General features: G+C 63.7%; 52 protein-coding genes and 1 pseudogene (1 of these 53 only partly in view). 26 read left to right on the forward strand and 27 right to left on the reverse strand.

The genetic code is table 11. The annotated features are described in order from the left end of the window. Positions 1-285, forward strand: a pseudogene (locus tag AB0O52_RS16310) (pyruvate dehydrogenase (acetyl-transferring), homodimeric type); the annotation flags it as partial. 55 nt (positions 286-340) lie between these two features. Here AB0O52_RS16310 and AB0O52_RS16315 read toward each other — a convergent pair. Continuing rightward, positions 341-532 (reverse strand): YegP family protein, encoded by a 192-nt coding sequence (locus AB0O52_RS16315; protein WP_364539453.1) that lies wholly within the window; start codon positions 530-532, stop codon positions 341-343. Between the two features lie 202 nt (positions 533-734). On the opposite strand from AB0O52_RS16315, the gene nboR reads away from it, so the two are divergent. After that, positions 735-1,364, forward strand: coding sequence for a nicotine blue oxidoreductase (gene nboR, locus AB0O52_RS16320; RefSeq protein ID WP_364539455.1), 630 nt, complete (start codon positions 735-737; stop codon positions 1,362-1,364). Between the two features lie 49 nt (positions 1,365-1,413). Here the strand turns inward: nboR and AB0O52_RS16325 are convergent, their stop codons facing one another. The 5 genes from AB0O52_RS16325 to AB0O52_RS16345 form a co-directional block, all read right to left on the reverse strand. Further along, complete coding sequence (locus AB0O52_RS16325) at positions 1,414-4,233, reverse strand: molybdopterin cofactor-binding domain-containing protein (protein WP_364539458.1); 2,820 nt, start codon at positions 4,231-4,233, stop codon at positions 1,414-1,416. 2 nt (positions 4,234-4,235) lie between these two features. Beyond that, the gene (locus AB0O52_RS16330) at positions 4,236-5,195 is read right to left on the reverse strand and encodes an FAD binding domain-containing protein (protein ID WP_364539460.1); all 960 of its coding nucleotides are present in this window, start codon (positions 5,193-5,195) and stop codon (positions 4,236-4,238) included. Next, positions 5,186-6,421, reverse strand: a complete 1,236-nt coding sequence (locus tag AB0O52_RS16335) for an XdhC family protein (protein ID WP_364539463.1) — start codon at positions 6,419-6,421, stop codon at positions 5,186-5,188. Before AB0O52_RS16335 ends, AB0O52_RS16330 begins: the two co-directional genes overlap by 10 nt. Positions 6,422-6,735: 314 nt before the next feature. After that, a complete protein-coding gene (locus AB0O52_RS16340) occupies positions 6,736-8,307 on the reverse strand; it encodes an NCS2 family permease (protein ID WP_364539466.1) in 1,572 nt (523 codons plus the stop codon). Between the two features lie 15 nt (positions 8,308-8,322). Continuing rightward, the gene (locus tag AB0O52_RS16345) at positions 8,323-8,817 is read right to left on the reverse strand and encodes a nucleoside deaminase (protein WP_364539469.1); all 495 of its coding nucleotides are present in this window, start codon (positions 8,815-8,817) and stop codon (positions 8,323-8,325) included. A 398-nt stretch (positions 8,818-9,215) separates the two neighbouring features. Here AB0O52_RS16345 and AB0O52_RS16350 point away from each other — a divergent pair, with 398 nt between their 5' ends. Further along, a complete protein-coding gene (locus tag AB0O52_RS16350) occupies positions 9,216-10,613 on the forward strand; it encodes an 8-oxoguanine deaminase (protein ID WP_364539472.1) in 1,398 nt (465 codons plus the stop codon). A 40-nt stretch (positions 10,614-10,653) separates the two neighbouring features. Next, entirely contained in the window at positions 10,654-11,379 is a 726-nt protein-coding gene (locus tag AB0O52_RS16355; protein WP_364539474.1) for a DUF2510 domain-containing protein, read from the forward strand. Positions 11,380-11,471: 92 nt separating this feature from the next. Here AB0O52_RS16355 and AB0O52_RS16360 read toward each other — a convergent pair whose 3' ends face one another. Continuing rightward, positions 11,472-11,648: a hypothetical protein gene (locus AB0O52_RS16360; RefSeq protein WP_269995742.1), complete on the reverse strand. Its 177-nt coding sequence runs from the start codon at positions 11,646-11,648 to the stop codon at positions 11,472-11,474. Between the two features lie 402 nt (positions 11,649-12,050). Between AB0O52_RS16360 and pucL the strand changes: the two genes are divergently transcribed. The 4 genes from pucL (at position 12,051) to AB0O52_RS16380 (ending at position 17,344) form a co-directional block, all read left to right on the forward strand. Then, positions 12,051-12,965: a factor-independent urate hydroxylase gene (gene pucL, locus AB0O52_RS16365; protein WP_364539477.1), complete on the forward strand. Its 915-nt coding sequence runs from the start codon at positions 12,051-12,053 to the stop codon at positions 12,963-12,965. Positions 12,966-13,131: 166 nt separating this feature from the next. After that, on the forward strand, positions 13,132-14,622 hold the full coding sequence (locus tag AB0O52_RS16370; RefSeq protein WP_364539480.1) for a nucleobase:cation symporter-2 family protein: 1,491 nt from the start codon (positions 13,132-13,134) through the stop codon (positions 14,620-14,622). 113 nt (positions 14,623-14,735) lie between these two features. Further along, on the forward strand, positions 14,736-15,560 hold the full coding sequence (locus AB0O52_RS16375) for a MurR/RpiR family transcriptional regulator (RefSeq protein WP_364539483.1): 825 nt from the start codon (positions 14,736-14,738) through the stop codon (positions 15,558-15,560). A gap of 191 nt (positions 15,561-15,751) precedes the next feature. Next, a complete protein-coding gene (locus AB0O52_RS16380; protein ID WP_364539486.1) occupies positions 15,752-17,344 on the forward strand; it encodes an NCS1 family nucleobase:cation symporter-1 in 1,593 nt (530 codons plus the stop codon). An 88-nt stretch (positions 17,345-17,432) separates the two neighbouring features. Here AB0O52_RS16380 and AB0O52_RS16385 read toward each other — a convergent pair whose 3' ends face one another. After that, positions 17,433-18,188, reverse strand: coding sequence for an IclR family transcriptional regulator (locus AB0O52_RS16385; RefSeq protein WP_184741615.1), 756 nt, complete (start codon positions 18,186-18,188; stop codon positions 17,433-17,435). Between the two features lie 210 nt (positions 18,189-18,398). On the opposite strand from AB0O52_RS16385, the gene AB0O52_RS16390 reads away from it, so the two are divergent. The 6 genes from AB0O52_RS16390 (at position 18,399) to AB0O52_RS16415 (ending at position 26,371) form a co-directional block, all read left to right on the forward strand. Further along, a complete protein-coding gene (locus AB0O52_RS16390; RefSeq protein WP_364539489.1) occupies positions 18,399-19,823 on the forward strand; it encodes an NAD-dependent malic enzyme in 1,425 nt (474 codons plus the stop codon). 14 nt (positions 19,824-19,837) lie between these two features. Continuing rightward, entirely contained in the window at positions 19,838-21,433 is a 1,596-nt protein-coding gene (gene aceB, locus AB0O52_RS16395; RefSeq protein ID WP_364539492.1) for a malate synthase A, read from the forward strand. 2 nt (positions 21,434-21,435) lie between these two features. Then, entirely contained in the window at positions 21,436-22,716 is a 1,281-nt protein-coding gene (locus AB0O52_RS16400) for an aldolase (protein WP_364539494.1), read from the forward strand. A 10-nt stretch (positions 22,717-22,726) separates the two neighbouring features. Beyond that, positions 22,727-23,539 (forward strand): bifunctional allantoicase/(S)-ureidoglycine aminohydrolase, encoded by an 813-nt coding sequence (locus AB0O52_RS16405; RefSeq protein WP_364539497.1) that lies wholly within the window; start codon positions 22,727-22,729, stop codon positions 23,537-23,539. A 196-nt stretch (positions 23,540-23,735) separates the two neighbouring features. Next, positions 23,736-24,944, forward strand: coding sequence for a serine hydrolase (locus tag AB0O52_RS16410; RefSeq protein ID WP_364539500.1), 1,209 nt, complete (start codon positions 23,736-23,738; stop codon positions 24,942-24,944). A 29-nt stretch (positions 24,945-24,973) separates the two neighbouring features. After that, positions 24,974-26,371 carry an ATP-binding protein gene (locus AB0O52_RS16415; RefSeq protein WP_364539503.1) on the forward strand — a complete coding sequence of 466 codons (1,398 nt, stop codon included), beginning with the start codon at positions 24,974-24,976 and terminating at the stop codon, positions 26,369-26,371. 74 nt (positions 26,372-26,445) lie between these two features. On the opposite strand, the gene AB0O52_RS16420 is transcribed toward AB0O52_RS16415, so the two are convergent. Together AB0O52_RS16420 and AB0O52_RS16425 are read right to left on the reverse strand one after the other, a co-directional pair. Next, a complete protein-coding gene (locus AB0O52_RS16420; RefSeq protein WP_364539505.1) occupies positions 26,446-26,685 on the reverse strand; it encodes a hypothetical protein in 240 nt (79 codons plus the stop codon). Positions 26,686-26,739: 54 nt separating this feature from the next. Further along, entirely contained in the window at positions 26,740-27,393 is a 654-nt protein-coding gene (locus tag AB0O52_RS16425) for an SGNH/GDSL hydrolase family protein (RefSeq protein WP_364539507.1), read from the reverse strand. Positions 27,394-27,820: 427 nt separating this feature from the next. Between AB0O52_RS16425 and AB0O52_RS16430 the strand changes: the two genes are divergently transcribed. Beyond that, positions 27,821-30,463 carry a phosphatidylglycerol lysyltransferase domain-containing protein gene (locus AB0O52_RS16430; protein WP_364539510.1) on the forward strand — a complete coding sequence of 881 codons (2,643 nt, stop codon included), beginning with the start codon at positions 27,821-27,823 and terminating at the stop codon, positions 30,461-30,463. Here the strand turns inward: AB0O52_RS16430 and AB0O52_RS16435 are convergent. From AB0O52_RS16435 to AB0O52_RS16450, 4 genes are all read right to left on the reverse strand, one after another. Next, the gene (locus AB0O52_RS16435) at positions 30,428-32,257 is read right to left on the reverse strand and encodes a glycoside hydrolase family 15 protein (RefSeq protein WP_364539683.1); all 1,830 of its coding nucleotides are present in this window, start codon (positions 32,255-32,257) and stop codon (positions 30,428-30,430) included. The two genes, AB0O52_RS16430 and AB0O52_RS16435, sit on opposite strands and share 36 nt — an antisense overlap. A gap of 41 nt (positions 32,258-32,298) precedes the next feature. Beyond that, positions 32,299-32,874 carry an adenylate kinase gene (locus tag AB0O52_RS16440; protein ID WP_364539686.1) on the reverse strand — a complete coding sequence of 192 codons (576 nt, stop codon included), beginning with the start codon at positions 32,872-32,874 and terminating at the stop codon, positions 32,299-32,301. Positions 32,875-32,980: 106 nt separating this feature from the next. After that, positions 32,981-33,913, reverse strand: coding sequence for a threonine/serine dehydratase (locus AB0O52_RS16445; protein WP_364539513.1), 933 nt, complete (start codon positions 33,911-33,913; stop codon positions 32,981-32,983). 118 nt (positions 33,914-34,031) lie between these two features. Next, positions 34,032-34,304, reverse strand: coding sequence for a hypothetical protein (locus tag AB0O52_RS16450; protein WP_364539516.1), 273 nt, complete (start codon positions 34,302-34,304; stop codon positions 34,032-34,034). A 205-nt stretch (positions 34,305-34,509) separates the two neighbouring features. Here AB0O52_RS16450 and AB0O52_RS16455 point away from each other — a divergent pair, with 205 nt between their 5' ends. Then, entirely contained in the window at positions 34,510-36,684 is a 2,175-nt protein-coding gene (locus AB0O52_RS16455) for a transglycosylase domain-containing protein (RefSeq protein WP_364539519.1), read from the forward strand. A gap of 167 nt (positions 36,685-36,851) precedes the next feature. On the opposite strand, the gene AB0O52_RS16460 is transcribed toward AB0O52_RS16455, so the two are convergent. The 8 genes from AB0O52_RS16460 to AB0O52_RS16495 all read right to left on the reverse strand — a co-directional run bounded on the left by AB0O52_RS16460 (position 36,852) and on the right by AB0O52_RS16495 (position 45,217). Further along, on the reverse strand, positions 36,852-39,419 hold the full coding sequence (locus tag AB0O52_RS16460) for a LuxR C-terminal-related transcriptional regulator (RefSeq protein ID WP_364539521.1): 2,568 nt from the start codon (positions 39,417-39,419) through the stop codon (positions 36,852-36,854). 613 nt (positions 39,420-40,032) lie between these two features. Further along, positions 40,033-40,677, reverse strand: a complete 645-nt coding sequence (locus tag AB0O52_RS16465) for a signal peptidase I (protein ID WP_364539524.1) — start codon at positions 40,675-40,677, stop codon at positions 40,033-40,035. A 35-nt stretch (positions 40,678-40,712) separates the two neighbouring features. Next, positions 40,713-41,372: a hypothetical protein gene (locus tag AB0O52_RS16470; RefSeq protein ID WP_364539527.1), complete on the reverse strand. Its 660-nt coding sequence runs from the start codon at positions 41,370-41,372 to the stop codon at positions 40,713-40,715. 11 nt (positions 41,373-41,383) lie between these two features. After that, the gene (locus AB0O52_RS16475) at positions 41,384-42,676 is read right to left on the reverse strand and encodes a hypothetical protein (protein WP_364539529.1); all 1,293 of its coding nucleotides are present in this window, start codon (positions 42,674-42,676) and stop codon (positions 41,384-41,386) included. Next, positions 42,673-43,293, reverse strand: a complete 621-nt coding sequence (locus AB0O52_RS16480; RefSeq protein ID WP_364539532.1) for a hypothetical protein — start codon at positions 43,291-43,293, stop codon at positions 42,673-42,675. Before AB0O52_RS16480 ends, AB0O52_RS16475 begins: the two co-directional genes overlap by 4 nt. Beyond that, positions 43,290-43,889, reverse strand: coding sequence for a hypothetical protein (locus AB0O52_RS16485; protein ID WP_364539534.1), 600 nt, complete (start codon positions 43,887-43,889; stop codon positions 43,290-43,292). The genes AB0O52_RS16480 and AB0O52_RS16485 overlap by 4 nt, the downstream gene beginning before the upstream one ends. Continuing rightward, positions 43,886-44,452: a hypothetical protein gene (locus tag AB0O52_RS16490; protein ID WP_364539536.1), complete on the reverse strand. Its 567-nt coding sequence runs from the start codon at positions 44,450-44,452 to the stop codon at positions 43,886-43,888. Before AB0O52_RS16490 ends, AB0O52_RS16485 begins: the two co-directional genes overlap by 4 nt. Before the next feature lie 147 nt (positions 44,453-44,599). Beyond that, the gene (locus tag AB0O52_RS16495; protein ID WP_364539539.1) at positions 44,600-45,217 is read right to left on the reverse strand and encodes a hypothetical protein; all 618 of its coding nucleotides are present in this window, start codon (positions 45,215-45,217) and stop codon (positions 44,600-44,602) included. A gap of 526 nt (positions 45,218-45,743) precedes the next feature. Here AB0O52_RS16495 and AB0O52_RS16500 point away from each other — a divergent pair. Next, positions 45,744-47,453, forward strand: coding sequence for an alkaline phosphatase family protein (locus AB0O52_RS16500; protein WP_364539542.1), 1,710 nt, complete (start codon positions 45,744-45,746; stop codon positions 47,451-47,453). A gap of 173 nt (positions 47,454-47,626) precedes the next feature. Beyond that, complete coding sequence (locus tag AB0O52_RS16505; RefSeq protein WP_364539545.1) at positions 47,627-47,968, forward strand: hypothetical protein; 342 nt, start codon at positions 47,627-47,629, stop codon at positions 47,966-47,968. 66 nt (positions 47,969-48,034) lie between these two features. Here AB0O52_RS16505 and AB0O52_RS16510 read toward each other — a convergent pair whose 3' ends face one another. Then, complete coding sequence (locus AB0O52_RS16510; RefSeq protein ID WP_364539548.1) at positions 48,035-48,334, reverse strand: hypothetical protein; 300 nt, start codon at positions 48,332-48,334, stop codon at positions 48,035-48,037. 510 nt (positions 48,335-48,844) lie between these two features. Here AB0O52_RS16510 and AB0O52_RS16515 point away from each other — a divergent pair. Beyond that, positions 48,845-50,350, forward strand: a complete 1,506-nt coding sequence (locus AB0O52_RS16515) for a CYTH and CHAD domain-containing protein (RefSeq protein ID WP_364539551.1) — start codon at positions 48,845-48,847, stop codon at positions 50,348-50,350. Between the two features lie 54 nt (positions 50,351-50,404). Here the strand turns inward: AB0O52_RS16515 and AB0O52_RS16520 are convergent, their stop codons facing one another. Both AB0O52_RS16520 and AB0O52_RS16525 read right to left on the reverse strand, forming a co-directional pair. Continuing rightward, entirely contained in the window at positions 50,405-50,707 is a 303-nt protein-coding gene (locus tag AB0O52_RS16520) for a DUF4193 domain-containing protein (RefSeq protein WP_059389433.1), read from the reverse strand. Between the two features lie 141 nt (positions 50,708-50,848). Next, on the reverse strand, positions 50,849-51,358 hold the full coding sequence (locus AB0O52_RS16525; protein WP_364539554.1) for a MarR family transcriptional regulator: 510 nt from the start codon (positions 51,356-51,358) through the stop codon (positions 50,849-50,851). A gap of 97 nt (positions 51,359-51,455) precedes the next feature. On the opposite strand from AB0O52_RS16525, the gene AB0O52_RS16530 reads away from it, so the two are divergent. Then, the gene (locus tag AB0O52_RS16530) at positions 51,456-52,217 is read left to right on the forward strand and encodes a hypothetical protein (RefSeq protein ID WP_364539557.1); all 762 of its coding nucleotides are present in this window, start codon (positions 51,456-51,458) and stop codon (positions 52,215-52,217) included. Next, entirely contained in the window at positions 52,214-53,017 is an 804-nt protein-coding gene (locus tag AB0O52_RS16535) for an SDR family oxidoreductase (RefSeq protein ID WP_364539559.1), read from the forward strand. Before AB0O52_RS16530 ends, AB0O52_RS16535 begins: the two co-directional genes overlap by 4 nt. A gap of 7 nt (positions 53,018-53,024) precedes the next feature. Here the strand turns inward: AB0O52_RS16535 and AB0O52_RS16540 are convergent, their stop codons facing one another. After that, positions 53,025-53,636, reverse strand: coding sequence for a DUF1992 domain-containing protein (locus AB0O52_RS16540; RefSeq protein ID WP_364539561.1), 612 nt, complete (start codon positions 53,634-53,636; stop codon positions 53,025-53,027). A 159-nt stretch (positions 53,637-53,795) separates the two neighbouring features. On the opposite strand from AB0O52_RS16540, the gene AB0O52_RS16545 reads away from it, so the two are divergent. The 3 genes from AB0O52_RS16545 to AB0O52_RS16555 all read left to right on the forward strand — a co-directional run bounded on the left by AB0O52_RS16545 (position 53,796) and on the right by AB0O52_RS16555 (position 55,267). Next, positions 53,796-54,047 (forward strand): DUF2630 family protein, encoded by a 252-nt coding sequence (locus AB0O52_RS16545; RefSeq protein ID WP_364539563.1) that lies wholly within the window; start codon positions 53,796-53,798, stop codon positions 54,045-54,047. 94 nt (positions 54,048-54,141) lie between these two features. Beyond that, positions 54,142-54,774 (forward strand): TetR family transcriptional regulator, encoded by a 633-nt coding sequence (locus AB0O52_RS16550; protein ID WP_364539565.1) that lies wholly within the window; start codon positions 54,142-54,144, stop codon positions 54,772-54,774. A 19-nt stretch (positions 54,775-54,793) separates the two neighbouring features. Then, a complete protein-coding gene (locus AB0O52_RS16555) occupies positions 54,794-55,267 on the forward strand; it encodes an NUDIX domain-containing protein (protein WP_364539567.1) in 474 nt (157 codons plus the stop codon). 21 nt (positions 55,268-55,288) lie between these two features. On the opposite strand, the gene AB0O52_RS16560 is transcribed toward AB0O52_RS16555, so the two are convergent. Further along, positions 55,289-55,720, reverse strand: a complete 432-nt coding sequence (locus AB0O52_RS16560; protein WP_364539570.1) for a nuclear transport factor 2 family protein — start codon at positions 55,718-55,720, stop codon at positions 55,289-55,291. Between the two features lie 220 nt (positions 55,721-55,940). Between AB0O52_RS16560 and AB0O52_RS16565 the strand changes: the two genes are divergently transcribed. Beyond that, positions 55,941-56,300, forward strand: coding sequence for a VOC family protein (locus tag AB0O52_RS16565; RefSeq protein ID WP_364539572.1), 360 nt, complete (start codon positions 55,941-55,943; stop codon positions 56,298-56,300). A 56-nt stretch (positions 56,301-56,356) separates the two neighbouring features. Then, on the forward strand, positions 56,357-56,493 hold the 5' portion of the coding sequence (locus AB0O52_RS16570) for an excinuclease ABC subunit UvrA (protein ID WP_364539689.1). It continues 2,254 nt past the right edge of the window; 137 of the gene's 2,391 nt are visible here — the first part of the coding sequence; it begins with the start codon at positions 56,357-56,359; the stop codon falls past the right edge of the window.

Below are 56,493 nucleotides of genomic sequence, written 5' to 3' on the forward strand. Positions count from 1 at the left end.
GTCATCGCCGTCACCGACTACATGAAGGCCGTCCCGGACCAGATCCGCCAATTCATCCCCAACGAATTCGCCTCCCTCGGCGCCGACGGCTTCGGCTTCTCCGACACCCGCCAGGCCGCACGCCGCTTCTTCAAAAACGACACCCACTCCATCGTCGTGAAAACCCTGCAACTCCTCGCGGCGAGGGGCGAAGTTGACCCGAGTGCGCCGTCGTACGCCATTGACCGGTACAAGCTCCTCGACGTGACTGCCGGCACCACCGGCGGTTCGGGGGGCGACTCCTAAGAAGTTTAAAAAGGATCGGCGGTAGTGCTCCTTGAGCACTACCGCCGATTTGCTATTACGTTCCGAGCGAGCGGCGATCCACCACGAATCCTGTGGCGGCATTTTCCCTGACTGCGTTGATACCGGCCACAAGGGCCGCAATATCCGGGAACTTTGGCGATACCGCCACTACCGTTCCATCATCAGCCTTCAACCGGAAACGGAACGATTGCTCCCCCGCTGTCAAGATTTCGAAAATGCCAGACATAAAACCTCTTTCCACCGCGGATGCGTCATTGCATCCTCTTCGATGACCACTGACTCTCGTGAAGTCCCTAAGAGAATATCGGCCAGGGAAGCCTGCCAGAAGGCCTACCCACGGGTAATATTCAACCTTTTTCGGTAGACCTATCTTGGAATGCAAGGTGAACCTGGAGACCTCGCGAGGGCACACGGATAGGGTGAACCCCATGAACGATTCCAGCGCTGCTCCCACCACTGGCGTGCTGTTGGCCGGCGGCGCGGGGACGCGCCTGGGCCTTGGTCCCAAGGCGCTGCTGCCCTTCCGCGGCCAGACCTTGGTGGAGGTTCTGGCCAGGACATTGCTCGACGGCGGATGCCTCAAGGTCGTCGTGGTGCTCGGGGCCGGAGCCGAGGATGTCCGCCGCGGGACGGACCTGGGCGGGTACCTCGTAGTGGACAACCCGGAGTGGGCGTCCGGCATGGCCAGCTCGTTTCGTACGGGTGTTGCGGCGGCAACCCCTGGCCACAACGTCATCGTGGCCCTCGTGGACCAGCCGGGGGTGACGCCCGCCGTCGTCGCCAGGCTGCTTGCCGCGCACCAACCGGGCCGAGTGACCGCGGCAGGATACGCGGACACTGTCTACAAAGGCAGCAACCCAACAAATCTCCGGCGCGGCCACCCCTTGATCATCGACGCCACCCTCCGTGGCGACGTCGCCGAGTCCGCCGTCGGCGACGCCGGAGCACGCCGCTTCCTCAAGGCGCACCCCGGGCTCGTGGACGTCGTCGACTGCAGCGACCTCGCCGACGGTGCCGACGTCGACACGAAGGACAAGCTGCACCTCCTCAGCGACTAGCCGCCCAACTGACTCGCAGTAGGTGCCGTTATGGGGCCTCAAAACGGCATTAAATGCGAGCCAGTTGGGTGGGGGCGGAGGCTTCGGCATCCTTGAGCGCCAGGTAGATCTTGTCCCGGGCGATCGGGAGCGAAGCGAACCGCACCCCGGTGGCGTTCCGGATGGCGTTGGCCAGCGCGGGCGCCACGGGGTTGAACGGGCTCTCGCTCATGGACTTCGCACCGAGCGGCCCCATCTGGTCGTTCGTTTTCGCGAAGTACACCTCGCTGCGTGGCACGTCCGCGAAGGAAGGGATGTGGTACTGCCGCAGGATGTCCGTGGTGACCCGGCCGGCGTCGTTCACGCGCACTTCCTCATAAAGCGCGACACCAAGAGCCTGCGCAATTCCGCCTTCCACCTGGCCGCGGCATTGCCGTGGATTGACCACGACGCCGGCATCGGCCGCCTGGACGCTCTGCAGGATCCTCAGCTCCCCCGTGCCGGTGTTCACGGCCACCCGGAATCCGTGGACGTTGAAGGCGACCGAACGCGGGGTTCCGCCCCAACGCCCGTCGGCGGCGAGCTCCACACCCTGCTGCTGCGCGGCGTCGTACACCTCCGCGAGCGCCAAGACCCGCTCACCGCAGTGCGCGGCACCGTCCTCCAAAACACAGTCCGCCTCCGAATCACCGAGGAACGCGGCAGCCACGGCCCGGATCCGTACTGCGAGCTCCTGCGCCGCGAGCAAGGTTGCCTGCCCGGCCACTACGGTGCCTGCTGAGCCGAACGCGCCGGTATCGTGCTCCACGAGGTCCGTGTCGGACTGGCGCACGGCCACGTTCGGCGCGGTGGTGGACAGTGCGGTAGCCGCCAGTTGGGCGTGGACCGTGGTGGTGCCGTTGCCGAATTCCGCGGTCCCGACGGCGGCGTCGAACGTGCCGTCCGGCAGGAGCCTGAGGCGCGTATGGGCGAAGTGCCCGCGAGGCGGAACGGTATCGATCATGGACAGGGCCGAACCGACCCCGGTGACCCACTCCGGACCGAGATGGTCCAGCCCGGCGTCCCGGTAGCGTTGGCCGCCGCGCTCAAGGGCATCCCGGACCAACGCCACACACTGGTCCAGTCCGTAACTCCCGTAGAACACGTCCTCTTCAGGCTCAGGGTTGGTGGAGAGCATGTCGTCACCGGGCCGGACCATGTTCTTGAGCCGGAACTCCAAAGGGTCCATGCCGATACCGACGGCGAGTTCGTCCACTGCGGATTCGATCGCGAAGATCATCTGGCTCAGTCCGTAGCCACGGAAGGCTCCGGCCGGGACCGTGTTGGTGTAGACGGCCTGCGCATCGACTTTCTTGTTGGCGCATTTGTAGACGGCCAACGACTCCCCGCAACCGTGGAACATCACTCCGGGCGCGTGGTTTCCGTACGCCCCCGTGTTGGTGACCACGTCCAGCTGCATCGCGGTCAGGTGGCCGTCCCGGCTCGTCCCGGCCTTGACCTTGATGGTGAAGGGGTGGCGTGTGGTGGTGGCGGTGAATTGTTCGGTGCGGGTGAACTCCACCTGCACAGGCCGGCGGAGCTTGAGGGCCGCCATGGCCACGAGGTCCTCGGTGAGTACCTCTTGCTTGCCGCCGAACCCGCCGCCCACGCGGCCGGCGACCACACGGATGCGGTCCTCAGGCAGATCGAACACGCGGGCGAGGGTCCGCCGGACCAGGAACGGGACCTGGCTGGAGGAACGGACCATGAGCCGGTCCTCTCCTGGACTCTCGGAAGGCTCCACCCACGCGATGGAACAGTGCGTTTCCATGGCGACGTGCTGTACACGCTGGGTCTGGTACGTGTTCTCGTGGATGAAGTCGGCCGCTGCGAATCCGGCTTCAACGTTTCCCAGCTCGGAATGGACCTCCGCCACGACGTTGTTCTGCGGGCGTGAAATCCGGGCTGTTTCCCCGTCTTTCTCGCCGTGGATCGCGGGTGCCCCGGGCAGCAACGCCTCCTGCGGCGAGAAGACAGCGTCGAGGAGTTCGTACTCGACCTTGATGGCCCGGGCGCCTGCTTCCGCTGCGCCCACCGATTCGGCGACGACGGCGGCAACCCGCTGGCCGATGAAGCGCACGACGTCGTCGAGGACCCTGGTGTCGTCGGGGTCATCGGTGTAAAGCTCGTGCTGGGCCGTTGAGAACAATCTGGGCGGCGCGTCCTCATGAGTGAAAACCGCGACGACCCCGGGTACCTGGAGTGCCGCCGTCCTATCGATGGAAACAATCCGGGCATGGGCGTGCGGCGAGCGCAGCAACTTCAGATGCAGCAGTCCCGGGAGCTGTTCCGGGGGGACGTCGAGCGTGTAGCGGGCGGTACCGGTGACGACCGCGTGTCCCGCAGGCGCGGGAACGTTGTCGCCGAGCCGGCCTGCGAGGGCTTGGGCTGCCGCACCGCCGTCGGAGGTGTTTTGCCCGATGCGGGCCGCACCGCACACAGCGTCCGCAATGGAGCGATAGCCCGTGCAGCGGCACAGGTTTCCCTTGAGGTTTCGCGGGAGGTTGGCTTTCTGTTCCTCGTCGAAGGTGGCGGCGGTCATCATCATGCCGGCCGTGCAGAAGCCGCACTGGAAGCCCTGGTGTTCCAGGAACTGCTGCTGCACAGGGTGCAGCTCTTCTCCGTTCGACAACCCCTCGATGGTGGTGACCGAGTGCCCTTCGGCGCGGACGGCCGGGTAGATGCAGCTGTGCACAGGTTCACCGTCCACGTGGACGGTGCACGCGCCGCAGTCGCCGCCGTCGCACCCTTTCTTGACGCCGAAGTTGCCCTGTTCGCGCAGGAATGTCCGAAGGCACTGGCCCGGGCGGGGTGCGGCCTCGGTGGCTGTTCCGTTGATCTCGATTGCCATGCTCAGGCCTCCTTCTGCTGCTCGGTGTTGAATGATTCCGCTTGGGTGGACGGTTGCGGCGAAGTGGCGTGCGGTGGCCAGAAATCGCCCGAGACCGTGAGCGGTCCGCCCGGCTCCCCCGGGCCGCACAGCTCCGCGCGGATCTCCTCGGCAAGGCGGAAGGTCATGTCCCGGCGCCATTCCGGGAGCCCGTGGATGTCGTCGTGGTACAGCTCCGTGGGGATCGAATGCACGACGGCGGCGGCCAGCTGGCCTGCGTCCGGCGACTCCGCGGCGGCGAACCGCAGCTGCACAGGCCGTTTAGTCGCGGCGGTGACGGTGAGGACCAGGCCGCCATCGGCGTCGAGCCTTCCGATGAGCAGCACCCCGGACCGCCCGAGGTTGCTCAGCGAGAGCCGGCGGAAGGCCACCTTCGCCGCCAAGGCCGACGCCGGCAGCTGGATGCTGCGCAGGAGCTCGCCCGGCGCCAGGCAGTTTTTCCCGTCCCCGGTGACGAACTCGGCCACTGGAACCGTCCGGCTGCTGCCGTGCCGGCCAAGGATGGTGGCCCTCGCGTCCAATCCGGCGCACAGTGAAATCATCGGCCCGGCCGGGAGCGAGGTGCACACATTGCCGCCAACAGTGGACATGTTCCACACCTTGAAGGAGGCCACGAAAGAGTCGCAGCACGGGCGGAAAAGATCCAGTCCCGGCCAGTTCCGGCCGCCCACGGCGTCCGACACCGGAAGTGCGTAGAGCTCGGCGACGGTGCAGGTGGCGGCCAGCTCAATGCCGGCGTCGCTCACGGTTACAGCAGGCCAGCCTGCGTGGCCCAGATCCAGGAGTCGTTTCAGCGGCTCTTCGCTGCCGACCGGACTGCCATAGGAGAACAAGACCGTACCGCCGGCGAGCCACGCGTCGCCCTCGCGCCACAGGGCTGGATCCGTGGTGGCGACCACGGACTCGATGGTGTTCATGTCCATGGGGTCACCTTGCTTTGTTCGGGGTTGTTGTATTCGGGAGCGCTCTGGTGGATCGGCCCTGTTCCGTCCTTGAGCGAACCCCAGCCGGAGGCTGGATAGGGTGCACAGGCAGAGGCCGGGCGTGGAGCGCGGGACGCGAGGATCTCGGCCGTAATGGACACCGCGACTTCCGCGGGGGTGACGGCACCAAGGTCCAGTCCGATCGGCGAATGCAGGCGTTCAAGGGCCTCGACCGGAACCCCGCGCTCCAGCAGTCCGTCGATGCGCTGCCGGTGGCTGCGCCTGGAGCCCATGGCTCCCACATAGGCGAGATCCAAGGCAAGGGCGGTTTCCAACAGCGGAATATCGAATTTGGGATCGTGGGTGAGCACGCACACAACAGTGCGGGAATCGATCCGGGCTGCGGCTGCTTCCGCGGCAAGATAGCGGTGCGGCCAGTCGGTGACGAGGTGGTCGGCGGCGAGAAATCGGCCCTGGCCCGAAAACGCGGGCCGCGCATCGCACAAAGTGACCTCGTAGCCCAGGAGCTTCCCGGCGGGGAGCAAGGCCGCGCCGAAGTCGTTGGCGCCGAAGATCAGCATCCGGGCCGCGGGCAAGCGGCTTTCCACGAAGAGGGTAATGGGTTCGGCTTCGGGCGCGGAACCCCCGCAGCCTTCGGCCGGAGCGAGCCTCACCAGTCCTGTGCGGCCGCCATGCAGGAGAGGTTCGAGCTGGGCCGCGGCTGCGCGGACCAGGGCGTCATTCCCGCCGAGAAGGGCGGACAGTCCCCGTGAACCTGTGGCGGAGAAACGCGCCGGATCAGGAACGACGACGGCGCCTCCCGCCACGTCGAGCCTGCGGACGAGTGCCAGGGAAGAGCCACCGGAAGCCGCATTCAACAAGGCCAGGTCCAGGCCGGCGGCGCTGGTTGATTGGATCGGTTGGATGTGGACCTCCAGCTCGCCGCCGCAGGTGAGCCCGACGGCGAACGCGTCCTCGGCGCTGTAGCCGAACGACTCGAGGCGGCTGCCGCCGTCGTGCATTGCTTGAAGGGCAGCCTCCACCACTGCGCCTTCCACGCAACCTCCGGAGAGGCTGCCAAGGACATCTCCGTGTTCGGAAACCAGCATGGACGTGCCGAGGGGACGGGGCACGGAGCCTCCCGCGGCCACGATGGTGGCGACGGCGCATCGCTGACCGGAGACCGCGGGCCGCCATGTGCCCAGCGAAGGCATCAAATCCAGCATGGCAACACCTCCTTTACCGAGGTCCCGGACCGGAGACCCGCCCGGGGCAGTGTGCGATCTTGCCTCATATTCTCATTCCTTGCGTCTGTACAGGAGAGCTACGGGTAAACACGTACCCCGTTGCGTGAAAGAGGACCGGGGCGGGCCTCTCATTTCCCACCCCGGTCCTTAGCGGAGCGGCCGCACCCCACCGCCGCCCGCCGTCGTCGTTCGCTTGATGCGGTTGACGATCGGCGGACGCCTATTCATTGCGGTGACTTGCGGCCGGACCGCCGTCTCAATGGCCGGCTACGCTCCCGGCCGACTACCCTGGGTCACGATCCCAAGAGGGCACTGATCGGCCCGCGGGCGAAGTAGATCAAGAAGCCCAGGGTCACCACCCACATGAGCGGATGGACTTTCCTGCCCTTCCCCGATGCCGCGTGGATCACGGCCCAGGAGATGAATCCGACCCCGATGCCGTTGGCGATGGAGTATGTCAGCGGCATGGTGACGATGGTGAGGAACGCAGGCAGCGCCACGGAGAACTTGGAGAACTTGATCTCGCGGATCTGTGCCATCATCATGGCGCCGACCACCACCAGGGCCGCAGCTGCGACCTCGAGCGGAACCACGCTGGTGAGCGGGGTCAGGAACATCGAACCCAGGAACAGCAGACCGGTGACCACCGACGCCAGGCCGGTGCGGGCGCCTTCGCCAATCCCGGCAGCGGAGTCGATGTACACGGTGTTGGACGAGCCCGACGTCGCGCCGCCGGCTACCGCGCCCAGGCCTTCGACGATGAAGGCCGACTTGAGCTTGGGGAACGTCCCGTCCTTGTAGGCCACGCCGGCGCTCTTGGCGAGGCCGGTCATGGTGCCCATGGCGTCGAAGAAGTTGGTGAACACCAGGGTGAACACCAGCATCGTGGCCGCCAAGCCGCCGATCCGCGAGAACGAACCGAAGAGGTCGAAGTGGCCCACCAGGCTGAAGTCCGGGGCAGAAACCAGCTGGCCGGACAGTACCGGGGTGTTGAGGTGCCAGCCACCGGGATTGGCGGCGCTGCCAGGCCCGATGTGCATGACGGCCTCGACGACGGCGGCGAGGACCGTGGTGGCGACGATTCCGATCAGGAGGCCGCCCTGGATCTTGCGGGCCACGAGGATTCCCATGACCAGCAGACCGACAATGAAAACGAGGGTAGGTATGGAGGTGATGGAACCATCGTTGCCGAGCTGTACCGGCGGTCCGCCTTTCGTGGCGCGGACGAAGCCGGAATCGACGAAGCCGATGAAGGCGATGAACAGGCCGATGCCAACGGTGATGGCGGCCTTGAGTTCCTTGGGGACGGCCTTGAAGATCGCGGTCCGGGCGCCCGTGACGCCGAACAGGACAATCAGGATGCCGTTGATGACCACCAGGCCCATGGCTTCGGGCCAGGTGACTTCATGGATGACGGCGACTGCGAGGAACGAGTTGATTCCCAAGCCTGCGGCGAGCCCGAACGGCAGGTTCGCTATGAGACCGAAGAGGACCGTCATGACGCCGGCGGTCAGGCCGGTGACTGCCCCCACTTGCGCTGCGGACAACCATCCGCCAGCCACATCCGTGGGTGCGTTCTGGGCTGAGAATCCGCCCAGGATCAGGGGGTTAAGGATAACGATGTAGGCCATCGTGAAGAACGTGACGATGCCGCCGCGGAATTCGCGGGCCAGCGTGGAGCCACGCTTGGTGATCTGGAAGAAACGATCCAGGAAGGAGTTCGACGCCGGGGGCCTGGGGCTGCTGCCCCGCTGTGCCAGTCCGGTTGCCGTGTGCTTTTCGCGTGCCTCTGTCTGCCCTGCGCCGGAAAGCGCAGCCTGCTTTTCAGTTGCCGTTCGCATTTCTGCGGGGTCCAGGATTGTCATTTTCAGCCACCGGCCCTAGTAGTCAATCCTGGAGTCAAGCGTGTTCCAGGTGTTGAACGGTTCCAGGATGGCCGGTGCCTGGGGGTCGCCCAGTTCCAGCTTGCTGACCGGCATCAGCGTGTTCCGGTCCTCGTTTTCGAAGTATTCGTAGAAGACGGCGTCGTCGAAGCCGACGGAAGCGGCGTCGTGCCGGTCGGCTGCGAAGACCACGTTGCCGATGCGGGCCCAGAGCGCCGAGGCGAGGCACATGGGGCATGGCTCGCAGCTCGTGTAGAGGGTGGCTCCGCTGAGATCGAAGGTGCCGAGCTCGCGGCAGGCGTTGCGGATCGCGGTGACCTCGGCGTGCGCCGTGGGGTCGTTGCTTGCGGTGACCCGGTTGACGCCTTCGAAGGCGCGGCCATCCGCGGTGACAATGACGGCGCCGAACGGCCCGCCGTTGTTGAGGACATTGGCTGTTGCCAGCTCAATGGATGTGGCCAAGAAATGTTCGGCCGTGACGGTGGTACTCATGTGCGACTTCCTTAGTGCTGAGGAAGCCTGTAACCAGGGAGGCATCTGAACATGACAGACCAGTGCTGCGATTACCAGGCTTCAGCATGTGCTTTTGAAGGTTTCGCCTGGTAGATAGCTTCCCGGAGTCCGGGTGCCCGCCTTTGGCAAATTGAGATTAGCACCAGAGATGTGAGCCGCGCCATAGTTTCCGGAAAAAAAGTTTCGACATGTGAAATTCGTCCCGGCAACGGGCTAGAGGCCGGGCGGGAACCGGGTCCGGGCGTCGGTCACATTGACGCATTTCGGCGAGCCACCTACGCTGAGTGCCATCGGCGGGGACGACCTGCCGGAACCTGGATCAGCAGACAGGAACCACTGAGCTGGAACGCAACTACGCCGACCAGACAAGGATTCCTGTGTCCCCGAAATCCGATTTCCAGCCGGCAGCCCCGGCAACGGATCCAGCCTCTTCCCGGCTCTGGATCAAGAATCCCCTCGATGTGTTCACCGCCAACGGGCTCGACGCCCGGGGCGGCATCGTGGTGAGCAATGGGAAAATCGCGGAGCTCGTCCCCGCCGGAAAACTCCCTTCCGCCCCGTGCCGTGAAACTTTCGACGCCGGCAGCCATGTCCTGCTGCCAGGCCTCATCAACACGCACCACCACTTCTACCAAACGCTCACCCGTGCCTGGGGCCCGGTGGCGAATGCTCCGCTGTTCCCGTGGTTGCAGAACCTGTATCCCGTGTGGGCGCGGCTGACGCCGGACAGCCTCCGACTTGCCGTGAAAGTAGCCCTTGCGGAACTCCTGCTTTCCGGTTGCACCACGGCGGCCGACCACCACTACCTCTTCCCCGCGGGACTTGAGGACGCGATCGACGTCGAGGTCGGCATCGTGCGTGAACTCGGCATGCGCGCCACGCTCACCCGCGGGTCCATGACGCTGGGCGAGGACGACGGCGGCCTGCCGCCGCGCTCCACTGTGCAGCGCCCGGAGGTGATCCTCGCGGACAGCGAACGGCTGATCGGGAAGTACCACGAACGGGGAGACGGCGCAGTCATCCAGATCGCCTTGGCCCCCTGCTCGCCGTTCTCGGTGACCAGGGAGATCATGGCCGAGAGCGCCGCCATGGCCGAACGGTTGGATGTCCGCCTGCACACCCACCTCGCGGAAACCATCGACGAGGAAGATTTCTGCCGCGAGATGTTCGGGTTGCGCACCGTGGACTATCTGGACAGCGTCGGCTGGCTCGGAAAGCGCACCTGGCTTGGCCACGGCATCCATTTCGACGATGAGGAGATCGCCCGGCTGGGTGCCGCGGGCACCGCCGTCGCACACTGCCCGACGTCGAACATGCGACTCGCGTCCGGCACCGCACGGGTGCTGGAGCTCGAGGCGGCCGGGGTTCCGGTAGGGCTGGGAGTGGACGGTTCGGCGTCGAACGATGCCTCCAACATGATCCTCGAAGCGCGGCAGGCGCTGTATCTGCAGCGGCTGCGCTACGGAGCGGACGTCCCCGTGGAACGCGCCCTCGGCTGGGCGACGCGGGGATCCGCTGCGGTGTTGGGCCGCACCGACATCGGCCAGATTGCTCCCGGCATGCAGGCAGACCTTGCCCTGTTCAAGCCCGAGGGGCTGCGCTTCTCCGGCAGCCACGACCCCGTCGCGGCATTGTTGCTCTGCGCGGCGGACCGCGCCGACCGCGTCATGGTAGGTGGCAATTGGCGCGTTGTGGACGGCCAGATTCCCGATCTGGACATCCCGGAACTTATTGTCAAACACTCAGCCGCCGCACAGAAAATCATCAGCGGTTAGGGGTAGCCTCTCGATTAGGTCGCAGATCAGGAGGCAAATCATGACCGTCCCCCAGCACAATACGCCGACTCCTCCAGGTTGGTACCCGGATCCCTCGGGCTCCGGGCAACTACGCTGGTGGGACGGCAACGCCTGGACTGAAAACGCCTGGAACCCACCTGGTCAGGCCGGTGCTGGGCAGGGCGGCCCAGGGTGGCCCGGCACTGCGTGGCCCGCGGCCGCGCGGCCGGGGCAATACGTGGGACCTGGGCAATACGGGGCGCCTGGGCAATACGCCGGACCTGTCCAGCCCGCACCGCGCCCGGAAATCAGCAGGCAGACGCCGGTCTACAATCCGTTCATCTGGCTCGTCACGCTGCTGCCGGTCATCACACTGATTATCCTGCTGCTCTGGAATCCGGTCTTCCACGTGCGGTATGCGGGCGCCAGGCGTGTGCCGGCCCTTGATCCCAGCTCTTTCAGCGTTCCATACTTCCTGCTCGTCGCCACTGGTTGGCTCATCTACGGCGTCAGCGTTCTCTTGTCCTACCTCGACTGGCAAAAGCTGCAAAGGGACGGGGTGGTCCGCCCCTTCCACTGGGCATGGGCCTTCCTGGGCGCAGGAGTCTACGTGGTGGGCCGCTCCGTGATCGTCCACAAGGTCGCCCCACAGCGCGGACTCGCACCGGTTTGGGCACTGATTGGCCTGTTTGCTGTGAGTTTCATCCTCGTGGCCGTCAAAGTGAGCATGATCGTTTCGACTATCGCCAAGGCCCTGCCGGCGTAGGGTTCTCCTCGCTCCGCGTTGACTGAGATCGTGGGTGTGGCCCGGGTGCTGCGTTCTGGAACACAGCACCCGGGCCACACCCACGTATTCGCCTAGGAACGCTGCCGGCCGAATACCGGAAGGGCGCGCAGCCAACGGGAGAAAGTCCCGGGCATGCGGTCACAGTCGGCCGGAATGTAGAAGTCAGGATCCGTAGCGCCGAAAGGCAGGTACAGTTCCTGGCCGGGCGCCGGGAATTCCACGACGTTGTTCTTATCCTGCGAGTCCATCTGTCCTCCTATTTCATGCGCTCAAGTTCTCCGTGGCGATGTCACACTTTCCACATACTGGAAAACATTTTTTATTATATGGAAATGATAGAGGGGATCCTCGAGCCTCGTCAAGGGGTGCCCGCCGGACCCCACCGCGGCCCCCAGCCGCCTTCGGTCACAATCAGAAAGTAGGTAACAATTCTCCCGAAGTGATGTACACCACTGGCAAACGTGGGCTACGCTTTCTTCAATTCGTGGCGCAGGTCACGTAACCTGGGAGCAGCAGGCAGGGTCGTAATGAGCTGGCATCAATGGATGCCGGCTCTTTTTTGTTGGGTCGGCTCCACCAGAAACGCGTATGAAACACGCGCTTAATTTCATTGGTGGACCTTAGTGGTTCCACCTCGTAGAAGTTGGGATATGACCATGAGCAACAACATCGTCCTCGGCGACAACCAGTACGGCAAGGCAGAAGTCCGCGTCGTCAAAGTCACCCGCGATACCGACCGCCACCAGATCGAAGACCTGAATGTCACCTCGCAATTGCGTGGCGACTTCCAGGCTGCGCACCTCCAGGGCGACAACGCGCACGTCGTCGCCACGGACACCCAGAAGAACACCATCTACGCCTTTGCCCGCGACGGCATCGGCTCTCCCGAAGCCTTCCTCCTGCGCCTGAGCGAACACTTCACCTCGGGCTTCGAGTGGGTCACGGGCGGTCGCTGGGAAGCCGAGGCCTACACTTGGGACCGCATCCAGGCACACGGCTCCGGACACGACCACAGCTTTGTCCGCAAGGGGCAGGAAGTCCGCACCGCCGTCGTGGTCCGTGAAGGCAACACAACGCACGTCATCTCCGGCCTCAAGGACCTGACCGTCCTCAAGACCACGCAGTCCGGCTTCGTGGGCTACCCCCGCGACCGGTACACCACGCTGCCCGAGACCACGGACCGCATCCTCGCTACCGATGTCTCGGCCCGCTGGCGCTACAACACCGGTCTCGACGCTGCCGGCACCGACTTCAACAAGAGCTACGAGGACATCAAGGCCCTGCTTTTGGAAGGCTTCACGGAGAACTACTCCCATGCCCTGCAGCAGACCCTGTTCGACATGGGCAAGAAGGTCCTGGAGGCCCACAGCGAAGTGGACGAGATCAAGTTCTCGATGCCCAATAAGCACCACTTCCTGGTGGACCTCAGCCCGTTCGGCCTCGACAACCCCAACGAGGTCTTCTACGCCGCCGACCGCCCGTACGGCTTGATCGAAGCCACGGTCCAGCGCGACAACACCACACCTGCCCCGGCTGCGTGGAACGGCATCGCCGGCTTCTGCTGACCCGTGGGTATCCGCCCAACTGACTCGCAGCAAGTGTCGTTTTGGAGCCCCAAAACGACATCAAATGCGAGTCAGTTGGGCTCTCACCCGCACCCAAAAACCCACATTGTTAGCCAGACAAAGTTAGCCAGACAAAGACGTCTGCCATGAACCAAGAAAGTCTGCCATGAACACGAAGAATAAAACCCGCCCCGCAGCTTCCGGGCCAGCCCGCCCCGAGGACAAGCGCCTCTCGATCGGGAGCACGTTCGCCTACGGCTTCCAGCACGTCTTGACCATGTACGGCGGCATCATCGCCCCGCCGCTCATCATCGGAGCCGCCGCAGGCATGTCCTCGCAGGACATCGGCCTCCTGATCGCTGCCTGCCTGTTTGTCGGCGGCCTCGCCACCATTCTGCAGACTGTCGGCATCCCGTTCTTCGGATCGCAGCTGCCGCTGGTCCAGGGCGTGTCCTTCGCCGGCGTTTCCACCATGGTGGCGATCGTCCACGGCGGCGGCGGGATCCAAGCGGTGTTCGGCTCGGTCATCGTGGCGTCCCTCATCGGCCTGGTGATCACACCGCTTTTCTCCAAGATCATCAAATTCTTCCCGCCCGTCGTCACGGGTACCGTCATCACCACCATCGGGCTGACCCTCATGCCGGTCGCGGCGAACTGGGCGATGGGCGGCAACGCCGCCGCCCCCACGTACGGCAGCGTGGCGAACATCGGACTCGCTGCGGCCACGATGGGCATCGTCCTGCTCCTCAGCAAGGTTGGAAACGCGGCCATCTCGCGTCTTTCCATCCTCCTTGCCATGGTGATCGGAACCGTCATCGCCCTCGCCACGGGAATGGCCGATTTCTCCAAGGTCGGCCAAGGTCCGGTGGTGGCCTTCCCCACGCCGTTCGCTTTCGGTGCTCCTACCTTCGAGATCGCGTCCATCGTTTCGATGCTGATCGTCATTCTGGTCACCCTGACCGAGACCTCGGCGGACATCATCGCCGTCGGGGAAATCGTAGGCACCAAGGTCGATTCCAAGCGCATCGGCAACGGTCTGCGTGCCGATATGCTCTCAAGCGCCGTTTCGCCCCTCTTCAACTCCTTCACCCAAAGCGCCTTCGCCCAGAACGTCGGCCTCGTTGCCATTACGGGCATCAAGAGCCGTTTCGTGGTCAGCGCCGGCGGCCTCATCCTGGTGGTCCTCGGCGTGCTGCCGATCCTCGGCCGGGTTGTCGCAGCGGTTCCGACGCCCGTCCTGGGCGGTGCCGGCGTCGTACTCTTTGGAACGGTAGCCGCGAGCGGTATCCGGACTCTCTCCAAAGTGGAGTACCGCAACAACATGAACCTGATCATCGTGGCTGCGTCCATCGGCTTCGGCATGATCCCGATCGCCGCCCCGAAGTTCTACGACCAGTTCCCGTCCTGGTTCTCCACGATCTTCCACTCGGGCATCAGCTCGGCCGCCCTCATGGCGATCGTCCTGAATGTCCTGTTCAACCACTTCAAGGCCGGCAACTCGGACAACCAGTCGGTGTTCGTGGCAGGTACGGGCCGCGTGGTGACCGAGGCGGACGTCAAATGCCTCGCGCACGGCGACCGTTTCGAGAACGGCAAACTGATCGACGCCGAGGGGAAGGAAGTGCCGCTGAAGTCGGACACTTCGGCCGAGCACTGACCCCTTTGCTCCGCCGAACTGGCAGGTGTTGCCCTTCCCACGAAGGAACGGGGCAGCACCTGCCAGTTCGCGCTGCATACGTTTTTGCCACCTCGGCGTGAGACGGTTGTTTCATGAGGATCGATGAGCGAATCGAACAACACTATTCGGAACTTGGGCCGCAGGAGCAAAAGGCCGCAGACACCCTGCTGGACCGCCTCGGCGACTTGGCTGTCTACAACGCGGCCGAGCTCGCCCAGCTCAGCGGGGTCTCCAAAGCCACCATGAGCAGGCTCTTTCGCCGCCTCGGATTCGCCGATTTCAACGAGGTGAAGGAACACACCCGGAACATGAGATCCAGCGGAGTGCCGCTCGCCAAACAGGAGGCCGACGGCGGAATCCCCCTGCATTCGGCAACGGAACAGCAGAGCCTGAACCGGCTTTTCGAAACGCTCGACGACGATCGCCTCCACAAGGTGACGCAGCAATTGGCCGAGGCCAGCAAGGTCTTGCTGATCGGCTTCCGCAACAGTTTCCCTGTCGCCCTCCACCTACGGCAGCAGCTCCTGCAGTGCCGTCCCTCGGTAAGCCTCGCCCCACAGCCGGGCCAAAGCGTGGGCGAGGAACTGGCAGGGCTGGACGCGAACGACGTCGTGGTCCTGATCGGCTTCCGGCGCCGGCCGGACGGCTTCCACCAGGTCCTGAAGGCCGCCACCGCCACCGGCGCGAGCACCATCCTGATCGGCGACCCCAGCGCCCGTTGGCTTGCGGCGGAGGCCTCCGTTTGGATCGAGTGCCCTGTGGAGGGCAGCGCCGCCTTTGACAGCTATGCCTCAGCCATGAGCCTCATGAGCGTCCTCGCGAACGGCGTGCTGACCGCCCGGGGGCGCCCGGGAAGGGACCGTGTCAGGGAAATAACCGGCGTCTACGACTCCCTGGGAGAGATCGAGCGGCGGTAAATCCACGCGCGAACTGGCAAGTGTTGCCCCCAAAACGCGCACCAAGGGGCATAAGCTGCCAATTCGCTCGTGGAGGCAGCAAGCGTAAAGAAGAGTTAGCGGCCCGGAAACGGCATTGAAACATCTGTTCCATTCAATTGAATCAGTGAAACGACTGCCCCTGTCGTGGATAACCCTGATTCGAGGAACCGATGGCCGAAGCACAACTCGCCACAGAGAAAACCGGCACCGAGCAAACCGGCACCGAGCAAACCGGCACCCTGCTGGGCAGCCCGATTGACGAAGCCGCAGTACACCGCGATCCGCGGCTCAGCAATGAAGACCTGGCGCCCCTGAAGAACCAGCGCTGGAGCAGCTACAACCTGTTCGCCTTCTGGATGTCAGACGTCCACAGCATCGGCGGCTATGTGACGGCGGGCAGCCTCTTCGCCCTCGGCCTGGCCAGCTGGCAAGTGTTGGTCGCCCTGCTGGTGGGCATCGTTATCGTCCAGGTTTTCTGCAACCTCGTGGCGAAGCCCAGCCAAAAGACCGGCGTACCGTACCCCGTGATCAACCGCGCGGTCTTCGGCGTCAAGGGCGCCAACATTCCAGCTATCATCCGCGGCCTGATCGCCGTCGCCTGGTACGGAGTTCAAACCTTCCTGGCCTCCGAAGCCTTGGTGATCGTGTTCCTGAAGTTCTTCCCCGCCATGAAACCGTTGTACGACGTGCATCAGTACGGCTTCCTCGGCCTCTCTGCCCTGGGTTGGATTTGCTACGGAATCCTCTGGGTGGCCCAGGCCGCATTGTTCTGGAACGGAATGGAAAGCATCCGCAAATTCATCGACTTCGCCGGTCCAGCCGTGTACGTGGTCATGTTGGTCCTGGCCATCTACTTGGTTTCCAAGGCCGGCATCAGCAACATCAGCCTGAACCTGTCCGCCGGCCAGCCGCTCGACTTCGCTGCGTCCATCCCGGTCATGATCTCCGCAATCGCGTTGGTGGTGTCCTACTTCTCGGGTCCCATGCTCAACTTCGGCGACTTCGCGCGCTACGGCAAGAGCTTCAAGGCCGTCAAGAAGGGCAATCTCCTGGGCCTGCCGGTCAACTTCCTGTTCTTCTCGCTACTGACCGTTATCACGGCGTCGGCTACCATCCCGGTGTTCGGGCACCTCATCACGGACCCGGTCAAGACCGTCCAGGAAATAGATTCGGTGTTCGCCGTGCTGCTGGGCGGACTGACCTTTGTCATCGCAACCGTGGGCATCAACATCGTGGCCAACTTCATCTCGCCGGCGTTCGACTTCTCCAACGTGAGCCCCCAGAAGATCAGCTGGCGCATGGGCGGCATGATCGCCGCGGGCGGATCCGTCATCCTGACCCCCTGGAACTGGTACTCGAACGACGACGCCATCCACTACACGCTTGGCGTACTGGGTGCACTGATCGGCCCGCTCTTCGGCATCCTGATCGCCGGCTACTACCTGGTGGGCAAGCAGAAGGTATGGGTTGAGGACATGTACACGATGAAGCCCAACGGCAAGTACTGGTTCCGCAACGGCTACAACCCCAACGCGGTGAAAGCAGTGGCCATCAGCGGTGTCGTCTCCATCGCTTCGGTACTGATCCCCAAGGCGCTCCTGGACTCAGGAGCCACCACAGTCAACGCAACCTGGATCGGCAACTACAGCTGGTTCCTCGGTTGCGCCCTGGGCCTGCTGACCTTCTGGTACTTCGAAAAGCGCTCCCCCATGATCAACCTGGAGCCGAACGGCGTCGAAGCGAACGACGGCGCCCTCTTCTAAGGGACTACCCTCCCGCCGAGCTGGCAGTTGTTGCCCCCAATCCGCAGGAAAAGGGGCAACAGCTGCCAGTTCGCGCGAGAAAGGGGCGCTAGTTCTGGTTCAGCTCGGCCGAGATCGCGAGGGCAGCCTCGCGCAGCAAGGGAACGGCGCGGTCGGCGAAGTGCTGGTCCACGCGGGACACCGGCCCGGAAACGGAAATAGCGGTCGGCGTCGGAGCGTTGGGTACGGCCATCGCGAAGCAACGGACGCCGATCTCCTGCTCTTCCTCGTCGATGGAGTAGCCGCGTTCCCGGATCCGGTTCAAATCGGCGAGGAGGGATTCGATGTCCCCGATGCTCTTTGCCGTGGGAGTCGGCATGCCCGTGCGGGCCACGATCCCGCGGACCACCTCGTCATCCAACTGGGCCAAGATGGCCTTCCCGACGCCGGTGTCGTGGGTATGGGCCCGCCGGCCCACCTCGGTGAACATGCGCATGGAGTGCAGCGATGGAACCTGGGCAACGTAGATGACCATGTCCGAATCCAGGACAGCCATGTTGGACGTTTCGCCAAGCCGGTCCACGAGGGACTTCAGCTGGGGACGGGCCAGGGCACCGAGTTGCTTGTTGGCGCCTTCGCCAAGCCGGATGAGCCGGGGGCCCAGCGCGTAGCGACGATTGGGCAGTTGCCGGATGTAGCCGAGGGACACCAAGGTGCGCAGCAGGCGGTGGATGGTGGGGAGCGGCAGGTCTGTCGAGGACGACAGTTCGCTCAACGTGACGTCTCCGCCGGCGTCGGTGATGAGTTCCAGCAGTTCGAAGACGCGCTCGACGGACTGCACGCCTCCCGAGGGCTTTTCAGCCATTCCGTTGTCTCCTATGGCTCGGAATCCGACAACTCTTATCCGCATCGTGAAAAGAATTGCTTAGAACACTCAAGATACAGCACGCGACGCCGGAATGCTCGCCCACCAACTAGGGCTTGTGTTTCCACTTTGTAGATAATAATATCCATAATACGAAAACATTCGGTTTGAGCGGAGGCCCACTACGGGCCTGTACGAGGAGGAAATTCAATGGCGAACCCGAGCCCCGGAAATTCGATCACCCTGCGCGTCGCCGCGCCGTCGAGCTTCACAGCCACGAGCGAGCTGGCCGCAGCCGCCGCAGCCGCCGGTGCGGCCGTCACCGCACTGGATGTGACCGAGTCGCACCACGACACCCTGGTTGTCGACGTCACCTGCAACACCACGGACGAAGACCACGCCAACCGCGTCAAGGACGCCCTCAACGCGCTCGACGGCGTCACGGTCCAGCACGTCTCGGACCGCACGTTCCTCATGCACCTGGGCGGCAAGCTCGAGGTCGTCCCGAAGGTGGCCCTGCGCAACCGCGACGACCTTTCGCGCGCCTACACTCCCGGCGTCGCACGCGTCTGCCTTGCCATCGCCGAGGACCCCGCCGCCGCCCGCAACCTGACGGTCAAGCGCAACACGATCGCCGTCCTCACCGACGGTTCGGCCGTCCTTGGCCTGGGCAACATCGGCCCGGCCGCAGCCCTGCCTGTCATGGAAGGCAAGGCCGCGCTGTTCAAGCAGTTCGCCAACGTCGACGCCTGGCCGGTCTGCCTGGACACCCAGGACACCGAGGAAATCATCATGATCGCCAAGGCCATGGCTCCGGTCTACGGCGGCATCAACCTCGAAGACATCGCAGCCCCGCGCTGCTTCGAAATCGAGAAGCGGCTCCGCGACGAGCTGGACATCCCCGTCTTCCATGACGACCAGCACGGAACGGCAATCGTCACGCTCGCGGCGCTCGTCAACGCGTTGCGTGTCGTAGACAAGAAGCTGTCCGAGGTCAAGATCGTGGTCTCCGGCGTCGGCGCCGCGGGCTCGGCGATCATCCAGCTCCTCAAGGCCCAGGGCGCGCAGCACATCGTCGCGGCCGGCCGCTCCGGCGCCATCCACTCGGGCGAAAAGTACGACGACGAGCACCGCTCCTGGATCGCCGCGAACACCAACGAGGCCGGCTTCTCGGGCACGCTGCACGAAGCCCTCGACGGTGCGGACGTGTTCATCGGCGTCAGCGCTCCCCACGTGATAGGCGAAGAGCAGGTCGCTTCGATGGCCGAGGACGCGATCGTGTTCGCCATGGCCAACCCCACCCCGGAAATCGACCCGGTGATTGCGTCCAAGCACGCATCCGTGGTCGCCACCGGCCGGAGCGACTTCCCCAACCAGATCAACAACGTGCTTGCCTTCCCGGGCTTCTTCCGCGGATTGCTCGACGCCGGAGCATCGGACATCATCCCGGAAATGCTCGTGGCCGCCGCGGAGGCTATCGCCAACCGGGTTGCAGATGATGAACTGAATGCGAGCTACATTATCCCCAGCGTCTTCGACCCCCACGTTGCCGCCGACGTCGCCGCAGCCGTTGCAAACGCAGCAAACGCAGCAAACGCGCGGCAGCAGCAAACGCAGTCCGCTAGCGCTCTCTAGGAAAGGACCATCCCATGGCTCTCACAGTCACAGACCCCCGGCCGATCGAACGAGCCGAGGAGATCCTGACTCCCAAGGCGTTGGCCTTCGTGGAGGAACTGCACCGCCGTTTCGCGGGCACCCGTACCGAGCTGCTGGCGGCGCGCGTCGCCAAGCGTGAAGAAGTGGCCCGCACCGGACGCCTGGATTTCCTGCCCGAAACGCAGCACATCCGCGACGGCGACTGGAAGGTTGCCGAAGCACCGCAGGCCTTGCTGGACCGCCGGGTCGAGATGACCGGCCCGGCCTCCCCGGCCAAGATGGCCATCAATGCCCTGAACTCCGGCGCCAAGGTATGGCTCGCGGACCTCGAGGATGCCAGCACCCCGACGTGGGCGAACGTCATCGACGCCATCCTCAACCTCCGCGACGCCGCCCAGGGCACCCTGAGCTACACCTCCCCCGAGGGCAAGGAATACCGGCTCCGCACGGACGCGCCGCTCGCCGTCGTCGTCGCCCGCCCCCGCGGCTGGCACATGGACGAACGGCACTTGCTGCTCGACGGCGAACCCACGGTGGGCGCGCTGGTGGACTTCGGCCTGCACTTCTTCCACGTGGCCAAGCAGCTCCTGCTCAATGGCCACGGCCCGTACTACTACCTGCCCAAGATGGAAAGCCACCTTGAGGCCCGCCTGTGGAACGACATCTTCGTCTTCGCCCAGGACTACCTCGGCATCCCGCAGGGCAGCGTGCGTGCCACCATGCTGATCGAAACCATCCCGGCCGCATTCGAAATGGACGAGTTCCTCTACGAACTGCGGGACCACGCTTCCGGCCTGAACGCCGGCCGTTGGGACTACCTCTTCAGCATCGTCAAGTACTTCCGCGACGCCGGCGAGTCCTTCATCCTGCCGGACCGTGCGTCGGTGGTCATGACTGCTCCGTTCATGCGCGCCTACACGGAACTGCTGGTCAAGACCTGCCACAAGCGCGGCGCATTCGCCATGGGCGGCATGGCTGCCGTCATCCCGAACCGCCGCGAGCCCGAAGTCACAGCGCAGGCCTTCGAGAAGGTGCGCGCGGACAAGACGCGCGAGGCCAACGACGGTTTCGATGGTTCCTGGGTGGCCCACCCGGACCTCGTCTCCACATGCCGCGAAGTGTTCGACTCAGTCCTGGGCGACAAGCCGAACCAACTGGACAAGCAGCGTCCGGAGGTCTCCGTGACCGCCGATCAGCTGTTGGACATTTCCTCCGCCGGTGGCCACGTGACCGAAGCCGGGCTTCGCCTGAACCTCTACGTCGCCGTCGCGTACACCGCCGTATGGCTCTCCGGCAGCGGCGCCGTCGCGATCCACAACCTCATGGAAGACGCCGCGACGGCGGAAATCTCCCGTTCACAGGTGTGGCAGCAGATCCGCAACAAGTCCGTCCTGGCGGACACGGGCAACACGGTCACCCGTGAACTGGTGACCAAGATCCTCGGCGAAGAGACCGAGCGCCTGCGCAGCGAGGTTGACGCCGAGTCCTTCGAGAAGTTCTACGAGCCGGCCAGCCGCCTGATCGCGGACATCTGTCTGTCCGAGGATTACACGGACTTCCTGACCACTCCCGCCTACGAGCTGGTGTAGGAATGGCCGCATCCTCCTTCTCTGCTTCCCTGACTTCGTCAGACTTCGCGGCCATCGATTCCCAGCTGGCCGCCACCGACCAGCTCCTGGAGCGCAACTACCCCGGTGACGACGGCACCCGCCAGCCCGTGCACACGGTGTACGTACCGGCTGACCGTTTCACGCCGTCGCTCTCCGCGGAATGGGGCGCCCAGGCGATCACGACGGCGGAGGCCCACGGCGGTCTCGAAAGGCTCGGTTCGTTGCTGGGCCAGGAGCCCGAACTGGCTGCCGCCGTCGCCACCCGCGTGGCTGCCAAACTGCGCAGCGAACCGATCGAGGACTTGCGCCTCGACTTCGAGGACGGCTACGGCGACCGGGGCGACGAAGCAGAAGACGTCGCCGCCGTAGCGGCTGCGCAGGCCGTCAGCGAAGCCGTTGCCGCGGGTTCCGCCCCGCCGTTCATCGGCATCCGGTTCAAGTGCTTCGAGGCGCCCACCCGGGCACGTGGCCTGAAGACCCTGGACCTGTTCGTCTCCACTTTGGCCTCGGCCGGGGAGCTGCCCGAGGGCCTCATCCTGACCCTGCCGAAAGTCACCACGGTGGCCCAGGTACAGGCCATGGACTTCGCGGTCTCGCGGCTCGAAGAGATCCACTCGCTTCCGGCGGGCCGGCTCCGTTTCGAGGTCCAAGTGGAAACACCCCAGCTGATCCTCGGCCCGGAGGGAACTTCCCCCGTGGCCCGGCTCCCGCACGCAGTCCCGGGCCGGATCAGCGCATTGCACTACGGCACCTACGACTACTCCGCTTCGCTGCAGATCTCCGCGGAGTACCAGTCCATGGAGCACCCTGTGGCGGATTTCGCGAAGGAAGTCATGCAGTTGGCCGTTGCGGGCACGGGCATCCGGCTCTCCGATGGCTCCACCAACATCATCCCGGTGGGCGACAACGTGGAAAATGCGTGGAAGCTGCACGGCCGGCTGGTCCGCCGTTCCCTTGAACGCGGCTATTACCAGGGCTGGGACCTGCACGCTGCCCAGTTGCCCAGCCGGTTCGCGGCAACGTACGCCTTCTACCGCGAGGGCCTGCCTGCTGCCGCGGCGCGCCTTCGCAACTACATGGACCGCACCGAAGGCGGCGTCATGGACGAACCCGCCACTGCCCGCGCCCTCGCGGCCTTCGTCCTGCGCGGCGTCCAGTGCGGAGCGGTGGGTTCCGAAGAAGTGCTGGCGCTTGCCGGCGTCGAACTCTCCCGGCTGACTGCACTGGCGCATCCCCGGCTGGCACAATCCACCTCCAAGTAAGGATCCAATGATGGGAAAGTACTACTACCCCCAGGGCGGGCTCCCGCCGCAGACCCACCTCACCACGGAACGGGCCATTGTCACGGAGGCCTACACCGTGATCCCCAAGGGCGTCATGACCGACATCGTGACCAGCACCCTGCCGGGTTTCTCCAACACCCGTTCCTGGATCCTGGCCCGCCCCATTTCCGGATTCGCCACCACGTTCTCCCAGTTGATCGTTGAGATCGGCCCGGGAGGCGGGGCTCCCAAGGCCGAGTTCGAGGCAGGCGTCGAAGGCGTCATTTTCGTCACCAAGGGCAAGGTCAACCTGACCCTCGACGGCGAACTGCACGAGCTCGAGGAGGGCGGTTATGCCTACCTGGCCGCGGGTGCATCGTGGGGCCTGGAAAACGTCTCCGATGACATCGTCTCCTTCCAATGGATCCGCAAGGCCTACGAACGGCTTGAGGGTTACGAGGCAAAGTCCTTCGTCACGAGTGATGCCGAGGTGGAACCCACCGCGATGCCGGACACCAATGGCGCCTGGAAGACCACCCGCTTCACGGATTCCAGCGACCTGGCGCACGACATGCAGGTGAACATTGTGACGTTCCAGCCGGGCGGGGTCATCCCGTTCCCGGAGACCCACGTCATGGAGCACGGCCTCTACGTGCTTGAGGGCAAAGCCATGTACCTGCTCAACAATGACTGGGTGGAAGTGGAAGCCGGTGACTTCATGTGGCTCCGCGCCTTCTGCCCGCAGGCCTGCTACGCCGGCGGGCCGGGCCAGTTCCGTTACTTGCTGTACAAGGACATGAACCGGCAGATCAAACTGACCTAGGATCTCCCTCCCCACCCCAACTGACTCGCAGTTAACGTCGTTATGAGCGCTCATAACGACAACTACTGCGAGTCAGTTGGGTTTGGGCCGCACGCGCATCTCAACGTTGACCCCCTCGCTTCCGAAGAGGACGATCGAAACTACGGGGGCAACGGCGCCCAGCCGTTGCCCTGCAGCGTAGCTTCAGGAGGCAGCCATGGAGGCTGCGCGGGCCTCTCACACTTCCCGCATATCCCGGGCAGGATTCCGGGTGGCCGTCGTCCTGGCTTTGACCTTGGCGTCCGGCGCTTGCACCTACCCTCTGACAAGTGAACCCCTGGCGGGTACCCCGACGTCCGATGCGCAAGCAGCACTTCCTGAATCCCCTGTTGCGGATTTCTTCGCGCATGAGATGCTCAACCGGGGCGCGCCGGCCGTTGTCGTCCAGATCAAAGTCCGGGGCCGGGAATGGTCCCAGGCCTACGGCAGCCAGGACGTCGAGACCGGCGAACCGGTAGCCGTGACCGACCGGATCCAGGCCGGCGGCATCACGCAGTCAATGGTGGCGGTCTCGGTGCTCAAGCTTGTCCAGGAAGGAAAGCTGGGCCTAGAGGATCCCGTCACGGAGTACTTTCCGGAATTCGAGCAGCTGGTCCACCCGCCCGGCCCCGTCACGATCCGCTCCTTGATGAACCACAGCTCCGGCCTGCCCGACGCACCGGAAGCCATCTTGAAGGCCATGCCGCCCAAACAGGCCATCGACACCAGGTTCAGCATCCAGGACTATCTGCGGATGGCCGGAACCGTGCCGTGGGCACACGCCAACTTCCAGCTGTTCCGCTTCTCGGATTCCAACTACTTCGCCTTGGCCGCCATCGTACAAAAACTCCGCGGACAGCCGATCGGGGACGTCCTGAATTCAGAGATCTTCGTGCCGCTCGGAATGAGCCACACCTCGCTGTCTGCCGAGCCGGAACGGGATGCGCGCGACATGATCCAGAGTTATGAATTCATCGACGGCGAGCGCATCAATGCCTCGCAGCCGGAGTACCTGGTCGGTTCCCCCGCCGAGGGAGTCATCTCCACGGTGGGCGATATCAACACGTTCTATGCAGCGCTCATGCAGGGCCGGCTACTCACGGCGAACACCCTCCGCGACATGCAAACCCTGTGGCAGGAGAACCACGGCCTCGGGCTGCAGCGTTGGAATGACGAATGCACGAACGGCTTCTACTACGGCTACGGCGGCAGCACCTGGTTTGCGAGCATCGCGTTGTCCACGAGCGACGGGAGCCGCCAGATAACCATGAGCTTCGCGTATCCATCCGACACGGACAAACACATTGAATCGACGGACGGCAGCGGCCAGCCGGAGTTCGAGCAGCTCCGGCAGGTGGCCATTGCGGCCATGAACGGGCTCTGCTGAGTCGGCGCCCCTCCTGCTAGGGTCTGTGCATGGATGAAAAATTGGGGAAATTCATCGAAGACTTCGCAACACTGACTCGGCTGGCCCAGTCCGGATTGGACCATGCCGATAACCGCGAGCAGCTTCCACAGGCGTTGACCGGGCACCTCGGCGTACCCGCACATGAACTATCCGTCGTGGCGGAGGAGATTCCGCCGCACCGCTTGGTGGACGTGGACATCGTGATGGAAGCGCTGGCTGGCCGCGACCCGGACTGGCGACTGGTAGGAATCGGCGGCGGCGACCAGCGCCACCACATGTCCCTCAGCGACATGTTGCAGCAATCCAGTGGCTACCCGCAATTTCCCCTTGCCAAGGCGGACTACACCAACCTCGCGACCGGTCCGGACAGACAGCGCCAGGCCGTTGCACTGGGGCTCTGGCTGTTCAGCTACGCCGGATCACCCGTAGCGGTCCTCCAGCGCGGGGCCAAGGCGGATCGAGGCCGGCAAAATGCCTCGCTCGAAGTCCTGGCCACCCACCCCGCCGTCGCTTCCGAGCTCCTGGGCGAGGTGCGGCGCGACATGGAGCACCAAAGTGTTTTCAAAGGCCAGATCATTGCCCTCGCAGTCAGCGATTATGGGCCGAGCATCAGTGGGGTGACCTTCATCAGGCGCCCGGAACTCGCCAGCAGCGATGTGGTCCTTCCGGATGGCCTCCTCGACAAAGTGGAGGGCCACACTCTGGGCATTGCCCGGCAAGCGGACATCTTGGCTACGCACGGACAGCATCTCAAGCGCGGCCTCCTTCTCTACGGACCGCCGGGGACCGGCAAGACACACACGGTACGGTATCTGCTGAGCCGAAGCGAGGGTACGACGGCGGTGCTCCTCTCCGGCGGTTCGCTCGCCAGGATTGCCGAGGCGGCCAAGATCGCCCGGGCCTTGGCGCCGTCCATCGTGGTGCTGGAAGATTGCGATCTGATCGCCGAAGACCGCAGCTTCGGCCACGGTCCCAAACCGTTGCTCTTCGAGGTGCTGGACGCCATGGACGGGTTGGACAACGACGCCGACGTCGCGTTCGTGCTGACCACCAACCGCGTGGACCTTTTGGAGCGGGCGCTCTCCCAGCGGCCAGGACGGGTGGACCTGGCGGTGGAAATCCCACTTCCGTCCAAGCAAGAGCGGGTGGAACTTTTGCGGCTGTATTCGAACGGACTCGCGTTCTCCCCCTCGTCGATCGAAGCCGCCGCGGACCGGACCGCCGGCACCACAGCGTCGTTCGCGAAGGAGCTGATCCGACGCTCGGTGGTCGCGGCAGCGCTGGCGGGCGACACTCCCGGCGATTCGCACCTGGGCTCCGCGGTGGGACAGCTCATGGCCGACGGTGAGGCCCTGACCCGTAGCCTGCTCGGAAGCAACGGCCATCGGCCCATGGAAGCGGAGTAACCATGTTGTCCATCGGCGGCAACCGCTTCTGCGTGGTGGACGCGAAAACACCATAAGCCGGCGCTATTCGACGCCTAGGCGTCCGTGGATTCCTGTTCTTGGTCCGCGGGCGTCCACGTGAGCTTGACTGTGGCTCCGTCGTTATTCTCGTCGATCCTCATGCGCAGTTCCTCACCATAGAGGAACTCGTGTTCAAAATGCCGTCCGTCAATGCGAGCCGCATCCAGGAGTTTCGTCATCGCCGTTGCCATCGCCCGGCCCCAGTCATGCGGATTCTTGCTGGACGCTTGTTCAAGGGCTGAATAGCTGACCATAAAACAATTGTTCTCCGGCGCGCGAACTTCTGCCAGCTTCAGTCTTCGATCGGCTCAGCCTTCCGTCGGCGTAATCGGATCCGGCTGCAGGCGAAGCCCCGCCGCGGCCATGTCCGCCGCCAGTACACCGCTGAGCTTGGCGTGCCCGGCAGCATTCAGGTGAACGCCGTCCACCAGGTCCCCGGCAACCTGATATCTGCTGATCCAGTCCCCGACGCTGAAGAAGGGAGCCCCGGCCTTGGCTGCAATATTGCCCAGCAGCGCGTCAACCTGGGTACGGCGACCCCCGCCCGCATTGGCACCCCTGGCAAGAGTTCCGATGATCACGATCTTCGCAAGCGGGTACCTCTTTTTGAGGGCGGCGAGGAGCCTGTTGGCGTTGGCCGTGATCTGCTCATCGCTGGCGTTATGGGAGGCATCGTTGCCTCCACCTTCAACAACGATCAGCGGCGGCGACCCATAAGGCAGGAGCCAGTCTCCTCGTTGCAGCGCATCGATGTAGTTGCCGCTCTTGCTCGTCGCGGCCACATATCCCGTACCGCCCCGGGCCACGGAGTACACCTTGTAACCAAGCGAGCCCAAAGCCTCCCGCGGCCATGAGCCCATTGGCTCCGACTGGGAGTCTCCAATGAGGACGGCCGTGCGCCGGATGTCCGCGAGGATGATTTCGTTCCGGTTGTTGCTTGGGTTCTTGTACAAGGACCCCACGGGAAGCCTTGACGGATCCGGCCCGAAATCAGGTTTCTTGGGCCCTTGGCCCGCAGCCGCCGGACTCCCCGAGGGCGCAACAGGTGCCGCGGTCTGTCCGCCGCTGGATGGGTCGCTCGGTTCAGGGGGCGCTGGTGAACAGCCTGCCAAAAGAACTCCGGCGGCGATCACGGATGCGGCGGAGCGGAGTATGCGAGATTTGTGCATCGACCTGTCCCGGGCTTGCTTTCTGCTCGTTTAAGCGTTGTATGGGCAACTTTGCATCGCTCATAGACCGGTGACGGGACGAGCCGGCAGCCTGCCTACGTCGGAGTCTATTGGATCGGGACGCGGAAGGTCACGGCGACGGGAATTATCCTCGTCGGACGGCCGGTGTGGAAGAATTTCATTTCGCACCCCATCTTTCCGACGCACAGATAGGAACCCCGTGCACGCACCGGCGTCCGAGCCGGAAACCCGCCCCGTCCCCGATGTCCGTTCGCGGCGATCATGGACGGGACGACTGCGCTCAGCGCAGCTCACGTTGGGTTTTGTCATCCTTTTCTGGGGATTGGGAGCGCTGACCTCCAGTCTCGCCACGGGACCGGACGCGCAATTGCGGCTCAATTTCGCACTTACGCCCCGCTCCGTGCCTGATCACTGGTGGGCTGTGATGACTTCCGCCGTCTGGGCCAGGGATCTGACGGGCTATGTGCTGGAGACTGCTCTGGTGCTGCTGCTGGGCGTGCCTTTGGAACGGCGAATGGGCCGGCGCGCGTACGCAATCGCTGCTGTCTCCAGCCAGATTCTGGGCGCCGGCATCGCGCTTGGATTCCTTGCCCTGGCCCAAGGATTGCTCGGTAGCTGGATTGCGGAGATAGGCAGCCACCTCTTCGTGGGTCCCAGTGCGTTCATCATCGGTACCGCCATGGCGGGAACTGCGTCCATGGCAACCCTGTGGAGGCGCCGGATCCGGCTCGTCGTCTTCGCCTTGTTACTCCTCCTCGCCTTGTACAGCGGAGGGTTTGCGGACCTGGTCAGGCTCGGCGCCGCAGGTGCGGGTACGGCTCTCGGGCCGCTGCTGATGGGCCGACGGCCACGGTTTGCGCGCCCGGTCAGTTCCCGGCACGAGGGCCGGGTGCTGCTTTCGCTGCTCATTGCCGTATCGGCGATCGGTCCGGTAGTCGCCGGCCTCATCCCGCATGCCGTAGGACCGTTGTCCATCCTGCGTTTCCTGTTTACCAACATCCAGCCCGTCGATCCCCAAACGCTACAGGCCCTCTGCTCAGACCCGGTACAAGCGAAGGACTGTGCCGTCGCACAGCTGCAGTTGCGCGCCGGTGCCGGCGGGATCTTCATGGCCATTCTTCCCTCCTTCCTCCTTCTGCTGCTTGCGGAGGGCCTCCGCCGCGGACGGCGCTTTGCCTGGGTGGGGACCCTTTTGATCCAGGTGGGCCTTTCCGTCCTGGCCGGAATTGCACTCGCCGGAGTCCTGCAGCCGACGACTTCGGCTACCGGCGCGAGCGAGGGGATCGTCGCTATCGAAGGATCGGCTTCCTCGCAGCCGTTCACCCTGGCCCTGCCGCTGCTTCTGCCCCTTGCGCTGACCATCATCCTGCTCGCGACCCGGCGGCTGTTTCATGTCCAGGCGCCGAAGGGGACCTACAGACGCCTCGCGGTCCGGGTACTTGCGATAGCGGCTATGCTCAGTGTCGTCTATGTCGGCGCCGGGTTCTTCCTCGCGCAGGATTTCTCCCCGGTTCCGGGGCTGCCGGAGCTACTGGCCGATGTCCCTGACCGGTTCCTTCCGCTGGGCTTCGTCCTGGATGTGCCGCCGGCGATCTTCCCCCAAGGCACGGCCGCCGTTCTCGTGTACGAAGGCGTGGGGGTCGTCTTTTGGGCGGTCGCGGGTGTCCTCATTTTCAGGACGTTCCTCCACCAGGCTCACACCCGGCACGACGCCAGTACTGAGCGTGCCCGGAAGGTCATCAAGGCGTGGGAGGGAAGCTCACTGTCCTGGATGACCACTTGGCCGGGAAACATGTACTGGTTCTCCGCTTCGGGACGGTCCTTTGTTGCCTACCGGGTCAGCACGGGGGTGGCGCTTACGCTGGGCGGCCCGGTGGGACCCAAATCCGAGACGACCGCCGTCTTCGACGAATTTGCCCGCTATTGCAGGGGCAACGGATGGACGCCGTGTTTCTACTCCGTACCCCAGGAATTGCGCGACTACGCGGATTCCTCCGGATGGAGCTCTGCACAAGTAGCCCAGGAAACAGTCCTGCCACTGAATTCGGTCTCCTTCAAGGGCAAGAAATTCCAGGACATCCGCACGGCGTTGAACAACGCCGCGAAGGCAGGCATCCGCTACGAATGGACGAGTTACGCCTCGGCTCCCTTCTCGGTCCAGGTCCAGATCGAGGAAATTTCCGAAGAATGGGTAGCAGATAAGAACATGCCCGAGATGGGCTTTACCCTGGGCAGCCTTGACGAACTCGACGACCCCGAGGTGCGCTGCCTGCTTGCCATCGACAAGCGCCACACAGTACACGCAGTCACCTCTTGGTTGCCCGTCTACCGCAATGGGCACGTCGTTGGCTGGACCCTCGATTTCATGCGTCGCCGCAGCGGCGGATTCCGTGCCAGCATCGAATTCCTCATCGCATCAGCGGCCCTCAGCCTCAAAGACGAAGGATGCGAATTCCTGAGCCTTTCCGGGGCGCCGCTGGCGCGTGTCGAAGAGGACCCTTCGGAGGTGCCGCGTCCAAGGCCGCGATCCCGGCCTCCCGGCAGCCTCGACCGCCTGCTCGACTGGTTGGGGGCGACTTTGGAACCGGTGTACGGGTTCAGGTCCCTCTTGGCGTTCAAAGCAAAATTCCGGCCCCGGTACGAGCCGCTCTACATGCTCTACCCCGATGCCGCTTCCCTGCCCGCCGTGGGGACCGCGGTGGCACGGGCCTACCTGCCGATGCTCAACCTCGGAGCGGGGCTGGCCTTGGCAAGGCGGATCTTCCGCTGGCCCACGCGCTCGGGAACGTCAGGCCGGAACCGCCCCTCAAGCCGTCGAGGACGCCCCCGAGGGCGAACCTGACGCTGCCGACGGAGAGCCCGACTCCGGGGCCCCGCCGATCGGGACATTGCTGTGATGCGCCTTGCCGTGGTGAAGTTGCAAGGCACTGAGCACCAAGCCGAAATGGCTGAAGGCCTGGGGCATATTGCCAAGTTGGCGGCCCGCATGTGCGTCCCATTCTTCGCTCAGCAGGCCCACATCATTGCGCAGGCCCAGGATCCTCTCGAAGAGGGCTGTCGCCTCCGAGCGGCGCCCCGCCCCCAAGAGCGCGTCCACCATCCAGAAGGAACACGCAAGGAAGACGCCCTCCGTGCCCGGAAGTCCGTCGTCGCTGTCTTGCGGACGGTAGCGCAGCACAAATCCGTCTTCCGTCAGCTCACGCTGGATGGCGTCAATAGTGCCGATCACGCGCGGATCGTTATGTGGCAGGAAGCCCACTTTGGGGATGAGGAGAAGGCTCGCGTCCAACTCCTTGCTCCCGTAGGACTGGACGAAGGTGTTGCGTTCCGCGTCGTATCCGTGGGTCATGACTTCGTCATGGATGGTGTCCCGCAACGCCTCCCAGCGATCCAGCGGGCCGGGCATCCCGGATTCACGGATTCCCCGGACCATCCGGTCAGCCGCAACCCACGCCATCACTTTCGAATGCACGAAGTGGCGCCGCGGGCCGCGTACTTCCCAAAGTCCGTTGTCGGGCTTGTCCCAGATGCTCTCAAGATGGCGCATCAAGGCGGTCTGGATGGCCCAGGACTCATCGCCAACGGTCATCAGCGATGCCCTTGTCAGTGACAGGCAGTCCAGGACCTCACCCCAGACGTCCAGCTGAAGCTGCTCCGCTGCCGCATTCCCAATTCGCACCGGCTTCGAACCCTGATATCCCGCAAGCCACGTCAGCTCCGTCTCAGGCAATCGCCGGTGACCGTGCAAGCTGTACATGATCTGGAGGTCGGCGGGGTCGCCGGCCACCGCGCGCAGGAGCCAGTCCCGCCACGCACTGGCCTCCTCGGTGTAGCCTGCGGCCAGAAAGGCTTGAAGGGTCAACGTGGCATCCCGCAGCCAGCAATAGCGGTAGTCCCAGTTCCGCGGTCCGCCGATCTGTTCGGGCAGCGAGGTGGTGGCGGCGGCAACAATGCCCCCGGTAGGCGCATAGGTCAGGGCCTTCAGGGTGATCAAGGAACGCTGGACGGCTTTCCGGTACGGCCCCCGGACGCTGCAACGCTTGGACCAATCGGTCCAGAATGCTGCGGTGTCCTCAAGCGCGATGTCTGCCTCGACCGTGCGTGGCCGCCGTTCGTGGCTGGGCGCCCAGGTCAGGACGAAGGGGATGTGGTCACCGGCGTTCACGGTGAACTCGCTGACCGTGGTGAAGTCCTTGCCTACCAACGGCGCCGGGGTCTTAAGGTAGACGGAGTCAGGGCCGGCAACCGCCCGGAGGCCGTGCCTGTCACGGCGCACCCAGGGCACCACGTGCCCATAGTCGAACCTCAGGATCAGTTCCCCACGCATCTTGACCGTGCCGCGAATCCCTTCAACGACGCGCACGATGTCCGCGACGGCGTCGCGCGGCGGCATGAAGTCGATGACCCGGACGTGTCCTTCTTTGGTTTCCCACTCCGTTTCCAGGATGAGGGTTCCGTCCCGGTACTGGCGGCGAGTACAAGTGCCCCCCGATTCCGGCGCCAAGAGCCAGCGCCCGGCTTGAGGGGAATCCAGGAGCGCAGCGAAGCACGCAGGCGAATCGAAACGCGGGAGGCACAGCCAGTCTATGGAGCCCGCAGTGCTGACGAGGGCTGCGGTGTGCAGGTCCCCGATCATTGCATAGTCTTCGATTCTTTGGCCGGTAGCCGGTTGACCGTTCACAGTCCCTTTCCTAGTGCTGATTCAATGGCAGCTATTGCCTTGGCCGTGATCTCTTCCCGCTGGCCGGAACCGTCCACCGCGAGCACGATTCCGCGTTCGGAGTATCGCTCAACCACTGCCTGTGTCTCGTTACGGTAAAGCTCCAGCCGACGCCGGATCACCGGTGCTGTGTCATCGCTTCGGCCCTGCTCCTGCGCCCTGCGGAGCATCCGCGCGACGACCTCGTCGTCGTCGACCGCTAGTTCGACCACGGCATCCAGCCGCTGCTGGTTGCCGGCCAGAATGCCGTCCAATGCCTCGATCTGCGCCGTCGTGCGGGGATATCCGTCCAGGAGGAATCCTGCCAGGACGTCGGCGTCGCCAAGCCGCTGACGGATCATGGCATTGGTGACATGATCGGGCACGAACTCACCGCGGTCCATGTACTTGCTGGCTTCGGCTCCGAGTTCTGTGTTGCCGCCGACGTGCGCGCGGAAGATATCCCCGGTGGAAATGGCGGGTATGCCGAAGTGCCCGGCGATATGCTCAGCCTGGGTACCCTTGCCCGAGCCAGGAGGGCCCATGATGATCAATCGCACATGTCACCTGTCCGTTCGTGAAGCGGTTTTGCGTGCCCCGGCATTGTGGCTTGAGCTTAGCAACTGTCGAGGGCTCGCGGCAGGGCCACGGCAGTCGGCTTCAGACCGTGGCGGGATCGGTATTGGCGCCACAAAGGATCACGGCCACGCGTTCCCCTTCTGCCGGGACATACGCTCCGGAGTTCACGGCCGCGAAAGCGGCGGCCGCGCCATGTTCCACGACAATCCGGTACTGCTCCCAGAGCAAGGAGCGCGCCGCGGCGATGTCGTCGTCGGACACCAGGACCGTCCGGACGCCCGTGCGGACGGCCACCTCGAAACCGATCCTGCCGATCTGCCGGGCCCCCAGGGAATCCGCGGCGATCCCGGAGACGGCAACGTCAACGGGCGCCCCTGCGGCGAGGGCCGAAAAGAGAGTGGGAGCATTGTCCGGCTCGACGCCGATAACCCGGGCGTGACCTTCGACGGCGGCCGCGATTCCCGCCATGAGTCCGCCGCCTCCAACGGCCACCACCACGGTGTCTATTCCGTCCAGCTGTTCCAGGAGCTCCGAGCCGACGGTGCCGGCGCCAGCGGCGATTTCGGCTTGGTCGTAAGCGTGGCAGTAGACTGCGCCGGTTTCCGCGGCGAACTCGAGGGCGGCCTCAAACGCTTCGGCGTACTCGGTTCCGCGCTGGACCACCGTGGCTCCGCTGGCCTTGAGCTTCTTGACCTTCACGGCCGGTGCGGTCTCGGGGACAAAAACGGTCGCGGGCACGCCGAGTTGCGCCGCGGCATAGGCATTCGCCAGCCCCGCGTTGCCTCCGGAGGCGACGACGATTCCAACATCGTCCTTCAGCTCGCCGCGCTCCCGGGAGGCCAGCACGCGGTTGAAAGCGCCCCTCGCCTTGAACGTCCCCGTGTGCTGCATGAACTCGCATTTGAACCACAATTGCCCGGGCACCGTCCCGGCATCCGCCTCGAAAACGGGTGTGCGGCGGGTCCTTCCCGCAATCCGGGCGGCAGCTTCATCGACGTCGACGCGTGTGATCATAGGGAGTCCTCGTTCCGTGCGGCCCGATAGTTGGTAGGCGCTAGCCTCAGGCTATCGCCTGGGCCCACGCCGGCGCGGGACCCGGCCTGAGCTTGCGAAGGCTGGGAGCCGGTTGGGACTAGAGGGACTCGACGTCAGCCGACCCGAGCTGCTGGCGGCGAGCCTGGCGGTTCCGCGACCAGCGGCGGGCAAGGTCAACGGCGGCCCAGATTCCGGCGATGGGAGACAGCACGACCACGCCATAGATGAAGATCATCCACGTCAGGATGGCCAAGGGCTGCTGAGCTCCGCTCAACCAGGACAACCCGCCGAGCAGGCCAAGTGTCCAGAACAAAACCACGCCCAAGAGCACTGCTCCCGCCGGAAAATACTCGCTCCTCACAACAGCCATCAATGTCTCCACCGGCTGCCACCTGCCTTCCATCACCGCGCCCGGATAACTTCAGTATGCATCCGGAAAAACGCCAGACTGGGTCAGCGCGCGGGCGAAGTGACGAACATAACCGCCGGGGCCCCGTCGCCGAGGATTTCGGGGCCTATGTGACGCGTGGAATGTCGGCGTAGTCTATAAACACGCACGGTTGATAGCTGGAAAAATGGCGCCGAAGAACAAACCGAAAAGTGGTTTTGCCAGAGTCCTGCGAAGGGTCTTGGGATTCTTCCTGGTGAGTGCGGTTTGCGGCGTATTGGCCGCCGGACTAGTAGTCCCCGGTGTCGCGTCGGCCGGGATGGCCGTCAGCGGTTCGATCCAGTACTTCGACAACCTCCCGGGTGATCTGGTAGTCAACGCGCCGTCACAGTCGACCAAAGTGCTTAGCGCAGACGGAAAGACGATCGCCACCTTTTTTGCCGAGAACCGTGTTCGGGTCAGCCTGAACCAGATGTCGCCCTACATTAAGGAAGCTATTGTCGCCATCGAGGACAACCGCTTCTACGAGCACGGCGGCGTCGACCCCCAAGGGATTCTCAGGGCATTGGCGTCCAATTTCACCAAACACACCAACGAGGGTGCATCGACCCTGACCCAGCAGTACGTGACCAATGTACTCAACGAGTCCCGTCTGGCGGCAGGCAAGACCGGACAAGTGGTGCTCAGCGGTCAGAAATCCATTGGCGACAAGGTGCGCGAAATGAAGCTCGCCGTCGAACTGGAGAAGAAATTCACGAAGGACCAGATCCTGGAGGGCTACCTCAACATCGTGTTCTTCAACCGGGACGCATACGGCATCGAAGCCGCGGCGCAGCACTTCTTCAGCGTTTCCGCCAAGGACCTGAGCCTCCCGCAGGCAGCCCTGCTCGCCGGCCTGGTCAACAGTCCCAGCTACTTCGACCCCTCTGTCCATCCGGACAACTCCATCCAACGCCGCAACCTGGTGCTGTCCGACATGCTCGCCCAGGGCAAGATCCAGCAGGCAGCGTATGCGGCCGCCGTCGCCACCCCCCTGAAGCTCGCCATCACACCAGCGAAGCAAGGCTGCGCCGCCGCAAACATGGCTGCTTACTTTTGCGACTACATCTCCCACCTCGTCCTCAACGACCCGGCCTACGGTGCCAGCGTCACGGACCGGGAACAGCTCCTGTACAGCGGCGGCTTGACGATCACCACCACGTTGGACAGCCGGCTTCAGGCAGTGGCCCAAACGCAGGTCGACGCCACGGCAGGCGCGAACCCGGACAAATGGGGCGCCTCCTTGGTCACTGTGCAGCCCGGCACGGGCAAGATCCTGGCCATGGCACAGAACACCGTATTTCTTCCCCAACCCGGAAAATTCGATACCCAACTCAACTTCAATGTCGATTCCAAAGACGCCAACGGCAACGACCTGAACGGCGCCGGAGGGTTCCAGCCTGGTTCGGCCATGAAGCCGTTCACTTTCACGGAGTGGCTCAACGAGGGCAAGTCCATGACCACGGTGGTGGACGCGTCGCAGAGGGTCTATCCGCTCGGATTCCCCTGGAGGGACAGCTGCGGGAAGGTACTCGGCGGGTACAGCACGGCCCAGAAAGTCGCAGGCCTTGGCACGGCGGACGATCTCCGCAACAACGACGAGGGTTACTACCGTCCGATGCCCGTCAATTATGGGCTCTACAACTCCATCAACACTGCAACCTTTGCCGAGGCGGCCCAACTGGACTTCTGCGGCATCCAGAAAGTGGTGGATGCGGTGGGTCTCCACAGTGGCGTGGACAACGCACCCGTGAACATGCACCAATTAGGCAATCTCCTCGGGGGCACCGAAGTCGCTCCCCTTGTGCTGGCCGACGCCTTTGCCACGTTCGCCAACGACGGAACGTACTGCGCACCGATCGCGATAGTGGGCATCACGGATCCATCCGGCGGGAAACTGCCCGCCCAAGCCAGTTCCTGCCACCCGGCCATCAAGCCCGAAGTTGCCCGCGGCGTCAACTCGGTTCTCCAGGACGTCCTGAAACAGGGATCCGGCGTCTACATCCAACCGAAAGTCCAGGACCGGTTCCCCACCGCCGCAAAAACGGGAACCAACAACAGCAACGGCTCCACCTGGGTTGTCGGATACACCACCGGGCTCGCCACGGCGTCCTTCTTCGGCGACACCATGGCAGGACATACCCGGGCCGGACAGAACGTCACCATCAACGGCAAGTTCTACCCTGCCGTTGACGGCTACATGCTGGCCGGTCCGCAGTGGGCCAACTACATGGCCCAGGTCGGCGGACTGTACCCGGCAACGGGTTTCCCTGCGCCGCCCGCGTCCATGGCGGGGACCCCTACGCCGACTCCTTCGCACTGAGCTTCAGAATTCCTGGCCAGTAGCACGGATCATCACTTCGGAGACGTCGACGCCGGGCGGCTGGGCGAGTGCCCAGAGCATGGTTGGCTTTGAGCTGCGGCAGGGCGGCCTTGGCCAGTATCGCGGGGCCGTACACGCTGGCCAGCACCGTTACTCGTTGACGAAGATCACTCACGAATCGAGCCACGCACGTGGCGGTACAAGGCTTGCCGGGAAGTCGTACCTGTCTTCTTCAGTGCCCTTGAGATGTGGTTCTCGACCGTGCGGAGGCTAATCGCGAGCCGGGCAGAAATCTCGACGTTTGTTTGACTGCCGGCAAGTATCGCGACTTCGATCTCCCGGGCCGACAAGGTCGGCGACCGTTCACGACCAATATTGAGGCTTAGGTGTTCGCCTGCCATCGGAAACCTGCCGTCGAAAAGCCGGTCTGCCTGCTGCAGAGCAGCAGCCGCTGTCCTGTCCCGTTCCAAGAGACGACGCTTGGATGCGCCTTTGAGCAGCAAGCGGACAGCGTGCAGATCAGCATCCGGCCGGTATTTGTCCAAGAGAACGTTCAGCCGCCCGTAGTCATCGTCTACCACTGCTTCGGCGATGGCCAAAAACTGGTCGTGGGATGTAACCTTCGAGTTCCGAAAGACGTGTTCCGCCCGATCAAGGACCTCACGGCTCGGAAGCAGGCACAGGACCAAAACCGAAGCGTAGGCGGCTTCCGTAAGGAAGCCCCGGTCCAGTTGGGCGTCGATGAGGGTAATGGCACTCGCGTCAAAGGACTGCGGATCGTCGTACCGCTGGGCAATGAGGTCAAAAACGCCCTTGCCAGTTCCCGGAAGAGGGCCGATATCGGCTACATGTGTCCTGGCTTGGGCCCCCAACGAGGCGGGCTCTTTCTTTTCGTCCGTCAAAGCCCGGAGTCCCACGAGTCGAAGCATGGCGTCATGCAGGGCGCTCGCGAGGAATCCCGGGCGGCCAAGTGCGAACACGCTGCTCATCATCAGATCGGCATCCTGGCCGAACCCCGATTGTGTAAGCGCAATGGCGGCCACGTAGCTGTTCGCGACGAAGCCGAACCGGTCAAGGCCGCGACGGGCCTCGCTGCGTCTGTTCAGTGAGAACACCAAAGCCTCGTCCAAGCGCCCCGCGACCAGCAGGGCCAGTCCCCGGACGAATGGCTCGATGCCCGAAGCCAATCCGAAATCATCAGTTGACTCCAGGGCCTCTAGTGCTGCCCGTCCATCGAAGCGGTAGACCTCCAATATGGCCCGCACCACGGTCAGGACCCCACTCTGCGGATGCGCGTTTCCGTAGCTGTCCAGGATCTCGCCCAGGTTTGCCGGCATTCGGTCGTAGGAGGCGGCGAGGAACAGGCCGAAACCCTCGGCCTCGGCCTTCCGCTGGGGACTGAGTGCAGCAAGTTCGGCGAGCATACCTTCAGCGGCTGCCACCTCATCGCCGCGAGTGATTGCCCAGAGAGCCCGCGTCATAGTGAAGAAAAGGTAGTCCTCTGGTGTGCCGTTGGCCACGACAGTGTGGCCAAAGACGTGTTCGATCCGCTCCGGGTCTATGGGTCCGCCCCAGTAGAACTTGAGGAACGCCGCCGCGTTGGCCATGCTTGGGTCCGCCTCCCACTGTTCGTATTGGGCTTCCTCCCGCACGAGCAGCTGTTCTTCGAAGTGACGGGCGGCCAGCGTGCCTCCCTCTCCTGATTCTTCCCTCAGCTGCCCGACGGCGGCGGCAACAGAGGGCGTCATGAATCGCCCGTCCCCTGGGGCGGGCGCGAGCGCCTCAGCAACGTTTTCGATCCGTTTTGCCAGTACCCGACGTAAGGACAAAACGTGATGATCACGAAAGTAATCGATCAGGAGGGGCGGATTTGCGGCCACGCAGAGCTCACCATCGACGTTTTCGGACACTGCGACCAGACCACGCCCTTCGAGCCTGTCGAGCATTGTCGTGGCAACGATCGAAGGTAGGGAGGCGAGCGACCGGGTGCCTAGCATCGACAATGCGTGCAGCGCGGCAAGTTCATCGGGTTCGAGGCCTTGGAGGAGTGCTTCGACCGTTCCGCGGAGATCCTCGTGCCAAAGGGTATGGCCGGTCATTCGCCACCCTCCCTCGCAGAGCGTGAGCAGCTTGTTGAGGACGCCGCTTTGGGCCATCCTCACCACCAACCTGGGGTTGCCCGCGGACTTCATCAGGATGTGGGCGGTGACATCGACGTCGGCGGGGGCAGAAAGTGTTTCCGCGACAAGCTGGTTGACTTGGTCGTAGCGCAGTGATGGGAGCCGGACTTGCGCTTCCGGCCATCGTTCCGGGACGAGCACGGAGGTACTCGGATAAATGGGCGAATGGTCCATTGACATGATCAGCGGCCGCTGGGACCGTCTTTGCGCGATGTCTAGGACAGCGAGGGACTCATTATCAAGCAGGTCGATATCGTCGACCACGATGATCCTTGATCCGCGTCGCGAAAGTTGTTCGGCGAGAACGTCAGCCATGCCCAAGGGACCCGTATGGCGCGCACGCATGTCCAGGCCAAGGGAAGCGATTCCAGCGAGCGGCGTCTGCCGGAGAAGTCGGGCTCCAAACAAGCTGTAAACCTCGGCGCCACTCTTTTCGAGTTCGGTGATGATTTCGCGGATTACAGTCGACCGACCGCTTCCAGCGCGACCAACAATTCGCACGCTGACCCCGCGTGCAGCAAGGCCTAGTGCGCGGCGTATTTCTTCCTGGAACACTGAAGACTCCTAACTGTCCGCCCAGTACCATTCGAGCCCGCGGCAAGCACTTCACGACGGATATCGAGACGAGTCACTCACAAATCGCTGGCGGCTGTCTGCTCCGGGCCTTGGAGCCAACTACCGCGATGGGAACCCCGCATTTTGACTACAGCCTCGCATTTGTCCCAGGCCCATCCGCAATCCGTTGCGAATCGTATTTCCATGGCGCTGACGATCCCGCCGCCGTGGAGAACATCGGATTGGCGGACAATATAGCTAAAGTTCAAGCTCACGCTGTCACCAGGTCCAAGATATGGAATGGTCATGCACTCTGGGGCGGGCTGGGAATCGAACGCCAATTGTTCAAGGTTGGCGTTCGTCAACGAACTCGAAAAAAGCTCCATCGCGGTGACAGGACTCTGTGAAGCGTTACGGATCATTGCAGTGAAGGAAACGGTTTCGCCAGCCCTGGCCGAGTACTTGTCAGCGAAATGCAGCAAGTGGAGGGCCGGTAAACCAGAAGCCATGGGCGACCTGTGGCGTCCGCCCCGTCCCGAAAGACGGGAGCGGACAAGCCAGTCATGAACGTGACTCATTCGGGCCCCGGAGAGGCGCTGATCCCCCAACCTAATCAGCGCTCGCGCCTGCGCGCCCTGGCAACAGAACCGTGTGCCAATCGCGCCGGGTCCAGAATGAACAGGGCCAGCAGCGCAAGTCCAGCCGCAGCGGCGATAAACATGCCGTATGAGGACTGAAGGGAGGCCGCTAGATAACCAAGCCCCACAATGTGCCAGATGTATTTCCCGGCAGTAGTCACTTTGTAGGGCTCGGGGTCGTTCTGGGTGTTTGCATCACCCCTGAGCGTGTATTCGTAAACGCCTGGTGTTGGCTGGGCCGACTTGACGAGCCGGTGCGTAACCAAACCCAAGCCGCGTGGACGCTCCACCGTAACAATGCTGCCGTCCTCGACTTCGCCGGCAGGTACCTGCTGTGACAAGACGACAGACCCCACGGGTATCGTCGGTTCCATTGATCCCGAAACCACAATAAGAGGCCGAAGTCCGAAGAGAAGAGAGACAGCGAACACAAGAATACAAGCGGCACCCAGAAGTGCACCGAGCGACAAAAGGATCGAGCGGAAAGCACTGTAAGCCCGCAACGCAGGATGCTGGCATACTTGCTCCGACGTCTCCTCAGGGATCTGCTCCTGCCGGAATTCGTCCCACGCCGGTTGATGCCCTGCCCGTGTGCCGAGCTGTTCCTCTTGGTCTTCCATCAACCGCTGCCCCTCCGGATTTCCACTACGAGTGTTCACGGAGCAACTGAAACCGCGTCGAAGTGCACGGCGACCGCCGTCTGCCCACCGTTGTACTTCTCGACGTCAGGTCCGTCGACATAGGTGATGGTGAGTTTCAATTTCTTCGCGGAACCGGCCGCGGCAGGAGTGTAAGCGTCCCCCTGTTTCAGCACTGAACCCCGCCGAGGTTCCAAGGCACCCAGCGATCCCTTTGCTTGATCCCACGTGACATTGGTGAACATCACCTTCCCCGCTTCGTCCGCTCCAGTGAACCTCAGGAATGGAAGGATGTTCGGCACCCCTGCAGCAACCGTCCCATCACCGTTTCGAAGAATGATCTTGAAACTCGTATCCGCTTTGAAGACAGAAGTGTTGTTGAACACCGGGATCGTGGTAACGACGGATCTGCCAGGTATCAGGTCCGCCGCTCCTGCGACGGCCCAATCAAACCCGGCTTCCGTATCGGCTTGTTCCACGGTTCCGTTGTCCCGCACAACGCCAATGTCGAAGCGCGGAGTCTCGATGAGGGCCTCGCCGACGATGTTTAGATTGGCGAAGTCGTAGGCCGCAGCACTGGTGGCCGTAATGGTCGCCGCGACAAGGGCGCCTGCCGTGACTGCGAGCCGGAGTTTCCCGCTCCGGCGCCCCACCCCTTGTCCTACGGGTCGTTTCATAGTCAGCTTCCTCATTTCGTCACCATTCCGAGATCCCACGAGACCTTACGGTTGGAGAATTGAGTTCCGACGGGGAGCCCGATCGCGCCCTGGGGGTTGTATCCCCTGCCCCAGAACGAACCATCAGATTTCTGCCAGAGGTAGAAGCCTTGGCCCGAACCGTATTGCACAACGCCAGTATCGATTCGGCCAGGGCTTTGCGGGAATCTACCGTAGTCGTCGCTGCCACCGTAGCCCCAGAGCTCCCCCGTGCCGTTGAGCAGCGCAACACCAGTGAACCCGAACTGCATGGATTTAATCTGGGATAGGGAGGGAACCAAGGCGGGCACGGTCGGTGTGGTGGTTGGACCCCGCCCGGTGCGGCTCGCGTCAGTTCCCCAACTCACTACCTGGCCGTTGGAGAGCAGGGCACCACCCATGTTGACGCCGCCGTCGACCGCAACAATATATGGAGCGCCGGGCGCCACATTTCGCTTGAACCAAGGAGCAAGCGGACTTACGAGCTTAGGAGTTGCGCCGGTATCGGATAGGCCAGAGGGCAGACTGTTTCCGCCCGTCCCTCCCCAATAGTAGACGTCTCCGTTCTCCAAGATGACGAAGAAGTTGGTGTAGGCGCCCTTGAGGTAGATGGGACGGTTACCCGCGACAGATGGGTCCGGCAGCCCGGCAAGCTGGCTTGCACCCGGTGCAGCGTTTCCGCCATAGCCAACGGGAAACCCCCAATGCCAGATGGTGCCATCACTTCGGATGCCGGCACCGGCATATTCAGTAGAGGAGATCGCGGTGATCTTGTCCAGGATTGCGCCGGAACCATTCCACGCAGTGTTTATCCGGACTTGCTTCGCGTTGCCGTTGGGCTTCGGCGCGTCTGTGCCATCACGGAAGTTGGAAGAGCCCCACCCCCAGACCGTGCCATCCTTGTCCAGAGCGTTGGCATTATAGATTTGACCAGTCGCTTGCCGCACAATTCCGTCGGGAATGCCGGCGACCTTCTGCGGCGGCTTCTGCAATCCCGCGGTGGGAACATCACCGTTGATCTCGTAGTCCGTAAGGCCCCATACGTACACATTTCCGTCGTTTCCGACACCAATCCCGGTATCTACCATGCGGGAGTTCCTGGAGATGCCGACGGCAAATGGAGGGCCCGCATTCGCCGGGATGGCCTCCGAACGGGCGTGCGTCTTATCCTTGTACGCAGCACTTGTGGCCACGGGAATTTGAGCAGCACCGACAAACGTGGCGAGCCCAAACAGGCCCGTCGCCGCGATGCATTGCCGACGGGAAATGCCTGAAGGCTTACTCATGAGCGGACTTCTTTCGACGAACGGAGGATGAGGCCAAAGCCGACGGCCAGAAGGACTGCGGCCGCGACACCGACTGGAATCAAGTTCCTGAGGCCTGTATTCGCAAGGTCGGGTCCAGACGCAGGTTTGTCGGGCGTGACGTTGGGTCGATCAATGCTTGAGACGAAGTGGAATTTGAGGTGCCCGCTAGCGCCTTGGTAGGAATTGTCAGCGACGCGCGGGAGTGTCACCGTCCCCACCAAGCTGTATGAAGCGCCGGCTTGAAGTTCGGGCAGTGTGATCGTACGGCCGAGCACTTCTCCAACACGGATCCGCTCGACGACCGCAGTGCCGTCTGGAGTGTTTATGGTCAGTTCCATTGGCGCGGCTCCGGAGAAGAGGACATCAGAACGTCCCGTGATCTCCAATGAAAGTGGTACGGGTGAGCCGGCCACATTCTTGACGGACATGTTCCAGACCTGGGATTCCCCGGGGGCCGGAGCGTCAAGGACAATCGCCGTCGGCGCCGTGTCGATGAGATCCGAGGCTACAGCCGAGGCGCCGGCACACTGCACAAGTCCAAGGAAGACCGCGGCAATCACCGCGATCAGCGCGCGGATGCTACGGGGCGCGATCATTTGCTTTCTCCGTTGGTCAGTACGCCAAGTTGGGTCGATTTTCCGCTCGCCTGGGCCCCACTGTTGGCAGCCAGGACAGCTGACACACGGATGGCACGCTGTTCACCCGGAGCGACATTTTGGAACGTAATGCCGGCCTGATTGACCTGCTGTGCCTTGGCGTTTGCGATCGCGGGCGTTGCTGCTCCGTCGAGGTAGACCGTGAAAAGCAGCGTGCCGAACAGATCACCACTTTGTGGGTCTGGATCGTACAGGGACACCGTCAAATTACCGTTGACCCCTGGTTTTCGATTCGTTACCGATACGTCGAACTCAACCGGCTTGCTTTCAGAGAAGGCCGTTCCCGCCGACAGCGGCAGGACAACAGCAGCCTCCGGCGTATCAGCATCGCGTAGCACTCCCGTGCTGTCCTTTACCGCAATGTCGAAGCGATTCGGATTGCCCAGGCCTGAACCAGCGGCGCCCGTCCCGAGGTTGACGCGAGCGAAGTCCGTAAAAGCGGCCGCGGTGGTGCCGGCGCCAAGAACCAGCACGGCTGCCGCGAGCCCAAGGGTCAGCCGCTTCCATCCGTCGCGCTTCACCGTCCCCGTGGTCATGGGTTCACCGCCTCAAAGTTGAACTGGATATCTGTTGAGGCCATCTGCCATCTGTTGTCCACCGTGTCGGGAAGCTCGACCCGCACATCGAGAAGCTTGTATTCGCCTGCACGCAATGGATCAGGCCAGGTGATCGCCCTCAACTGCCCTGCAGGGACGCGGTCAAGGAGAACCTTGCCACCATCCGAAACCGTGAAAACCAACTGGTCGAAGAGTTCCAGGAAGGTGCCGGTTTGAGGATTTTTCTCGGCGCCGCGTGGAAGCGGGTCGAGGATGCGCAGACCAATGAGGCTGGACAGGCGGGGGCTGTTGTTTTTCGCCGCGATCCTCAAATCCAGGACACCGCCTGGGGCCATGATGTATCCGCTGTTATCTCCGGTTAGCGGGATGCGCAATCCTTGGGGGTTGGCTTGGTCCCAATCAGCAGGCGCCGGCAGCCATGAGGGATCAGCTTTCCCTGCGGCCACAATGTCAAAAGTATTGCGGGATCCGTCCAGTGCGACGTCAACGTCCGCGCTGTCGGTAAATGAGGCGGCGGTGATTAGCGAACCCGCCGCAACCAAGGATCCGGTCGCTAGCAATAGCCGCAACCACCCGCGGGGGTGAGTCCTCATGCTGTGTCCTTCATAGGTCCAAGCGCTCCGTTCATTGAGGCCGCATAGGCCGAGTGCAGGTGGGGACCCGAAGGCCCCCACCTGTTATCGTTCCGACTACTTGACGGAGGAGGCGTCGAAGTGGGCCTGGACGTAGGAGACCTGACCCTGCAGGGCGTTGTTTGCAGCTGCACTGCCCTGGTCCGGGAGGTTGATGCTGACGCCGAGGACGCCTTGTTTCCCGGCGGTGTAGGTGCCCAGGTCGAGGGCGGTTACCTCGGTCTGCTTGACGTTGGTAGCGATTGCCTTGCCGTCCAAGGTGACGGTGTAGCGGAGGGCGCTAACCAATGCCGGGCTGGAGGTGTAACCGGCGCGGTCCTGCAACCCGAAGGTGATGGCAGCACCGAGCGAGGGACTCTCATTGCGGAAGGGAATGGACACGGACACGGTGTCGCCCGGGGTGATCAGGTCCGCACCGGGAACCTTGATGTTCACGCCTGCGGCCGTGTTCGCTTCCTGCCATGTACCCGGAACAGGCAGGCCCGCGCTGTCCGTTCCAACCACCTGGATGTTGAAGCGGTTGTTGCCGCCAACGCCGGAATCAGCGGTTCCGTTGCCAATGTTCAGGTTGGCGAAGTCGGTGAACGCAGCAGCCGTCAAGAGCGCGGTGACGCCCAGCAGCGAACCACCGGTTAGCAGGGCGCGCTTACGACCGGAGCGAATTTTGGTAGTCAAGAGGAGTTCCTTTCACGAGGTTGTCGGCGCGTTCGCCGACAGTGCGAGTGACTGCATCGGCAAGGGACAGGTACATTCCCTTGAACACCGGCGCGCGGTGTGCAACCAAGAAGAAAATAAGGTCGGAATTGGGCCACTGAGTGGTGTTTCTCCGCAATTGAGTGGCAAAAAGGGGCAAATTAGGTGGCGCCGAGAGGGATCAATGAGTGTCGACGGTCCCAAACTCGCTCGAAAACTCCCCCGACGAGCGGAGCCGGTTCAGCGCCGGAGGTGCTTGGCCGCCCCTTGGCCGGGTAGCCGCCGCTAACCGAGTCCCGTTGGGCGGAGCGCGCCAACCACCCGCAACCAGGGGGTACGCGGGTTTCCTGTGAGTTTCGGAAGAGTTCGGCTACCCGCAATTGAATCTGTCGTGAACGTTTCCGCTGTGAGGCCCCATCGGCGGGACGGAGACCCTCCCCGCAACAAGAATCATCCGGGGGACGCATTCTCGATCGATAAGAACGCAATAGCGAAGGGTCTTATTTTGATGAAAACAGCCAAGAAGAACAGGCTTGCCACAGCAGCGGTCCTGGGGGCCGTGCTCATGGCCGGATCCGCGGTGGCTCCGGCGATGGCCGACGACGCTTCACGCGGTGGCCAGAACGTCCAGGGCCAGCAGGGACCAGAGAGCAACAAGGACCAGGGCGGCCAGGGTGAAACCTCCAAGCATGTCCTGCTGCTTTCGGTGGACGGCCTCCACCAGAAGGATCTGGACTTGTATGTGAAGAACCACCCGACGTCGGCCCTTGCGGCGCTGGTCAACCACGGCACCAGCTACACGCACGCCCAGACTCCGGTGCCTTCGGATTCCTTCCCGGGCCTGGTCGGCCAGCTGACCGGCGGCAATCCCGGGACCACAGGGGTCTACTACGACGACACCTTCAACCGGGCCCTGCTGCCCGCGGGCACAACGGACTGCAAGAACACGGCGCCCGGCGCCGAAGTGGCATTCACCGAAGCCGCAGACAAGAACCAGAACGCGCTCGACGCCGGCCAAGGCTTGCCCGGTCTTCCGGCAAGCATCCTGAACATGACGGGACAGCCCGGCACGCTCCTTGACCCGGCCGCCCTCCCGGTTGACCCGGCAACCTGCAAGCCGGTGTACCCGCACCAGTATTTGAAGGTAAACACGGTCTTCGAAGTCGCCAAGAGCGCTGGCCTGACCACTGCGTGGTCGGACAAGCACCCGGCCTACGAAATCCTGAACGGCCCTTCGGGCAAGGGCCTGGATGACCTGTTCACCCCGGAAATCAACAGCAAGGCCGCTCCGTTCACCGGCGACTGGACGCAGGACAACGCCGCGACCCAGCAGTACGACGGTTACAAGGTCCAGGCCGTGCTGAACGAAATCGACGGCAAGGACCACTCCGGTACCAAGACGGCCGAAGTGCCGGGCATCTTCGGGATGAACTTCCAGGCCGTCTCGACGGCACAGAAGCTCCCGACGTCGGACGGCCTCACCGGCGGTTATCTTCAGGGCGGCACCGTTCCCGGGCCGCTCTTGAGCAAAACCCTGGACTTCGTCAACGCTTCCGTGGGGAAGTTCGAGTCCGCACTGGCCGCTTCCGGCCGCGCCAAGGACACAACACTGATCCTTTCTGCCAAGCACGGTCAGTCACCGATGGATTCTTCGACGCTGACGAGAGTCCCTGACAGCGCAATCATCGACGGCCTGAACGCGGCGTGGAAGTCCGCGCACCCCGGCTCCGCAGACCTCGTCGCGTTCTCTACCGACGATGACATCATGCAGCTGTGGCTTTCGGACCACTCGCAGGCGGCCGCGCAGTTCGCCAAGGACTATCTGGCAGCGCACTCTGCCGCCGGTAACGACATCAACGGAGCTGCCAAGACCGTGACAACCTCGGGGTTGAGCAAGGTCTACGCGGGCAGCGAGGTCGCAAACTACTTCGGCACCCAAACCAGCGACGCACGCTACCCTGACATCCTGGGCATCGCCCAGACCGGGGTGGTTTACACCGGCGGCAAGGCCAAGATCGCCGAACACGGCGGAGCGAGCGCGGACGACCGCGATGTGCCGCTCGTAATCTCCGGTGCCAACGACGAACACGCCCGGACCGTAACCACTGCTGTCGAGACGACGCAGATTGCGCCGACCATCCTGAAGACCCTTGGCTTGGACCCGAACAAGCTGCAGGCCGTGCAGATCGAGGGCACCAAAACCCTCCCTCAGCGCTGATCCAGCGCGCTTCAAACACTGGAGGGGCGCCTCGGCCCGACGGCCGAGGCGCCCCTCCTCTGTACCCATCCGACCCCGGGCAATACGAAATGGACCGTTCCGCCGGCTTTGCCCGCATTGGGCGCCACCCCCCGTCTGCTTACAATCAAACGTCAGCAACTACTGAGGGAACCATGAAGAAAATCACCACAACCCTGCTCGCGGCCGGACTCCTCCTCTCCGCTTCAGCCTGCTCCGCATCGCAGCAGCTGAGCACCGCGGACACCTGCAGCCGGGTCAAGACCGTCATCTCGAACCCCACTAACACCACGGACAAAACGGGAACCATCCGCGTAGCCAACCAGCTCCGCCCGATCGAAGCCGTGTCCTCGGATGAGCTGAAGCCCACCCTGAAGACGCTTGTGGACTATCTGGACGAGTCCTCGAAGGACAACCCTGATACCGCGAAGCTCAATGGGATGAAGAACGATTACCAGAACGCGGGCACCAATTACAGCAAGTACTGCGGCGGCTAAAAGCAGTTTGCATTCCATACCCGGGGGCTGGCCGTGGATGCCCAGCCCTCGGGAGGCTTGCGCACGTTAAAGCGCGGCGTGCTTCCCGAACGGATGGTGGCCCGTGGCTGGCTGTCCGTGGGTCCCCAGCCATTCGGACAGGGCCTCGCGCAGGATCTCGCTGGGCGTGAGGCTGAGCGTTTGTGAAGCCGATTCCAGGGCGCGGTCCAGTTCATCAGGGATCTGGAAATCCAGGGGCGACGGACGGCTGTCTTCCGGCTGCTCGGAAGGCATGCCACTGCCGCGCAACAACCTGCCGACGGCTGGCTTCATGTCGTTTTCTGTCCACGCCGATAGGTGCTCGAAATGACTCACATCTCGTGTCATGATTTTCCTCCCACCAATCAAGCATCCTCCGTTGGCGGGTCGTAGTCACCATCTGCGAGTAATTACTCTCTAACTATCGCGAGGTTTGTCCTTCGGGCATTAAGCGGACCGCCACGGTCGCCGTCGGGTAGCAAGCGGAGGCCGACCGGAGGCCGACCGGGTCCGTTCGAAGACCCAGGAGTCGCGGAACGGACCCGGCGCTCACGCTGAGGGTGAGACCGCGACGGACATCGATCAGCGCAGGGCTGGTGCCGTCAGAGTGATCTTAGGGCTTGGGCCGATTCCGGTCTAGGGAATCGGACGCCTGAGGTTGCAAAAACCCCTCGTTGCAACAGGTAGTCGGCAACTCCCGCCGGATTCGACAGCCCGAGGAGATGCCCGCCGTGCAGGACATCCGGCTCAAGCCCAAGGGACCCCTGCAGAGGCCCTGGCCTGGTCTTTCCCTGCAGGGGGCCGAGTGGGAGGATGCCCTATAGGTGCGGACCAGATTCGAGAAGGACGGGAAACGACATGTCGACCCAGGATTCCGTGGAAACAGAACGCAAGTACGACGCTGACTTGGAAACGCCCCTCCCCGCGTTCGTGGACATCACCGGCGTCGAACGGGTCGCTGACCCGGCAGATCATCAGCTTGAGGCCGTCTACTTCGACACGGACGGCCTCACCCTTGCCAAGCACCGCATCACCTTGCGGCGCCGCACCGGCGGCACCGACTCAGGCTGGCATCTGAAGCTGCCGGCAGACCGGGACACCCGTGTGGAAATCCATGCGCCCCTAGGGCAGCCTGAGGCCGTTCCCGAGGAACTGGCGGAGAGGCTCCTCGTATTCACCCGCGGCGAAGAACTCAGGCCCGTGGCCCGGATCCATACCCGCCGCACTTTGCATCGCCTATACGGCAGCGAGGATGTCACCCTGGCCGACTTCGCGGATGACCATGTGACGGCCGAGACCTTGCACCCAATGCAATTGGAACGGCGATGGCGGGAATGGGAATTCGAACTGGTGCACGGCGATGAAGTCCTGTTTGAGAGTGCGGAGCGCGTTCTGTCAGTGGCCGGCGCAACCCCGTCCGGACATGCTTCAAAACTGGCCCGTGCGTTCGGGACCGCCTGGCCATCCGCCGTGCCCATACCACCAAAAGCGCGCCCGAAGGGTTCCGCGGGAGACGCAGTGGTTGCCTACATAGCCGCACAGATCGCCGAAATCACGGCACTGGACTCCGGAGTCCGGCAAGGCGCCGACGACGCCGTTCACGGCATGCGCTCGGCCGCCCGCAGGCTCCGCTCGACCTTGTCCGCCTACGGCAAGCTCTTCGACGCCGAAGCCGGGGACCAGCTCAAGGCGGAACTGAAATGGCTGACCAAGGTGCTAGGCAAGGCCCGGGATGCGGAGGTGCTGCGCGACCGGATCGGGGAACTGCTGAATGACAAACCCGATGGCGTCGTGCCCGCTTCGGCTGCCACGAGGATCAATGCCGAACTCGAGGAATCTTTCAACGCAGGGTACCGCGGGATGCTCCGCTCCTTGGCAACGAAACGTTATTTCCGGCTTCTGGACGCGCTTGAGAAATTCCGCGACGAGCCTCCTACAAGACCCCGTGCCGGGAAGAAGGCCCGTCCCGTCACAGCCAAGCTCGCCGCGAAAGCGATCAAGCGGGTGCGCCGGTCCCAGAAGGCCGCGAGCCGGGAGGCTGGCGCACAACATGACATGGCGTTGCACCAAATCCGCAAAGATGCGAAGCGGCTGCGGCATGCAGCCGAGGCCCTGCAGGGCGTCCACGGTAAACCCGCAGCGAAGTTGGCCCGTCGCGCCCAAAAGATCCAGAAGATCCTAGGAGAGCACCAGGACAGCGTTGTCAGCCGTTCGGTGCTGCTCCGGCTCGCAAACGATATGGGCGGATCGGTGGAGGACAACTCGCCTTATGGCCCCCTGCTCGCTGCCGAAGAGCAGCGAGCCGCGGACTCCGAGGCCCGCTATGAAAAGCTCGCCAAGAAGAAGCGCTTGAATCCCCTGTGAGGAACGCAACTGTGCGGGTCGGGATTGTGACGGACGGCGCCGGGCGTCAGAGGCTCAGCCTTCGCACTCTACGCAGTACGCGTGGCCGTTCTTTTCACGGGCAATCTGGGAGCGGTGACGGACAAGGAAACACGAGTAGCAGGTGAACTCGTCTTCCTTCTGGGGAACGACCGCGATGATCAGTTCCTCGGCCACGAACTCGCCGCCTGGTACCTCGTTGCCTTCAAAAGCATCGGCCTCGTCCAGCTCCCGTACAACGCTGCGAGCGTCCGGAGCGTTGGCAGACTGCAGTGCCTGAAGTGACGTGCTTTGGGATTCCGCGACGTCGGAGCGGAGTTCGTCGTAATCGGTTGCCACCTGGGGTTATCTCTTCTCTTGTGTGTTTGCTGGCGAATGTGCAACATACACCATGCAGCTGCTATTCCCCACATAATGGAGAAAATCGTGCCCTTATTGTCATGGCAGCTCCCGACGGCGGCACGCGGCTCGAGCGCCCGATCAGGCCTTCCGTCCGCCGTCGCGTCCGCCGCCAGTTCCGCCGTCGCGCCCGACATCGCGGTGGAGGTCGCTGTCCAGCCCGTGACCGCTGGCGAGCTGCGAGAGAAGCGCGCCAAGTTGCGTGGCCTGCTCGTCTGTCAGCGGCGCCAAAAGTTCCGCTTCATGCTGTTCGGCAATCCGGCGCAGTTCGCGCAGTACGCGTTTGCCGGCGTCGGTGAGGTGGAGTTCATAGTTCCGCCGGTCCGTGCTGCTGCGCACCCTCTCCACGAGGCCCCGGTCCTGAAGCGAGTCGATGAGTGAAACCACCCGGCTGGGGACAGCACCGAGCCTGTCCGCAAGGGAGCGCTGGCTCAACCCGGGGGCGCGTCCGAGAAGGCGGATGACACCGGCGTCGCTTGGCGTGAGGCCGATCTCCCGAGTGCGGTCGGCAAAGCGCGACGACGCTACAGCGCCCAGCTGCGACAAGAGAAAGGCAGTCCGTTTCGGCCGGCCCGGTGTGGCTAAGTCCATGGATTCAGAATACATGCTTGACAGAACAATTCTAGAGGTGAACCATTTCAATAGTGACGCAATTACGAAGGTTCAGCACTACGAGAAAGGTTCAGCCATGAGTAGTCGTTCGATTCCCGGCGAAGGCCGTCCAGCCCGGTCAGGCGGCCCACACCCCGGTGTCCTTGCCCTCGTGAGCCTGGGCATTTTCCTCGCCAGCCTCATCACGTCCGCAGTCCTGACAGGCGGCCAAACGTTCGTCTCGCCTTTTGCCTCCACGGGCCAGGTGGCCGCGTTCTTCCAGCAAAACGTCGCTGCCATGAGGGTCGGCGGCATGCTCCAATTCGGCTCCGCCGTGCCGTTGGGGATCTACACGGCCACCGTCTACGCCCGGCAGCTCCGGCTCGGCGTGCGCGTTCCCGGACCGGCCATCGGCTTCTTTGGCGGCGTCAGCGCAGCCATCTTCCTGATGCTGTCGGGTTCCGTGACGTGGCTGCTGAGCCGGCCCGAAATCACCACGGATGTCACCCTCACCCACGCACTCGCATTCCTCGCGTTCATCACCGGAGGGGTCGGATTCGTCGTCGGAATCGGCCTCCTCATGGCGGGCATCGCAGTCCCGGCCCTGATCCTCGGCTTCATGCCCCGTTGGCTGGCGTGGACCGGCCTGGTCATTGCCGCACTGTCCGAATTGAGCTTCCTTTCCATGGCGATCGAGCCTCTTCAGTTCCTCCTGCCGATCGGACGCTTCGGCGGCCTTCTCTGGCTGGTTGCTGCCGGCTTCCTCCTCCCACGCAACCGGGCTGCCGCGAACCAAGAGCCCCGCGGACACGCGCCCGGCCCAAGCCAAACGCGCGGCCCAAGCCGGACAACGCCATGACGACGGCGGATCCCGCCCGGCCGCTGTCCGGCAAGGTCGCGCTCGTCACCGGAGCGAGCCGCGGAATCGGGGCGGAAATCGCCACCGCGCTGGCTGGCGCCGGGGCAGACATCGTCCTTGCCTCGCGTGACGGCGCGGGCTTGTCCGAGAAGGTCGCCGCTATCGCGGCGGCCGGCGGGAGCGCCGTAGCCATCCCCACGGATGTGGGTGATGAGGACTCGGTGAAAGCCCTGATGGCGCAAATCCGGGACCGCTTCGGCCGGCTCGACGTTGCGGTCAACAATGCCGCGGGCGGCGGGCGGCCCCCGGCGCCGCTGGCCGAGTGGGCGAGCGCGGAGTTCGATAGTGCAATCTCAGTCAACCTGCGCGGAGTGTTCCTCTGCCTGAAATACGAAATCGAGCTCATGCTGGCAAGCGGGAGCGGCGGGGCGATCGTGAACATGTCCTCCACAGCAGGCGAACAGGGCGTCGCGGGCATGAGCGGCTATGTGGCGAGCAAGTTCGGCGTCGGCGGCCTGACACGGGTTGCTGCCCTCGACTACGCCTCCAAGGGGATCCGGGTCAACGCGATCGCTCCCGGCCCCATCCTTACGGAGCGGCTTGCAGGAGCGGGCCAGGCCGCCCAAGACCGTGTGGCCGCGGCCGTGCCGCTGGGCCGGATCGGCTCCACGGCCGATGTTGCTGCGGCGGCCCTCTGGCTCTGCTCGGACCAGTCCTCGTTCGTCACTGGAACCGTCCTCGCCGTCGACGGCGGCCGGCTGGCAGGAACGCCCGCGTTCAACACCAAACCGAGCCGCTGAGCCCGGCCTATCCGGAACCGTTCCAGATCCGACGCCACCACGGCCGCTTGACCGCAAGGTCCTGATTTATGGCTTCCTGGACCGCGCTTGCCTGGGCGGCCGCTGCCCGGCGCTCGCGCCAGCGTTCCAGCTCGACGCGGACGTCGCGGGTTTTCGTGATCACCGGAGGGCCGCCCTGGAGCTGGCGCCGCGCGTCGATGACCCGGGCGTTGAAATCCTCGACGAGCTCGCGCACCTGTTTTTCCGAGTACAGCGCATCGAGCTTTGCATCCAGTTCGGCATCCTCGGTCCGGAGCAGAATCGCCTTCGGCCCAAGCCCGCTGAGATGCTCGCGCTGGATGAGGCCTTTGACCCACCAATCGGGATCGTAGCGCTCCCCCAGCCCCGGGATCGGCTTGCCTGCGTACTTCAGGTTGTCGAACTTCCCTTGCGCCATGGCGTCGCGGATCAGGTATTCCACCCGCGCGGCGTCGTCCACCTTCTTGCGCTTCTGCCGCTCTGCTTCCTCGGCGGCCTCAAGTTCGGCTTCTTCCTCGGCCGTCATTCCGGTCGCGCGGACATTCCGTAGCTCCACGGCTCGCTCCAGCCGGCGCTTGAACGCACTGCTTTCGTCGTTCACGGCTAATCACCGCCCTCGCTTGCGGAAATCCTGAATCTGCGTCCTAGTATTCCGCAAACGGCAGACTGCCGGGATGGCTCTCGCGACTACCGCCTCTATTCACACCCAGCTCAGCTCACTAACCTGACTGGTAACGGCTAGTTCAGGAAGAGGGTCACCATGGACGAACAGGGCATTCTGCACCGCATCCAATTGCTGGTGGAGGAGGAGCGGGAACTCCGGGAGAAGGCAGAGGCGGCCCCGCCGGGTCCTGCGCATGCCCCTGACCGCGCACGGCTGGAGCGCATTGAACAGGACCTGGATCAGTGCTGGGACCTGCTGCGGCAACGGCGCGCAAAGAGACAGTACGGGGAGAACCCGAACGAGGCCAAGCCACGGCCCCCGAAACAAGTCGAGGGCTACACCGGCTGAAGCCGCAGGGCGTCCACACGCCCGCCTTCTTTCCCGATGCGCAGGCGCCCCTCATGACACTCCGTGTCATGCTGCAAGAGTGGATACTGGAGAGGTGCCTTCAGACCATACGAAGCCGGCCGGTGCGCGCTCCACCGGACGACCGGCGACAATCGATCCGGACGCCGTGGCCGGCGTCGCGCTCCGGCTTTTTGCCGAGAACGGCTACGAACGAACGTCGATGGAAAACATCGCACGCAAGGCTGGAATCGGGCGGAAGAGCCTGTACCGCTACTTCCCGAGCAAGGCTGACCTAGTCTGGGGCGGCATGGAACCGGTGGTGGAAGCCTCGGGACAGGTGCTGGAGAACGCCCGCACAGCGGGCCCGACCGATGGCGACAATTCCGAGGGCGGCATCCTCGCGGGTTTGCGGGCGGCTGCCATCGCCGGGGCTTCGGCGATCCCGGACCTTTCCGTCACGCGCGGGCGCCTGCGCCTGATTGCGGGGCGCCCTGAGTTGGCGAGCAGAAGCTACGATGCCCTGGCCCCACAGCGGGAACGGGCGTTGCTTTACCTCATGGAGTTGGGCATCAGCGAAAGCGCGGCAGGCTATGTGTGCGCCGCTTATCTCGGGGCGACGTTCGAGGCGTGGATGCAGTGGGCCGCGGGGACGGATTCGGATCCGGTCCCGTATTTGGTTGAGGCCCTGGGAGTGCTGCGGATCCCGGCAGCCCGGCCCTGCGGATAACCTATGCCTGGGAGGGCAAATGACAGTTCGAAGTGCGGGCATTCTGTTGTACCGTCGAAACTCCACTGCGGAATTGGAAGTGTGGATAGCCCACATGGGCGGCCCGTTCTGGGCCCGTAAGGATGCACGCGCCTGGTCTATCCCCAAAGGCGAATACCTCGAAGAGGAGGATCCCTTGGTCGCCGCCAAGCGTGAGTTCGCGGAGGAAATGGGCGTGGCTGCACCCTCTGTCGAATACGTCCAGCTGGGAACTTTCCGGCAACCGTCGGGAAAGCTCATCACAGCCTTCACGGCGGAATCCGACTTCGACCCCGAGAGAATCGTGAGCAACACCTTTGAGCTGGAGTGGCCGCGGGGATCCGGCGTGATCCGGAGCTACCCGGAGATCGACGGCGCCATTTGGGCGACGCAGTCCGTTGCCCGCGCCAAACTGGTGAGCGGGCAGGTGCCGATCCTCGACGCGTTGATCCGGCACCTCGGGAGCGGGGACTGAATCAGCTAACCCTGGACCCGGCTACGCCTGCACGATCGACTCGATGGGCCGCGGGGAAAGTATAGGATCTGCGTGACGGTGGAGAACCTTCCACTCCCCGTCTTCCCATCGGAAAATCGTGGTCACCCGAAGGGGTATCGGGGACACTTCATCAGACCCGCCTACCTTGGCCCGGGCCCGTTCTATTTCAACAATGTACGCAAGCTCGGTCCCGGTATACCCGGAGATTCGCTCGAAACTGATCGGCTCTCCCTGCCTCAACTGTGAAGCTGCCCGGTCCATGGTCTGCTCGACCGCGTTCCGGCCCCGTGCCGGTGGTCCGAGCGGATTGGCGAGCGTGACGTCTTCGCGCTTCGAAAACAGCTTCTTCTGCAGCTCCGAGTCCCCCGTGATGAACGCGTCGAGCGCCCGATGATATTTCTCCACCATCAGATCGAGATCGGACCCGTGCATTGGTTTCTCCACCCTCGCTTTTGCGCCGGCGCGAGTGCCAGGCGCGGCGTGCGTATTCGGTCATAGTGGCACCGTTCACGAAAGGTGTCTACATGCGAATTCCTCGGTTTCCCCGACCGGTCAGGAATGGAGAAGCGCCGCTTCCGGGCCGCGCCTAGAATGGCGGTCATGGACAACATCGTCCACGCCAGCTCGTACCGCAATGACTTCAGGAGTGATCATGAGCGACTCTTCCACCGAGGGAATCAAGACCGTGCTGCACCCCGTTTCCGATCTCGCGGCGGCAAAAGCCGTTTATGCCGCGCTGCTTGGCATACAACCGCAAGCCGACGGACCCTATTACGTCGGCTTCGACGTCGCGGGCCAGCACATCGGGCTGGTGCCGGGCGGCGGTCCCCAACACATGACCTCGCCCGTGGCCTACTGGCACGTTTCGGACATCGAGGCGAAGCTTGCCGAAGTAACTGCAGCGGGCGCCACAGTGAACGAAGCAGCCCACGACGTCGGAGGCGGCCGTTTGGTAGCGACCGTCACCGACCCGGACGGCAACGTCCTCGGACTGCTTCAGGACCCCCAGTAGCCAACCAGACGCCGACGAATACCGCGAACACGACCCGCGTTAAAGATGGAGACATGATGAGCACGGCCACGAGCACGGACACGCAATCGCCTGAGCTGCACATCGCTGACACCCACGATCTGATCCGGGTGCAGGGCGCGCGGGAGAACAACCTCAAGGACATCAGCATCGAGCTGCCGAAGCGGCGGCTGAC

It is taken from the genome of Arthrobacter sp. NPDC080073 (genome assembly GCF_040686575.1).
Classification (GTDB): Bacteria; Actinomycetota; Actinomycetes; order Actinomycetales; family Micrococcaceae; genus Arthrobacter.

What these genes read in the sequence shown, in the direction of transcription:
- AB0O52_RS16515 (WP_364539551.1), top strand. Translation starts at nt 48,845, where the DNA reads ATGTCGACCCAGGATTCCGTGGAAACAGAACGCAAGTACGACGCTGAC.
- AB0O52_RS16375 (WP_364539483.1), top strand. Translation starts at nt 14,736, where the DNA reads ATGAGGATCGATGAGCGAATCGAACAACACTATTCGGAACTTGGGCCG.
- AB0O52_RS16510 (WP_364539548.1), bottom strand. Translation starts at nt 48,334, where the DNA reads ATGACACGAGATGTGAGTCATTTCGAGCACCTATCGGCGTGGACAGAA.
- AB0O52_RS16410 (WP_364539500.1), top strand. Translation starts at nt 23,736, where the DNA reads ATGGAGGCTGCGCGGGCCTCTCACACTTCCCGCATATCCCGGGCAGGA.
- AB0O52_RS16535 (WP_364539559.1), top strand. Translation starts at nt 52,214, where the DNA reads ATGACGACGGCGGATCCCGCCCGGCCGCTGTCCGGCAAGGTCGCGCTC.
- AB0O52_RS16555 (WP_364539567.1), top strand. Translation starts at nt 54,794, where the DNA reads ATGACAGTTCGAAGTGCGGGCATTCTGTTGTACCGTCGAAACTCCACT.
- aceB (WP_364539492.1), top strand. Translation starts at nt 19,838, where the DNA reads ATGGCTCTCACAGTCACAGACCCCCGGCCGATCGAACGAGCCGAGGAG.
- AB0O52_RS16325 (WP_364539458.1), bottom strand. Translation starts at nt 4,233, where the DNA reads ATGGCAATCGAGATCAACGGAACAGCCACCGAGGCCGCACCCCGCCCG.
- AB0O52_RS16420 (WP_364539505.1), bottom strand. Translation starts at nt 26,685, where the DNA reads ATGGTCAGCTATTCAGCCCTTGAACAAGCGTCCAGCAAGAATCCGCAT.
- AB0O52_RS16525 (WP_364539554.1), bottom strand. Translation starts at nt 51,358, where the DNA reads ATGGACTTAGCCACACCGGGCCGGCCGAAACGGACTGCCTTTCTCTTG.
- AB0O52_RS16470 (WP_364539527.1), bottom strand. Translation starts at nt 41,372, where the DNA reads ATGAAACGACCCGTAGGACAAGGGGTGGGGCGCCGGAGCGGGAAACTC.
- AB0O52_RS16435 (WP_364539683.1), bottom strand. Translation starts at nt 32,257, where the DNA reads ATGATCGGGGACCTGCACACCGCAGCCCTCGTCAGCACTGCGGGCTCC.
- AB0O52_RS16370 (WP_364539480.1), top strand. Translation starts at nt 13,132, where the DNA reads ATGAACACGAAGAATAAAACCCGCCCCGCAGCTTCCGGGCCAGCCCGC.
- AB0O52_RS16450 (WP_364539516.1), bottom strand. Translation starts at nt 34,304, where the DNA reads ATGGCTGTTGTGAGGAGCGAGTATTTTCCGGCGGGAGCAGTGCTCTTG.
- AB0O52_RS16445 (WP_364539513.1), bottom strand. Translation starts at nt 33,913, where the DNA reads ATGATCACACGCGTCGACGTCGATGAAGCTGCCGCCCGGATTGCGGGA.
- AB0O52_RS16340 (WP_364539466.1), bottom strand. Translation starts at nt 8,307, where the DNA reads ATGACAATCCTGGACCCCGCAGAAATGCGAACGGCAACTGAAAAGCAG.
- nboR (WP_364539455.1), top strand. Translation starts at nt 735, where the DNA reads ATGAACGATTCCAGCGCTGCTCCCACCACTGGCGTGCTGTTGGCCGGC.
- AB0O52_RS16475 (WP_364539529.1), bottom strand. Translation starts at nt 42,676, where the DNA reads ATGAGTAAGCCTTCAGGCATTTCCCGTCGGCAATGCATCGCGGCGACG.
- AB0O52_RS16345 (WP_364539469.1), bottom strand. Translation starts at nt 8,817, where the DNA reads ATGAGTACCACCGTCACGGCCGAACATTTCTTGGCCACATCCATTGAG.
- AB0O52_RS16505 (WP_364539545.1), top strand. Translation starts at nt 47,627, where the DNA reads ATGAAGAAAATCACCACAACCCTGCTCGCGGCCGGACTCCTCCTCTCC.
- AB0O52_RS16565 (WP_364539572.1), top strand. Translation starts at nt 55,941, where the DNA reads ATGAGCGACTCTTCCACCGAGGGAATCAAGACCGTGCTGCACCCCGTT.
- AB0O52_RS16500 (WP_364539542.1), top strand. Translation starts at nt 45,744, where the DNA reads ATGAAAACAGCCAAGAAGAACAGGCTTGCCACAGCAGCGGTCCTGGGG.
- AB0O52_RS16380 (WP_364539486.1), top strand. Translation starts at nt 15,752, where the DNA reads ATGGCCGAAGCACAACTCGCCACAGAGAAAACCGGCACCGAGCAAACC.
- AB0O52_RS16560 (WP_364539570.1), bottom strand. Translation starts at nt 55,720, where the DNA reads ATGCACGGGTCCGATCTCGATCTGATGGTGGAGAAATATCATCGGGCG.
- AB0O52_RS16545 (WP_364539563.1), top strand. Translation starts at nt 53,796, where the DNA reads ATGGACGAACAGGGCATTCTGCACCGCATCCAATTGCTGGTGGAGGAG.
- AB0O52_RS16405 (WP_364539497.1), top strand. Translation starts at nt 22,727, where the DNA reads ATGGGAAAGTACTACTACCCCCAGGGCGGGCTCCCGCCGCAGACCCAC.
- AB0O52_RS16485 (WP_364539534.1), bottom strand. Translation starts at nt 43,889, where the DNA reads ATGACCACGGGGACGGTGAAGCGCGACGGATGGAAGCGGCTGACCCTT.
- AB0O52_RS16360 (WP_269995742.1), bottom strand. Translation starts at nt 11,648, where the DNA reads ATGGACTCGCAGGATAAGAACAACGTCGTGGAATTCCCGGCGCCCGGC.
- AB0O52_RS16400 (WP_364539494.1), top strand. Translation starts at nt 21,436, where the DNA reads ATGGCCGCATCCTCCTTCTCTGCTTCCCTGACTTCGTCAGACTTCGCG.
- AB0O52_RS16465 (WP_364539524.1), bottom strand. Translation starts at nt 40,677, where the DNA reads ATGGAAGACCAAGAGGAACAGCTCGGCACACGGGCAGGGCATCAACCG.
- AB0O52_RS16315 (WP_364539453.1), bottom strand. Translation starts at nt 532, where the DNA reads ATGTCTGGCATTTTCGAAATCTTGACAGCGGGGGAGCAATCGTTCCGT.
- AB0O52_RS16530 (WP_364539557.1), top strand. Translation starts at nt 51,456, where the DNA reads ATGAGTAGTCGTTCGATTCCCGGCGAAGGCCGTCCAGCCCGGTCAGGC.
- AB0O52_RS16480 (WP_364539532.1), bottom strand. Translation starts at nt 43,293, where the DNA reads ATGATCGCGCCCCGTAGCATCCGCGCGCTGATCGCGGTGATTGCCGCG.
- pucL (WP_364539477.1), top strand. Translation starts at nt 12,051, where the DNA reads ATGACCATGAGCAACAACATCGTCCTCGGCGACAACCAGTACGGCAAG.
- AB0O52_RS16415 (WP_364539503.1), top strand. Translation starts at nt 24,974, where the DNA reads ATGGATGAAAAATTGGGGAAATTCATCGAAGACTTCGCAACACTGACT.
- AB0O52_RS16330 (WP_364539460.1), bottom strand. Translation starts at nt 5,195, where the DNA reads ATGGACATGAACACCATCGAGTCCGTGGTCGCCACCACGGATCCAGCC.
- AB0O52_RS16390 (WP_364539489.1), top strand. Translation starts at nt 18,399, where the DNA reads ATGGCGAACCCGAGCCCCGGAAATTCGATCACCCTGCGCGTCGCCGCG.
- AB0O52_RS16355 (WP_364539474.1), top strand. Translation starts at nt 10,654, where the DNA reads ATGACCGTCCCCCAGCACAATACGCCGACTCCTCCAGGTTGGTACCCG.
- AB0O52_RS16335 (WP_364539463.1), bottom strand. Translation starts at nt 6,421, where the DNA reads ATGCTGGATTTGATGCCTTCGCTGGGCACATGGCGGCCCGCGGTCTCC.
- AB0O52_RS16455 (WP_364539519.1), top strand. Translation starts at nt 34,510, where the DNA reads ATGGCGCCGAAGAACAAACCGAAAAGTGGTTTTGCCAGAGTCCTGCGA.
- AB0O52_RS16385 (WP_184741615.1), bottom strand. Translation starts at nt 18,188, where the DNA reads ATGGCTGAAAAGCCCTCGGGAGGCGTGCAGTCCGTCGAGCGCGTCTTC.